Raw genomic sequence first — 57671 nt, 5'->3', positions numbered from 1 at the left:
GCAGCGTTGTTGAAAATACCAGCTTTAGAGGCATCACCAGCAGTTGCTTTAATGATTTCTTCTAAAGTTTTACCTTCAAGGTCAGTTCCTTTGATTAAGTTGTTTAAGTTAACAACATAGGTATTGTGGTGTTTATCGTGATGGTATTCTAAAGTTTCTTTACTGATATGTGGCGCTAAATCATCATAGCCATATGGAAGTGCAGGTAAAGTAATGGTTGTCATGTTCCTATTCCTTGCATTTGCTGGGTTATACAATATTAAGTGGCTCTATTGTAAATGATTCTGTTCACAATAGGGCATCGTTTTAAAGAACTATACACAATAAAGATCTAATTAATACGCATAACACAGATTGAAAAAAAGACTTAATTAAATCGGATTATTCAATTCAAAATATTCGGTTTCAATTGCAAACTGCTGTGAAATTGCTTGTGCCAATCGCTGAACTCCATAGCGTTCAGTTGCATGATGACCACAAGCAAAATAGTGAACACCTAATTCTTTTGCTTCATAGAAAGTTCGTTCACTGACTTCGCCTGAAATATAGGCATCACAATTTTGCAAAGCTGCTTTAGCAATAAAATCTTGAGCACCGCCTGTACAGAAACCTACTTTTTGAATGCTTTGTTTTCCAGCAGGTAAATGAATCACCTTAAAATCAAAACTGTTTTGTAGTTTTGCTTTAAATTCGTCCACAGAAAGTGCTTGCTCTAAATATCCAATATTACCAATCGGATGTCTCTCGGTTAAATCAAGTGGTTCTAAATTCTGTAAATTTAATTTCTCTGCAATGGCTACATTGTTGCCCAAAGTTGGGTGCGCATCTAACGGCAGATGATAAGCGACTAATGAAATATTATTTTGAATGAGTTTTTTAATGCGGTTACCACGCATTCCTGTAATTGGGTACGGTTCGCCTTTCCAAAAATAACCATGATGTACAAGTAATAGATCCGCATTTTGAGCAATTGCTGCATCAATCGCATCTTCGGAAGCAGTAACCGCACAAACGATACGTTTTACTTCAGTTGAACCTTCAATTTGCAGGCCATTTGGTGCGTAATCTTTAAATTCTGCTGCTTTTAAGGTTTGGTCGCACCACTGAATAATTTCATGCAAATTCGCCATGATATTTCCTGAATTGAGTAGTAAATAATTGCTAAAGCTATAGAAACATATTTTGTTGTGTAACTAAAGCTAGACAAATCTTTTTTGAGTTTTTTGTGTATATCGACATATTTAATTTAAAATGCTTAACTGAAAACTCTTTTTGTTCAATATATTAATTTAATTAAAAACTTCTTTTCGTAGAGGATATAAACGTGCGCCGCACCTTTACATGGTTACCTTGGGTGTTACTTATTATTGTAATTGCCAGTTTTATTGCATGGCAAAAATACCATCAACCAAAACCAACTGTTGCAGTTGATGGGGTACAAATGCCTGCTGAGAAAGTTGAGCCATTGGTTGATACTTCACGAACGGGCGGGGTGGTGTCTTATAGTGCTGCGGTAAAAGTTGCAGCACCGGCAGTTGTTAATATTTTTACGACCCAGAAAGTTAAACAAAATCATCCATTGTTAAGTGATCCAGTATTCCGCGAATTTTTTGGAAATCAGGTTCCTGAACAACAACAGCAAAATGAAAATAGTTTAGGCTCTGGGGTTATTGTACGTGCTGATGGTTATATTCTTACCAATAATCATGTGATTGCTCAGGCTGACCAAATTGTAGTGGCATTGCGTGATGGACGCCGTGCAGAAGCAACGATTGTTGGAACAGATCCTGATACAGATTTAGCAGTCATTAAAATCGATTTAGATAAATTACCTGTGTTGCCATTTAAGCTTAGCGGTAACGAAGTGGGTGATGTTGTCTTGGCGATTGGTAACCCATTTGGTGTAGGGCAAACGGTAACTCAAGGTATTATTTCTGCCACTGAGCGCTCTGATTTGGGCATTAATACCTATGAAGACTTTATTCAAACCGATGCTGCAATTAATCCAGGTAACTCAGGTGGTGCATTAATTGATGTTGCTGGTAACTTAATTGGGGTAAACACTGCTATTTTCTCTCAGTCGGGTGGCTCTTTAGGCATTGGCTTCGCAATTCCAGCTAAAATTTGCCAACAAGTATTAAACTCGATTTTGAAAGATGGCCGTGTAGTTCGTGGATGGTTAGGCATTAGTTTAGTACCGCCTACACAAGACGATGTATTGGCACCAAAACAGCAAATTGGTGTAGTTGTTGCTGATGTATTAAAAAGTGGTCCAGCGGCTTCAGCAGGTATAAAAGTTGGAGATAAGATTGTTCAGGTCAATAATGAACCAATCACTTCGGCATCTCATTTGATTAATTACGTTGCATTACAAGCGCCTAATAGCGAAATTAATGTAGTGGTTGAGCGAGCTGGGAAGCAAGAAAACTTTGTAGTAACAGTTGGCGAAAGAAAAAACCAAAATAGTCAATCTCAATTTATACCGTTACCTAAACAGTAAAATAAAAAAGCCTCTTAGTGAGGCTTTTTTATTGGCTTAAATTAAGAGTGGGTCGGTGTCTGATGTTGATGTTTGAACTCAGTTAAAGCATCAATACGATATTGAATTAACATTTCGCCAATTTCAGCACCCTTAATATTTTCTGGTAAATCCTGAACTTTAATAGAGCGAACCACTTGCATTGCATCTAACATATATTGAGCTTGAGGATAGGGGCGATCTTCTAGACCTAGTCTTCCTCTAGCATCACACTCACATGCCTGTACAAAAGCTTCAACTCTCTCAGGACGACGTAACACATCAAGGCGTTGTAATAGACGCCATACCGTTCCTGGTTTTAAAGACATAATCTGATGACATTTTAAATGCTCTTTACACACCGATAATGCTAACTGTCGAGTTTGTGTCGGAACTTTTAAACGTTCGCATAATTCGGTAACTGGTTTCACGCCACGCTCTTCATGCATGATATGGCGAGGAAGTTCGTTAACTGGCGTTAATGCTTTACCTAAATCATGTACTAAAACAGCAAATCGAACATCAAGCGAGTAGTTTAACTTACACGCTTGTTGCAAAGACATGAGAGTATGTATGCCGCAGTCTACTTCAGGATGATATTCAGGGCGTTGTGGTACACCAAACAGGGCGTCAATTTCAGGGAAAAGATGCTTTAACGCACCGCAATCGCGTAATGTCTGAAAATAAATATCTGCATGATCTTCTAGGAGTGCACGTGAAGTTTCTTTCCACACACGTTCTGGCGTTAATGCATCAAGTTCACCTGATTCAGCCATCGTTTGCATGAGTTGTAAGGTTTCAGGTGCAATATGAAAACCATATGCAGAATATCGAGCTGCAAAGCGTGCGACACGTAAAACACGTAAAGGATCTTCAGCAAAAGCTTCTGAAACATGTCGTAAGGTTTTATTTTCTAAATCAGTTTGACCACCATAGGGGTCATATAATGTGCCATCTTGATCCATTGCTATGGCGTTGATGGTTAAATCACGGCGAATTAAATCTTCTTCTAAACTTACTGTGGTATCAGTAAAAAACTGAAAACCGTGATAGCCCTTACCGGACTTTCGCTCAGTACGTGCAAGTGCATATTCTTCTTTCGTTTCAGGATGAAGAAACACAGGAAAATCTTTGCCTACAGGTTGAAAACCTTGGGCGAGCATATGTTCAGGTGTTGCTCCGACCACAACATAGTCTTTTTCTTGATAGGGATGCCCAAGTAGAGAATCTCGGACGGCACCGCCTACTAAATACACTTGCATGAAAAAACCTCTATTCTTCAAGCAATCATGCTACAGAATAGAGGTTTTCTCAAGTCATTAGACAGGCTTTTCGTAAAAAGCTCTTTCTAAATTACTTTTCTTGTTGTTGGATTTCCGCAACAGTTAAAGCAGTCATATTGATAAGACGACGAGTAGTTGCTGTCGGTGTCAAAATATGAACAGGTTTTGCTGCGCCAAGCAAAATTGGACCAATAGTAACGTTGTTACCAGAAGTCGCTTTCAACAAGTTAAATGAAATATTTGCTGCATCTAGGTTTGGCATAATGAGCAAGTTTGCAGAACCTTTAAAACGTGAACCAGGGAATGCAAATTGACGAATATTTTCGTCTAATGCTGCATCACCATGCATTTCACCTTCAACTTCAAGCTCAGGAGCTTGCTCAGATAAAATACGATAAACTTCACGCATTTTTTGAGCACTTGAATCAGTTTGATCACTACCAAAACTTGAATGAGAAAGAAGTGCTACGCGTGGAGTAATACCAAAGCGACGTACTTCTTCAGCTGCCAAAATAGTCATTTCAGCAAGTTGTTCAGAAGTCGGGTTAGTGTTTACATAGGTATCTGCAATAAACAAGTTACGATCTTCAAGCATTAATGCATTTAACGTGAAGAAGTTGTTCATGCCTTCTTTAAGACCGATAACATTGCGTACAAAGTCAAGGTGAATGTTATAGCTACTGTAAGTACCACATAACATACCGTCTGCTTTACCGAATTTAACCAGTAGAGATGCAATTAACGTTGAACGGCGGCGAGCTTCACGTTGAGCATATTCAACTGTGATGCCTTTGCGTTGCATTGTTTGATAGTAATCTTTCCAAAACTCTTCATACATCGGGTTTTGTTCTTGATCTACGATCTCAATATTTACGCCATGTTGTAAACGTAGGCCTAATTTTTTGATATTTGCTTCAATTACAGCAGTACGACCTACTAAAATTGGTTTAGCTAAATCTTCATCAACAGCAATTTGTACTGCACGTAATACGCGCTCGTCTTCACCTTCCGCATATGCAATACGCTTTGGATCAGCTTTTGCTTGAGCAAAAATTGGTTTCATCAAGAATGCAGAGTTATATACAAACTCAGACAATTTTTGACGATATACTGCGAAATCTTCGATAGGACGAGTTGCTACACCTGAGTCCATTGCAGCTTTAGCAACTGCTGGTGCAATTTCTAAAATTAAACGTTGATCAAGTGGGCGTGGAATTAAATAGTCACGACCAAATGAAGCAGATTTTTCACCATATGTTGCAGCATCAGCTTCAACATGAGCCATACGCGCAATTGCATGTACACATGCAATTTTCATCTCTTCATTAATGGTAGTTGCGCCAACGTCAAGTGCACCACGGAAAATGTATGGGAAACATAATGCGTTGTTTACTTGGTTTGGATAGTCAGAACGACCAGTTGCCATAATGACGTCAGAGCGTACTTCATGTGCATGTTCAGGTAAAATTTCTGGATCTGGGTTTGCCAAAGCAAAAATAATAGGGTTCTCAGCCATCTGTTTCACCATTTCTTTGGTGAGAATACCAGCAGCAGAAAGACCTAAGAACATATCAGCGCCAGCCATTACTTCATGAAGCTGAGATGCTGAAATATCTTGAACATAACGTTTTTTAGATTCGTCTAAGCCTTCACGTGAAGTGGTTAATAGACCACGAGAATCGGCAACAATGATATTTTCTTTTTTAGCACCAAGCGCACAAAGCAAGTCTAAACATGAAAGTGCTGCTGCACCTGCACCTGAAGCTACGATTTTGATTTCATCAATTTTCTTATTTACAAGTTGCAATGCATTGAGCAAAGCTGAACCTACAATAATACTTGTACCATGTTGATCGTCATGGAATACAGGAATTTTCATGCGTTCACGAAGTTTCTTTTCAATATAGAAACATTCAGGCGCTTTAATATCTTCGAGGTTGATACCACCGAAAGTTGGCTCAAGAGAGGCAACGATATCTACAATTTTATCTGGATCGTTTTCTGCAATTTCGATGTCAAATACATCTACACCAGCAAACTTCTTGAAGAGAACGCCTTTACCTTCCATTACAGGTTTAGAGGCCAATGGGCCAATATTCCCTAAACCAAGAACAGCGGTACCGTTAGTTACTACAGCAACCAAGTTTCCGCGAGCTGTATATTTAGCAGCAGTTGAAGGATCACGTTCAATCTCTAAACATGGCGCAGCAACTCCGGGTGAGTAGGCTAAAGCCAAATCTCGCTGGTTGACAAGTTGCTTACTTGGGGTAACGCTGATTTTCCCTGGGTTTGGATATTCATGGTAATTTAAAGCGGCCTGTTTTAAAGATTGATCGTCCATCTGAGTCTCTATTTGATACAAAAAAGCAAACTAGTCAAATCACTCATTCAGGGAGAAGGCAACTCAGTTCTTTTACTATGCTTTAATTTTTACCAATTAAGAGAATAGTAGACGAATTGCCAATAGCCCTGTAGTGAGCTAAATGCTAAAGAATATAACACTACTTCTTTATTTCTCACAGTCAAAAACGCTCATTTTTGGAAAAAGCAGCATATGTAAAAATAGAGAGTTGGAACAATTAATAAATATGCGAATCTGTTTGTAGATAAGGAATAATCTGCTCAGCTGGAATAGGGCGACTAAAGAAATAGCCTTGTAAAAAATCACATTGCTGTTTTTGCAAATAGGTAACTTGTTCTTCTGTTTCTACACCTTCGGCGACCAATTTAAGGCCCATACTTTTACCCATTGCAATCATGGCATTTACAATCGCTTCTTGTTTGTGATCACCAATTTTAGAAATGAAAGCACGGTCAATTTTTAGTACATCAATTGGATACTCTGTCAGGTAAGCCAAAGAGGAATAACCTGTACCGAAGTCATCTAGAGCAATTGAAATATCTCGTTGTTTTATCGCATGTAATAGCGTTTTGACGTTATCCGTATTGTCTAATAAAGCCGACTCAGTAATTTCAAGTTCAAGATCAGAACCTTGTATATTATATTTTTGCAAAACCTCATCTAAATCGCTGAGTAATAAGCCACGATGTATTTGCTGAGCGACAATATTTACAGAGACTTGAACATTTGTGTAGCCCGCGTTTTTCCATTCTTGTAATTGTTTTCCAACTTTATCTAAAACGACTTTACCAATATCTGAAATCAGGCTACTACGTTCAGCAAAAGGTATAAACATATTTGGCATGACTAATCCTTTTTCAGGATGTTGCCAACGAATTAATGCTTCAAAACCGATAATAGATTGATCTAGTAAATTAATTTTGGGTTGGTAATAAATGACAAATTCATCATTCTGAATGGCTTTACGTAACTCTTGTTCTAAATCAGCAGTTTTATATGGATGTTCTGCTTTATTGCAATAGTAAGAAATGGTGTTGCCCCCTAAGCGCTTTGCTTCTGAAAGTGCTTGTTCTGCATGGTTATTAAGATGGTCAATTTGTCGGCCATGCTCAGGAAAGCATGCCACACCGATAGAAGCTGTAATAAAATATTCGTGATTATCAATATAAAAAGGTGCGTTGAGCGCTTGCAGGATGTTTTGGCAATATTGCTCAATATTTGGATGAATTGGAGAAATTTCATAAATAATTGCAAAATCGTCACTATTTAAATAGGCAACTAAAATTGCATTAATATTGATTAGGCGTAATCGTTGTGCGAACTGTTTAAGGAGTTCATCACCACTATCATTATTTAAAAATTCATTAAACGCGCGAAAACGGTCAATGTTTACTCGTATCAGTGCTAAATTTTTAATGTTATATGAAGGGTTTACAAGATATTGATGTAATTGATTGTAATAGTAAAGACGATTAGGCAAGTGGGTGAGACTATCGTAATTTTTTAAATAGGATAGATGTTGTTCCTGACGTTTTTGCTCAGTGAGGTCACGTGCAAATCCAATATAATTTGTAATTTGATGGAACTCATCTTTGACCACATTGATGTGTAACCACAAATAGACGCTTTTGCCAGAACTAAATTTTTCATCGAATTGGCCCATATATTCTCCAGTCTCTTGGAGCTGTTGGGTAATTGAGGTGTGAAATTGTTGTTGTAATTCTTTTTGATTAATCGCAATGCTAAATAATTCTTTATTTAGAAGTTCTGATTTAGAAAATCCGGTTAATTTTTCGTAGTAGGGATTAATATCAATATAGTTCAGATGTTCATCTAAAATGAATATGCCTTCTGCTGCTTGTTCAAGCACAATTGCCGATAGTCTTAAGTGTTCTTGGTCTTTTTTCTCTTGATGTATATCTCGGGTCATCCCAACCATACGGAGCGCTTTTTGTGTTTTTGGGTCTCTGGTAATGACACGACCTACATCATGAATCCATCGCCATGAACCATCTCGACGTAAAATCCTGAAATTAATATTAAAATGATCTGTAATTCCTTCCAGATGTTGCTTTAAACGCTCGTTAAACAGTTTTTTATCACTTGGATGTACACGGTCTAAAATAGTATTGAGATGAATAACGGTCGTTTGTGTCTGCTTTTGTTGATCAAAAAACGTAATTTCTAATTTTTGATTTTCAATATCCCAGTCCCAAGGTCGAATGCCTGCCGTTTCATTTGCAAAAGCTAAATTGTAGTGGTGGCTTTCGAGTTGCTCATTCATTTTGGTGAGATCGTATGTGCGTTCACGTACCTTTTGTTCTAGTAAATGGTTATTAAATTGGAGCTGGGCTTCAATATCTTTAGACTTATTTACTTCTTGTTGGAGCTGTACACATAACTCTTCAGCCCACTGGGTATGTTGTTCTGAAATTTGAATGAGCTGTTTATTTCTAAATAATAGTTGAGAAATTTTTTGATAGTTACGTTGAGTTGCGTATGCACAGAGTATGGTAGCTATGAAAGCGATGTTATAGGCGAAATAAAAAGGCAGCTGAGTAATAGGTGTATGTGTAAATTGAGCGATTAATAGAGGTAATGTACTGGGAATAAATAAGAGATAAAAGTATCGAGGTTGTTGCGTTAAAAAAGTCAGTCCAATGATATGGGCAGAAGTGATAAACAAAGCAATTAAAATATGAGCATCTGGTAGGATAACTAGTTCTTGAGGAAGATAAAAATGAATAACTGTAACGGTTGCCCCTAGTAAAACTCCTGAAATAAAACAAATACTTTGTAAGATAAGATCAGCTTTTTTAATAAAGTTAGTAGTACGATAGTGCGTTAAAATATTTGGAACAAATAATAGGCAGGTAAGAGATGCAATAGTCAGGCCCATTGACCAGTTAAATATTGTTATTGAAGATGAAAAATAATAAGAAAAAATAGCGTATGAAATGAGACATAGCAGTATTAAGCTAGCTAAATACCAGCGTATATATTGAATTGAAAGTTTTAGCTGCTCAATTTTTGTTTGATGCTGTAAATATTCTTCCTGAAGCCCAGACATAAGATTTTTCTATCCTATTTTTTTACATATACACAGAAAGAATCTGATTTATCAGTGATAAAGAATTTGAAATTTTATTCATACAATAAAAGTAAATTAACTTTAAATAGCGATTTAATCAATGTTCAATGAACTTAGGTGGATAAAAACCGATAATTTAAAATAGATAAGGCGACGACTGGTGCAGTTTCTGTACGTAAAACACGGTCACCAATACACCAGTTCATAAAACCAGCTTGATTGGCTTGAGTAATTTCATTCTCGCTTAAACCGCCTTCTGGTCCAATTAACAAGGCGAGTTCAGGTTGTATGCCTGCTAATACATCTTTTTGTTCTTTTTCTGGTGCTAAAACAAATTTAGATTGAGGAAGTTCTGAAGAATTTAACCATTCATTAAGAGAAATAGGAGCTAATACTTCTGGGACTAAGTTCAAGCCACATTGTTCGCATGCTGCAATTGCAACAGCTTGCCAGTGATCTAATTTTTTTTGATCTCGGTCGTATTTTAAGCGCATTTCACAGCGGTCGCTTGTAAGCAACTGAATTTGACTTACACCAAGTTCAGTGGCTTTCTGAATGGCATAATCCATTCGGTCACCTTTACTCATGACCTGACCAAGAACTGCTTTAAATGGGGCACTACGGTTATTAGGGTTGAAATTCTCAATTGTAACAAACGCATTTTTTTTATTAATTTCGCTCAGTGTGGCCAGATATTCGCCACCTTGTCCATTAAATAGAGTCGCTTGTTCTTGTAATTGTGCACGTAAGACACGCACCCAATGATGAAATACTGATTCAGTTAGTTGAATAGTTGAACCAACTGTAAGTTCAGTTTCGATAAAAAAACGATTCATTGGGTACGCCTTACAAAATTAATTTAAACCAAGATCAATAACGAGTTGATGAGTTGGTTCGACTTGATTCATTGAATAGAAATGTAAGCTTGGTGCACCACCTGCAATCAGGCGTTCACATAGCTTCACAACAACTTCATGACCAAAAGCTTTAATACTCTCGCTGTCATCGCCATAGGCTTGTAATTGTTTACGGATCCAACGAGGAATTTCAGCACCTGTACCATCAGCAAAGCGAATTAAATTGCTGGCATTGGTAATCGGCATGATGCCAGGAGCCACTGGAATATTAACTCCAGCTTTTTCCAGACGCTCAATAAAATAAAAGTATGAGTCTGGATTAAAGAAGAATTGTGTAATTCCTGCATTAGCGCCAGCTTGTACTTTTTCAATAAAACGTTGGATATCTGAATCAAGGTCTTCAGCTTGAGGGTGCATTTCAGGATAAGCTGCAACTTCAATATGAAAATGATCACCTGAGTGCTCACGAATAAAACGTACTAAATCTTGAGCATAAGGAAGTTCGCCAAGCCCGACTTGACCAGAAGGTAAGTCACCGCGTAAAGCGACAATACGGTTAATGCCTTGGGTTTTATATAAATCTAGTAACTCAGCAATACGCGCTTTATCATCACCAATGCATGAAAGGTGAGGCGCAACTGGTGTACCTTTACCATTGAAATCGTCAATAGCAGCAAGAGTACGTTCGCGAGTAGAACCACCAGCACCATAGGTAATCGAGAAAAAATCTGGATTTAATAGTTGTAATTCTTGATGAACAATACGAAGTTTTTCAGCACCGGCATCAGTTTTCGGTGGGAAAAACTCAAAAGAAATAGGTATACGTTTAGTCATGTCAAATCCTTGTAAACAGCGAAACAATATTTTTAGAAAAAAGGGCAGTCGGTTCACCGTCTGCCCTTAAGTTCTTAGTATTTGTAAGCGTCAGACTTGAATGGTCCCTCAACAGCAACACCTAAATAGCCAGCTTGCTCTTGAGTTAATTGAGTAAGTACACCACCAAAACCTGCAACCATTGCTGCAGCAACTTCTTCGTCAAGTTTCTTAGGAAGAACTTCTACACGAATTTTTGCAGTTTTTTCGTTTGCAGGAAGGTCAGCAAATTTCTCTTGGAATAAGTGAATTTGACCTAACACTTGGTTAGCAAAAGAACCGTCCATCACGCGTGATGGGTGACCAGTTGCATTACCTAGGTTTACAAGGCGACCTTCTGAAAGAAGAATGAGGTAGTTGTTTTCGTCTTCAGAACGATAAACTTGGTGAACTTGTGGCTTAACTTCAACCCACTTGTAACCACGTAAATAAGCTGTGTCGATTTCTGTGTCGAAGTGACCGATGTTACATACAACTGCGCCAGCTTTTAAGCTATCTAACATTGCAGCATCACATACGTGGTAGTTACCAGTAGTCGTTACAACAAGGTCAGTGTTGCCAAGTAAGTCGTGGTTAATATCTTCTTTTTTGCCTGTTTGTACGCCGTTTTTGTATGGAGATACAACTTCATAGCCGTCCATACATGCTTGCATTGCACAAATTGGGTCAACTTCAGTTACACGAACGATCATGCCTTCTTGACGTAAAGATTGAGCAGAACCTTTACCAACGTCACCATAACCGATCACAAGCGCACGGCGGCCTGACAAAAGCATGTCAGTTGCGCGTTTGATTGCGTCATTTAATGAGTGACGGCAACCATATTTGTTGTCGTTTTTAGATTTAGTAACTGAGTCATTTACGTTAATTGCAGGTACTTTCAAAGAACCGTCTTTCCACATTTCGATAAGACGTTGAACACCTGTAGTCGTTTCTTCAGTAATACCGTGAATGCGTTCTAAAAGCGCAGGGTATTTTTCATGAACAAGAGCAGTTAAGTCACCGCCATCATCCAAGATCATGTTGGCATCCCAAGGCTGACCATTAACATTAACTTGTTGTTCAAGGCACCATACATATTCTTCTTCAGTTTCGCCTTTCCAAGCAAAAACAGGAATACCGCGAGCAGCAATTGCAGCAGCAGCATGGTCTTGAGTCGAGAAAATGTTACATGAAGTCCAACGAACTTCAGCACCTAATTCAACAAGCGTTTCAATAAGAACCGCTGTTTGAATGGTCATGTGAATACAACCAAGGATTTTTGCACCAGCAAGTGGTTTAGACGCTGCATAACGTTTACGTAAACCAATTAAAGCCGGCATTTCTGCTTCAGCAAGTTTGATTTCTTTACGACCGTAGTCAGCAAGAGAGATGTCAGCAACTTTATAATCTGTAAATGAAGCATTAACCGCGTTCATCAGGATCTCCTAGGGAAAAAATAGTATGGATCGTTCTGTTCGCGGATGCCGTTGTTGGTTAAAACGAGTGTTTAACCGATTGTCGAGCCTGGCAAATTGATCTTTAGTGCCGATCATTTGTCGCAGCATCCCTCGACTAGCGAAACATTGTACTTGGAAAAGCTTTTAGTGCCAATCCAGTTTTGTTTATTATCTGCCTAATTATCCTTATAGATTCAAATTATGGCAGTAAATATTCCCCAAGCTCTAGCAAACCTCGAAGCAAACTGTGGTGTTTTTGCGGTTTGGATGGTGCTTCAACATCATGGAGTACAAATTGATGTTGCTGAGTTGATTAAAGTTTGCCGACACGACGAAGGGGGCACCTATACTATTGCCTTAGCTGTTGCATTAAAGAAATTAGGATTTAACGTGTCATTTCATTCAGATGAAGATCCTAATATTAGCCCAAGCGAACGAATGAGCTATAAAGAAGCAAAGGTACTGAAAATACCGACAGGACCAGCGTTGAGCTATCAAGATATTCAAGCTGAAATTCAACATGGCAAAATGGTGATTGTCTATTACGATACATTAGAGGGTGTCGGAAATCAGTCTCTTATCTATTCTATTGACCCAAAAGAAATCTGCTTTTTTGATAATTTTGAACCGATGTCAGCAGCAGTTTTTGAAAAGCAACGTCAAGTAGAAGGGATTTGTCGTCAGGCTATCGTGATTGATGACCGTAATTTTCAGATGCATTCGACTAAATTGAATTAGCTTAAAAGAGCCAGTAGGGTGCTGGCTCATATTGAAGTTATTTTTGTTGATATTCTTGAATCACTTCTAAAGCAGCACGAAAAGCTTCTTGTGTAGCAGGCGCGCCGCAATATGGCAGACTATGCAATAAAGTTTCTTGAATCTCCTCAACTGTACAGCCATTGTTGAGCGCACCACGAACATGGCCTTTGAGTTCGGTTGGTGACTTAAGTGCAGTTAACATTGCCAAAGTAATTAATGAACGATATTTACGTGGTAGCACACCTTCACGCTGCCAAGTCGATCCCCATGCATGCTCGTTGATCCAGTCTTGTAAAGGCTGGGTAAAGGGCACGGTGTTTTCTTGGGCACGTTTTACAAAAGCTTCTCCCATCACTTCTGTGCGAACTTTTAATCCATTTTCGTAATCTTGCTTAGACATTAATTTCTCCTAAAAATAAAAGCATCGATTGACGCTTTTATAGCTGTTTATTAATTAATGCGAATCAAGTGTGATTGCAATAGTGAATTAGTGGAGGCATCAGTCACTAAATTTGATGAGGGTTCGATAAAGGCAGATCCTTATTTAAATCTTCATCAAATACATCTGTAAGCATGCTATCAAATCGAATTGCGTTGTATTGCAATAATTGCTGAGCTTCACTTTCAGTAATAAAACCTTCTTTTATCGCTTGTGCAATATTCTCTTCGAAAGTCAGTCCTGTAAATTTGCCTTTAGATTCAGCTTTTTTAAACTTATCCCAAAGAGGCTCAAGCGTTCGTAAAATTTGAAATGCATGTTCTAAACGTCCAGTCACATCATCGGCTTTAGTTGAATAAAATACGTGATGTTTAAGCTGCTCTCTGAAAGGATGCTCTTGCATCATAAGTTCAGCGACTTGCTGTTTTAACTCATCGTCAGGTTTTGAAATGACACGGCCAAGAGGGAAACAGATCCATTTTACAAATGCCGCTGGAAGTTTAGCTGGGAAGTTGTCAAATAATCCCCAAAATGCTTCCTGAATATTTAAGAAAGCTTTTTGTAGAGCTAATTTGGCGTGAAGTTGTTCAGCTTCAGTTTTTTGGCCAGCTTCATAAAATTTTAAAATCGCTGTAGAAATAAAGAGGTGCGCGTGAATATCTGCTAAGCGTCCTGATAACATTTCTTTGCGTTTTAAGTCGCCTGCAAGTAAACCAAGTGACATATCGGAAACAAGCGCGAAGTTGGCACTAAAACGGTTGATGGTCTTATAGTAACTGGCAGTAAATTGATCTACTGATTGAGGAGCATCATTTGAGCCACCTGTCCAACCATAAGCAAATGATTTTGCCCCACGGTTAAAGGTATAGGCTAAATGTTTAAATAATAAATCATCGAATTTTTTGACTGAATCATTCTTATCCTCAGATTGAAGGAGTTGTAATTCTTCAAAAAGATAAGGGTGACAACGCATTGAACCTTGACCAAAAATCATCAATGAACGAGTCAAAATATTTGCGCCTTCTACTGTAATCGCAATTGGAATCGCTTGATAGGTAAGGGCAAGGAAGTTACGTGGTCCAAGTTGAATTGCACGTCCTCCAGCAATATCCATTCCGTGATTGACGACTTTGCGCATCGTTTCAGTGGCATAATATTTTGCCATGGCAGTCATCACGGCAGGTGTTCCACCTTGATTTAGGCCACATGTGACTAAATAACGGAATGCCTCAAGCATATAGGCATCGCTAGCAATTTCACTAGTCGCTTCTTGTACGCCTTCAAATTTACCTACTGAAATATTGAACTGTTGACGAATTTTTGCAAAAGCACCAACGGTTAAATAGCTCATTTCACCTGCTGCTGTTGCTAAAGCTGGAAGGGAAATACCACGGCCAACACCTAAGCACTCCATTAGCATTCGCCAGCCCTTACCGGCATTTTCTTGCCCACCGATAATCCAGTCAATAGGAATGAAAACATCTTCTCCTTCTACAGTTCCGTTCATAAATGGAGAACCTGGAAAATGTCGTGCTCCAATTTTTACACCCGCATGACTTGCAGGAATTAAGGCACAAGTAATGCCGTATTCTGTTTTATTTTTATCTCCGAGTAGGCCTTCTGGGTCATAAAGTTTAAATGCTAGACCAACAACGGTGGCAATTGGTGCAAGCGTAATCCAGCGTTTAGAGAAATTCATGCGGAGACCAAGAATTTGAGCACCTTCATGTTCGCCGTAGCAAACAACACCCGAATCTGGAATGGCACCAGCATCTGAACCTGCTTCTGGGCTGGTTAAACCAAAGCATGGGATTTCTTCGCCTTTAGCAAGGCCCGGTAAATATTGTTGCTTTTGAGCATCAGTACCGTAGTGCATGAGTAGCTCACCCGGTCCTAATGAGTTAGGAACCATGCAACTCACAGCAGTGGTGAGCGAGCGTGAAGCAATTTTGCTCATAATACGGCTTTGGGCAAATGAGCTAAATTCTTTGCCGCCAAAGGATTTTGGAATAATGAGACCTAAAAAACCTTTGTCTTTAATAAACTGCCAAACCTCTGGTGGAAGATCTTTTAAGTGATGATGAATTTCCCACTCATCTAGCATGCTACAAAGTAATTCAACTTCATTATCAATAAAACTTTGCTCTTCTTCTGTCAACGTTGGGTAGGGATATTTCTCAAATTGAGACCAATCAGGTGCCCCCATAAATAATTCTTTTTCCCACCAACTGGTACCTGCCTCTAAGGCCTCTTGTTCAGTTGTACTGATGCTCGGCATTGAGTTTGCTAATGTTTTATATGCAGGTTTAGTAATCAGGTTAAAGCGTAATGGTGCAAATAAAATAATGATACTAAGGGCAATGAGGGGAATACCTAAAATGAGAGCCCATGGGGTTAATATGAGTGCAGTAAATATAGCCACCGCAATCGTAATTACACTACCAATGATTCGATTCAGGTTAAAAAAGAAAATTGCCCATATTGCAAAAAGCTGAATGACAATGCTTAAAACAAAGAGTAGGAAAATCATACTTGCTCCTTGCTAGATAAGCCCTCAAGTTAGAAGTTACAAAAAAGCGAGGAGAGATTTAAGGCTTAACTAGCTAATTTTAATGCTGTTTAAATTTAATTTTTTATATCGCAATTGATGTATATGCTAGAGCAGGGATATATCGTACTTTTAGGTATAAGATATTTTTCAGTGAAAGTGTAATGGCTTGTTTTATCGATTTGTCAAGAAATGTTATTGATTTTCTTATACAAATAAAAAGCCCTCTGGGTTAGAGGGCTTTTTATAGATATTTAATTTATTAAGCTTCGACGGTTTGAACAGCGATTTTCTTAGCTGGATCTACTTTACGACGAACTTCTGGTACTGGTTCACCGTGGTATTGACGATCAGCAAAATAACTAGAACGAACCATTGGTGCAGACCAGATATTTCTAAAGCCAAGTTTACGACCATGCTCTGCATAACGTTCAAACTCTTCTGGCGTTACAAAGCGGTCGATTGGCGCATGTTGTTTAGATGGCTGTAAATATTGACCAATCGTCACATAGTCAACATCGTGAGCACGTAAGTCATCAAGCAATGCAATAACTTCTTCTTCAGTTTCACCAATACCGACCATCAAACCACATTTTGTTGGGATATCTGGACAGTATTCTTTAAACATTTTTAATAAGGTTAAAGAGTGTTGATAGTCTGAACCTGGACGCATTGCTTTATATAAGCGAGGTACAGTCTCAATGTTGTGGTTAAATACGTCTGGCGGACATTCAGTCATAATGCGTAAAGCAATATCCATACGTCCACGGAAGTCAGGTACTAAAATCTCAAGCAATGTCGTCGGACTAAGTGCGCGAGCTTCTTTAATACAGTCCACAAAGTGTTGTGCACCGCCGTCAAGTAAGTCATCACGGTCAACAGAAGTAATTACTGCATACTTGAGTTTCAGGTTAGAAATGGTTTCTGCCATGTGACGAGGTTCATCAGCATCGAGTGCATTTGGACGACCATGTGCTACATCACAGAAAGGACAACGGCGTGTACAAATATCGCCCATAATCATGAATGTTGCCGTACCGCCACCAAAACATTCTGGTAGGTTAGGACAAGCAGCTTCTTCACAAACGGTATGGAGTTTTTGAGCACGTAAAGTCGTTTTAATACGCTGAACTTCTTCTGGTGCCGTCATCTTGACACGAATCCAGTCAGGTTTACGCGGCACTTCAACCGTAGGTACAACTTTTACAGGAATTCTTGCGACTTTTTCTGCGCCACGAAGTTTTACACCCTGTTCAGGTTTACGGTGTTCTGACATATCTAACTTTTCCACTCGTTTATAGAGACATTGACATTGTATTATAGCGAAGTTCTTCAGTTAATAGCGGAAAATAACTATTCATATAATAAATGTGGCTATTCAGAAATATAGGGTTGAGAAATACATAAATTCACCGCATATTAGCCATAATTTATTATAAAATATGGTCATTCAAGTGAGGAAGGAGCTTTCAATGCCACGTAAAAAAGAGGTCGTTAGTGGGAATTTCGTTAAATACGATGCGGTAGTTCTCGGTTCTGGACCTGCGGGTGAAGGCGCGGCAATGAAGCTTTCAAAAGCTGGTAAGCGTGTTGCAATTGTAGATGTGCGTGATCAACTGGGTGGTAACTGTGCACACGTAGGAACGATTCCAAGTAAAGCTTTACGTCAAACAGTTTCTAGTATTATTCGCTATCAGCGTGATCCAATGTTTCAAAAAGTAGGTGAATGGAAGCAGTTCACCATGAAACAAGTTTTGCGTAATGCACACAAAGTGATTCAACAACAGGTTGATACACATACACGTTTTTATGACCGTAACAAGATTGGTGTCTTCCATGGTCGTGCATATATTCAAGATAAAAATACAGTCTTAGTTTTTAGCCACGAAGGCATTAAAGAGACAATTATCTGTAAGCAAATCGTGATTGCGACAGGTAGTCGTCCTTATCATCCACAAGGTCTCGACTTTGATCATCCTCGCGTATTTGATTCGGACAAGATTCTTGATCTTGATTATTCAATTCAAAAAATCATTATTTACGGCGCGGGCGTTATTGGCTGTGAATATGCTTCAATCTTTATTGGTCTAGATCATAAAGTTGACTTGATTAATACTCAGCAAAAACTATTAAGTTATCTAGATGATGAAATTGCTGATGCTTTGTCTTATCACTTACGTGAACAAGGTGTGTTAATTCGTCACAACGAACAAATGGATCATCTTGAAACGTTTGATGACCATGTTGTTTTACACTTACAAAGTGGTAAAAAGATTAAAGCTGATGCCATTCTTTGGTGTAACGGCCGGTCAGGTAACACAGAAGGCTTAGGTCTTGAGAACGTTGGACTAGTTCCAAACAACCGCGGTCAGCTTTCAGTAAATGATCAATATCAAACTGAAGTTGAAAACATCTATGCTGCTGGTGACGTGATTGGTTGGCCATCACTTGCTTCTGCTGCTTATGACCAAGGGCGCTGTGCTGGCGCAAACATGAGCGGTGAAGATGCGAAGCCAGTACGTGATATTCCAACTGGTATCTACACCATTCCGGAAATCTCATCAATTGGTAAAAATGAACAGGAATTAACGGAAGAAAAAATTCCGTATGAAGTGGGTCAAGCTTCTTTCCGTCATTTGGCTCGTGCACAAATTACGGGTGATACAGTGGGTGAATTGAAGATTCTTTTCCACCGCGACACTTTAGAAATTTTAGGTATTCACTGTTTTGGTAATAACGCTGCCGAAATTATCCACATTGGGCAAGCAGTTATGCATAGCCCAAACAATACCTTGAAATATTTCGTTGAAACGACGTTTAACTATCCAACCATGGCTGAAGCTTACCGTGTAGCTGCACTTAACGGTATGAATCGCTTGTTTTGATTTTAAATAAGTTTTTCATAAAAAAGCCCGCAAACTTGCGGGCTTTTTTATTTTCATTAGACCATAGGTTTTTTATATTTTTATGACAATTTGCAGTATGCGTCTGGCTGTCTATATCTCTAGTGGGCACAAAATGCTTGATTGAAATATACAAATAAATCAGGAGTTTGTTTCCATAAAATGATTGAACAGGCCAGCAGAGTAATCACGAGCAAAGTCATAATTGTTTTCAAAAGTAAGGCATTATGCGTCATGAATAACAGCCTCCTCATTTACAAAGAAGTGGACGATCACACCTACTATACTTAATGCTATAGAACATAGCCAAATCGCATTGTAATTACCTGTTAAGTCATGATTAACACCGCCAAGCCAACCGCCAAAGAAAGAACCGACTTGATGAGTGAAGAACACAATACCACTCAGCATTGAAAGGTATTTAACACCAAACATATTTGCCACAATACCGTTGGTGAGCGGAACAGTAGAGAGCCATAAAAGGCCCATAATAATTCCAAAAGCATATACCGTATAAATGCTTAAAGGTAATAACAGAAAGGCAATGATCGCGATGCCACGGCTGCCGTAAAGTGCCATTAATAATTTAGGTTTTGAGAAGCGATCTCCTAACCAACCAGCACCATAAGTCCCCACAATATTAAATAGTCCAACTAGGGCTAGAAACACAGTTCCTGTAGCTGCATCAAAGCCGTGGTCGATTAAATAGCCGGGTAAATGTACACCTAAGAAAACAACTTGGAATCCACACACTAAGAAACCTAAAGCTAACCACCAAAAGGGTTTATGTTTTCTGGCAATATTCAGTACTTGTTTAAATGTAAGCTGAGGTTGTGCAATTGCTTTTGGTGTTTGATTGCTTGGTCCTTTTAACATCCATGCAAGAGGAATAATAAGAGCAATTAGTAGTGCACTGACCATTAGGGCGGCTGACCATCCAACATTTTTGAGTAAGAGAAGGGTAGATGGCAACATAATAAACTGACCGAAAGAACCTGCTGCACTGGCAATCCCCATTGCCATACTTCTTTTTTCTGGAGGTGCCGCTCGACCTACTGCACTAAGTAAAACTGTAAAAGAGGTGGCTGATAAAGCTAGGCCAATAATCAATCCTAGGCTTAAATTTAAGATTAAGATGCTTGAGCTAAAAGCCATTAAGAGTAAGCCGAGGGCGTAAAGCAATCCGCCAACAGCAACTACAATTTTACTGCCATATTTATCTGCGATTGCACCAGTAAAAGGCTGCACAGCTCCCCAGATTAAGTTTTGCATCGCAATTGCGAGACTAAAAACATGCTGTCCCCAACCAAATTCATGGCTCATTGGGACCAAATACAGTCCAAAACCATGCCTAACGCCTAAAGAAAGAGCCAAAATAAGGGCACTACCAATCAGCATATAGATAAGTGGCTGGGAAAAGTTGTGAGCAGTTTTAGTCATGATTAATGGAAAATTATAATAATGTGGTCATTTATTGTAGAAGATATATCGAGGAATATCGATATAGATGGCAAGAATATTTAAGAAGAATTAAAAAGTGACTAATGTTAATATTTTATGATAAGAAATTTGAAGAAGCAGACACCATTTTGATCTCTGCTTCTTATAAAAATTAAGCTGTGGAATTACGTTCAAGTAATGCTTGCTCAAAAAGAACTTGTTCTTTTTCTTTATGTTCAGTTGTGAAGCGAATCAAAATTACGCTACATCCTGCGACCATAACCAGACCGCCTAAAATAAACAGGCAAGTTTGGACATCAAGTAAACCTTTGAGTAGGAAACCTGCTGCCACAGCGCCAACATTACCACCCGCACCAATAATTCCTGCGACTCCACCTAATGCAGTACGATCGATAAAGGGTACGAGAGCGTAAGTTGCTCCACATGCCATATGCGTAAACAATGCAAAAATAGTCATGGAAATAATTGCGAGCGCAACAGCATTCATTTGCGAGAAGAGGATTAAGAATAAGCCTTCACCTAAAATCATGAGTACAAGTACTTTCGTGCGACCATCTAAGCCTTTTTTGAGTGCGACTTTATCGGAAATGATACCGCCTAGTGCTCGAGCGAATAATGCTAAAAGACCAAAGATTCCGGCAGTTAGTCCAGCCGTTTTTAAATCCATTTTGAACTGATCAACATAGTACATTGCTGCAACGTTATGGATAAAAATCTCTATACCAAAACTTGCGCCATATGCCAAAAATAAAATCCAGACACGATAGTTGCGAGCGGCTTGCATTAAAATGGCAGTACCACCTTTTTTACCACTTCCGACTTCAATACCTTGTGCGCGAACTTCTTTAAAGTTCCCTTGAGGACAGTCTTGAGTTAATTTCCAGTAAAGAATGCCAACAATAACCATCATTACGCCCGGTACGATTAATGCCACGCGCCATCCCATGGTTTGTTCAACACCAAACATCACAATTGCACCGAGCAATAAAGGCATTAAAGCTTGTGTTGCTCCACCACCAGCATTTCCCCAGCCAGCCGTTGCCGCATTTGCTGTTCCTACAACGTTAGGTGCAAACATGACACTTGTATGGTATTGAGTAATGACGAAGCTTGCCCCAATCGCCCCGATAAGTAAGCGAAAGAATAGAAAAGATTCATAGCTATTGGCAGCAGCTACACCAAATACTGGAATGCTGCCAACTAATAGGAGGGTGGTGTACGTAATACGTGGACCATATTTGTCGCAGAGTGGTCCGACAATAAGCCGCACTAAAATAGTAATAGCAACAGCAGCAATATTAATATTAGCAATTTGGTCTTTTGTTAAGCCAAATTCCCCTTTAATGACGGGCATTAAGGGTGCGCAAGCAAACCATGCAAAGAAACATACGAAGAAAGCGAGCCATGTCATGTGGAAGGCACGCATTGCTGGAGTTGAAAAACTAAATAATTTGATTTCAGTTGCTTTTTTTGCATCTAATTGGATATTTGAAGACATACGCCGTCCCTCTGAACTGAACGAAATTTAATTTGCATGGCAATTTATTGCCTATCTGCAGACTGATCAGAGCGGACATCGTTGGCCGTCTTTGTTTATTCATTGAATCATCATTGATTCATCATGCAATGAATAAAGCAAAGCTTGTGCCAAAAAATGAATTTTACTAAAAAGGAAAAATTACTTTCTAATTTTATTGAGTTAGTTTGTGAATATAAAATAATAAAAAAATTGGAAAAAATAAGAGGGTATTAATAAAAAATTGAAAAGGTTTTTTATATCTGTATTTTTTATAAAAAATGCTCATTTTTTTAGCATTTTGATTTAAAAAGAAGCAAAATGTAGATAGAAAGAAAGCTATAAAAACGTGCATAAGTTTTTATAGCTTTATGCGGGGTTAGAAGCGGTAACCAACACCAACATATGAAATGAGTGGGTCAATATCAATTTTGGTATTCGCTTTAATTAGCTCTTTACCTGTATTTTGGTCAGTTACATAGATTTTTGCTTCACTATTCATTTTGGAATAAGAAACTGAACCAACAGCAAACCAATTTGGGTTGAAGTCGTAAGTTGCACCTAAAGTTACAATAGGTGCAAAAGTATCGGTCGCTTCTAGTTTCACGATAGGATTTGCTGATGATGTTTTGCGATCTAATGCTGCCCCAGCTTTACCATCATGGATATTCTGGATCATGTGGCCCGCTTGAATTAAATCAGCTTCAATACCGGAATTCATTTTTAAATCATTAAAGTATGCATACATCACGCCAGCTCCGATATAAGGACGGAACTTATTTACACCTGTTTTACCAAATTGATAATGTAGTTCAACGGCTGGTAACCATGCGCGTGCGGTCGCAGCTTTGCCTCCCTGAGAAAGATCAGTAATATGAAGGTCTTGTTTTAAAGGAATATCTCCACCTGCCTCGGAAATTCCACCTCCTATGATTTCTCCAATCGAAGACCCATCTTTTAATGGAGTCGCTTTTCCAGAAAGAGGAGCGTAAATATTACCTTTTCCATTAATATCTACTTTAGGGGGAATACCACCTTTAATTTCTAAAGATAAATTGTCCGTAAAGTTGTAGTTAAACATAAGACCAACAGTATCAACATCACTAGCTTCTAAGCCAGAACCTTGTTGTTCCCATTGAGAAAGACCATTAACTTCTGCTGTACCTGCAAGTGAAGAGGGAAGAGTATCTGTAAACTTATCAAGAAGACCAATAGTGCTATACCAGAATTTTCCTGAAGTTTTGCTTTGGTCGATTGCATCTAAAACTGCTTTTGTAGATACATCTCCAACTTTAGATGTTGTACCTTCTGCAACGCTAGTATTGATATTGACAGGGTTTCCTGAGCCTTGAGGCATTGCATGTAACCAGCCAGCAGAGACTGAAAAACGTTTGAAACCATCACCATCTTTTGAACTAAAATATGGCGAAGCGGCGTTAGTGATTGTTGGCAGGGCAAAAAAGGCAGCTGTCATACAAAATAATGACTTTTTCATCATAAAAGGACTCCATGTCCGAACATTTGTTTACTGATTTTTATTGAGCCAACCATACCGCGTTTTATTAAAATGATTGTTTATTAAAAATTAATAATTGTAATTTTTTTGAAATATTTGTTTATATTTGGAAAGTTTTATTAATAAAAAGTACAAAATAAAAAATAAAAGGCTACATAAAGTAGCCTTTTATTTAAGTTTGTTAAACTATTAGTTGAAGCGAGATAAGTCCTCTTCAGGGCGTGCAGTTAAAACTTCAATGCCTGTTTGAGTCACTAAAATAGTATGTTCATATTGAGCTGAAAGTTTGTGGTCTTTCGTTACAACAGTCCATTTATCGCCTAATAGTTTAGTTTGCCATACGCCAGCATTTACCATAGGTTCAATAGTAAAAGTCATACCAGCTTCCAGACGCATACCTGTTCCAGCTTGACCATAATGTAATACTTGAGGTTCATCATGGAAAACGGTACCAATACCGTGGCCACAATATTCACGTACTACACTAAAACGTTCTGATTCGACATATTTCTGGATTGCATGACCAATGTCACCTAAATATGAACCATCTTTAACAGTTGCCATACCTCGATACATCGCTTCTTGAGCAACTTTACATAGACGATTGGCTAAAATAGACGTCTCACCACCGACGATATACATCATGTTTGTATCGCCGTGATAACCATCTTTAATTACAGTCACATCAATATTTAAAATATCGCCGTTTTTTAACGTTTTATTTTCAGAAGGAATGCCATGGCAGACAACATGGTTAACCGAAGTACAAATAGAGTGCTGAAAAGCAGGGCGTCCAGGAGCGCCACCATAGCCGACACAGGCAGGAATAGCATGTTGTACATTTTCAATGTGATTACGGCAAATGGTATCAAGTTCAAGTGTACTTACACCCGCCTTGATATACGGCTTGATCATCTCTAGAACTTCAGCCGCCAGTCGTCCTGCAATGCGCATTTTTTCAATTTCATCTGGAGTTTTGATTAATCGACGTGGAGCTGTATAAGTACTGTTCATGATCTCTAAAAACTTTTGGTAATTTACAAGTGTCTATGGTATAAATAGCCGCCCATTTTATCAAATGCTTTTCGTGAATATCTTTTACGAACAAATTTGATAGGTGGAGTAAAAAATCCGCACATATATCGTCACATTACTCTGGGTGCCTGTAAAAGGGTGGAGAATGCGGATATATGGAGGCCTAACCCAACTTTTAAGGTAAAGAAAATGGCAGATTACAACGTAAGCATGCGCGACCTTCTTCAAGCAGGTGCGCACTTTGGTCACCAAACTCGTTTCTGGAACCCAAAAATGCGTCAATACATTTTTGGCGCGCGCAACAAAATTCACATCATCAACCTTGAGCACACTGTTCCTGCGTTAAATGATGCTTTGAACTTCGCTAACCAATTAGCAAGCAAAAAGAACAAAGTTTTGTTCGTTGGTACAAAACGTGCTGCTTCTAACATCATCCGTGAACAAGCTCAACGCGCTGGTCAACCATATGTAGACCACCGTTGGTTAGGTGGTATGTTGACGAACTGGAAAACACTTCGCCAATCTATCAACCGTTTAAAAGATCTTCAAACTCAATCTCAAGACGGTACTTTTGCTAAGCTTACTAAACGTGAAGCTTTAGAACGTGCTCGTGAGATGGAAAAACTTGAGCGTTCTTTAGGCGGCGTTAAAAACATGGGTGGTTTACCTGACGCATTATTTGTAATCGACGTTGATCACGAAGCGATTGCAATCAAAGAAGCGAAGAACTTAGGTATTCCTGTTATCGGTATCGTTGATACAAACTCTAACCCAGACAACGTTGATTACGTTATTCCGGGTAACGACGATGCGATCCGTGCAGTAACTCTATATGCTTCAGCTATGGCTGACGCAATTCTTGCTGGTAAAGAATACGCTCAATCTCAAGCGAACGCTCAAGCAAAAGGCGATGACGCTGCGAAAGACGCTTCTGAGGCTTAATGCGTTTTGACGCAGGCTTGTCATTTTTGCGACATGTAATGGTGGCAAATTAAGCGTCGAGAGTGCAAACGGCCCAGAGTTTCTTTGGGCCGTTTTTGTTGAAAAGATTTATTTTCTACCGATTTTAGGAGATCAACATGACTGCAATTACTGCAAGCATGGTAAAAGAATTACGTGACCGTACTGGTCTTGCAATGATGGAATGCAAAAAAGCATTAACAGAAGCGAACGGTGACATCGAGCTTGCTATTGATAACCTTCGTAAATCTGGTCAAGCTAAAGCTGCTAAAAAAGCTGGTAACATTGCTGCTGACGGTGCAATCACAATCGTTCAAGAAGACAACAAAGCAATCCTAGTTGAAGTTAACTGTCAAACTGACTTCGTTGCTAAAGACGAAAACTTCTCTAACTTCTCTAAAGCTGTTGCTACTGCTGCTTTAGCTGCTGGTGAAACTGATGCTGCTAAAATCGCTGAATTAAAATTAGCAGACGGTCAAACAGTTGAAGAAGCTCGTATTGCGCTTGTTCAAAAAATCGGTGAAAACATCCAAGTTCGTCGTGCGAAAATCGTTGAAGGCGAAAACTTGGCTATCTACAAACACGGTTTAAAAATCGGTGTTGTAGTTTCTTATACTGGTGATGCTGACACTGGTAAAGGTATTGCAATGCACGTTGCTGCATTCAACCCAGTAGCTGTAAATGCTGAAGCTGTGCCTGCTGACCTTATCGCTAAAGAAAAAGAAATTGCTGAAGCGAAAGCGTTAGAATCTGGTAAGCCAGCTAACATCGTTGAGAAAATGGTAACTGGTTCAGTTGATAAATACTTGAACGAAGTTGCTCTTGATCGTCAAATGTACGTAATTGACAACGACAAAAAAGTTGCTGATGTATTAAAAGCAACTGGTACTACTGTTGCTAACTTCGTACGTTTCGAAGTTGGTGAAGGTATTGAGAAAAAAGCAGAAATGAGCTTCGCTGAAGAAGTTGCTGCTGCTCAAGCTGCTGCGAAGTAATTCGTATCACAATAAAAAAAGCCCCATTGGGGCTTTTTTTATCTCAGTTAAGTTAAGGGTAGAAAATGACAAATAAAAAGAATCTCAGTATTGGTGGTGTCATAATTTTATTGATTGCTGCATATTTTGGTCTGGATTTATCTGGGCATAAGCAAAATCAATCGCCATCATCAGTCATACCCGAAGCTCAGCATACTGAAACTACACTTTCAAATAATGGGGCGGATACAATAAAAGCTGCTTATGAGCAGAGACAAAGTAATGTTCAAGTGCAGGGAAGTGGCCGAGTAAAAGCAATTTTAAGAGATGATAATGATGGGTCGAGACACCAGAAATTTATTCTTGTACTAAAAAATGGCATTTCAATTTTAGTCGCACATAATATTGATTTAGCACCTAAAATTCCTAATCTGAAAAAAGGTGATGTCGTAGATTTTTACGGTGAATATGAATATAACCCAAAAGGTGGTGTATTGCACTGGACTCATCGTGATCCACAAAATCGTCATGAAAGCGGTTGGCTCAAACATGATGGGCAAATCTACCAATAAAGCCGAATAAACAAATAAAGAGATTATTTTTATAGAGCAATTTTATTCTATTCAGTTTCTTAAAACATGCTATGGTTTTTTTATTGAATAGATGAGACGTATTTATGCAGCGGGAGCAAGCCGATTATCTGCATGTGCGAGAGCTGGGCGGTCTAGAGTTACTAAAAGCACATTATCACCAAACACAATTTTCGAAGCATACTCATGAAGGGTACTGTATTGGTGTGATTGAAGAGGGAGCACAGTCTTTTTTTAGGACGGGCCAGCTGCATGTAGCTCCTAAAGGCGACATTATTTTAGTAAACGCTGACGAAATTCATACGGGTTCATCTGCGGTAGAGTCTGGCTGGCGATATCGAGCAATTTATCCAACGCCTGAAATGTTGGCAGAAGTCAGCCAAGATTTTTTTGAAAATTCACGCGGGGCTCCATGGTTTCCTCAAGCTGTGATTCGTGACTTCGGCTTGGCTCAACAACTTTGTTTACTCTTTGATTTATTAGAACAAAAAGATAATTTCCTGCTTAAAGAAACAATGTATTTATCAACTTTAGCCTGTCTAATGAAGCGACATGGTAAATCAAATCATACTTTTTGTGAGTTGCCAGAAGTATATTCAAAAATATTAAGAGTTAAAGAATTACTAATAGAAATGCCTGAAACGAATTTTTCTTTGCAAGATCTGGCTGACATGGTGGGTCTAAGTGCATGGCATTTCTTAAGACAATTTAAAAAATATGTGGGCTTGCCACCTCATGCTTGGCTTGTTCAAGCACGCTTACAAAAAGCAAGACAATTATTAAAACAGGGTGACCAAATTGCGATGGTGGCACAGCAATGTGGTTTTTCTGATCAAAGCCATTTTAATCGTCACTTTAAAAAAGCAATGGGAGTGACGCCTACTCAATATGTAGCTAGCCTAAATAACTAGATTATTAAAAATTTATTTACAGCAATTTTATTCAATATAAATCAACTCTCATTACGCATTTTATAGAGAGATCTTTTATCTTGGATTTTATATATGAATATTCAACTTCATCAGTTGGTGAGGTTTCCAAAAAATAAGCCATCCTATCTTTTTTTACGTGGTGCAATGGATATTTTGCCCTTGTCAATTTCTGTTATTCCGTGGGCAATTTTGGCAGGCTCTATGGCAATTCATGCAGGTTTATCTTTTTATAAAGCCTTTGCGATGTCGGGAATTGTTTTTGCTGGAGCAGCTCAATTAGTTAGTTTAAGCATGGTAATAGAAGGGGCATCTACTTTTACAATTTATGTGACGATTTTCTTTTTAACGGCTCAGCATTTTATTTATGCATTAACTTTAAGAAATGACATTTCTGCTTTGTCTCTTTCGAAACGGTTAAGTGTTGGTTTTTTATTAACAGATGAATTATTTGCGGTGTGTGTATCCGGCGAAAAAAGACAGCCAGAATATCTGTTGGGTGCAGGTCTGTCTTTTTATTTATTCTGGGTAGTTTTTAGCTTGGTTGGAATACTTTTGGCAACAGTGATTCCAGATTTACTAAATTATCATTTAGATTTTTCCATTGTGGCTATTTTTATTGCCATGATCGTGCCGCTATGCAATGGGGCACCTGTAATTGCTGGTGTACTAATGACTTGTTTAAGCGGATTTTGCTTTAAATTTTATCAAGTTGAAGGAGCGATTTTACTTTCAGGATTAATCGGGATGTTGGTTGCTGTGTTAACTGAAAAAATAGGTAAGGAGCAATAATATGTCTTGGTTTATGATTTTAGGTTTGGCAGCAATCGTCTTTTTTAATCGTTATTATTTTTTAGAACCTAACGTTAAAATTAAATTGCCGCTTATTATGAATAAGATGCTTAATTATTCTGCACCTTGTTTATTAACAGCAATTTGTATTCCAGTTGTTTTTTTTGATGGCGATAATTTAAAAGGATTTATTGATAATCCTTATATGTATGCAGCAGTCTTTTGTATTGTGATTGTCTTTTATCTGAAGAAAGTGCTTTTAAGTGTTATCGCTAGTTTGGTTTTTTTCTATTTTATAAATTTTCTAATAAATTACTAAAATGTAAAAGCTGAATCGAGATGATCCAGCTTTAATTGAACAATTAGGATATAGCGTGTTTTTGTCTACTTTTCCATTTAGGTAAGATTTTTCCTAGATAGGCATCCATGCACCAGACCGGGCCAATGAGTAAAAATTGTAAATCTTTAAAGAATGATGGCTTTTTGCCCTCAATTTTATGGCCATAGAACTGTCCGATCCAAGCAATCACAAAAATAGCAATATAAAATCCTACTCCTACAGGTAGGGTGTAAATGAGCCACGCCATAACAACAAGTAAAGCTGCCATTGCAACAGCAAGTACAAGATCTAAACGAGCATAAAATACTAAAGTGAGTACAAGTAATAGAGCAGTGAGCAAGGTACTGAAATGGGCAATGATTCCAATAATAGAAAATAAAATGGCAGGAACGCAGAGCCAGTGAATTTGTTTATTGGTTGGGTTTTGATGGCTTTCGCTATATTCGTCAAACCATTCTGTAACGGATTTCATTAATGGCACACTCCTTGTTTTAACTTTGATTTATTTTTTCTGGATATATTTTAGCCTGTTCTGGAGGAGTTCGACAAGAAACCCACACTATTCAACTATAGCAACTTGGCAGTAAAAACTGAGGAAGGGGTGGAAGAAAAAATAATGTGGCGATGATTGAAAAAAATAGTCCATTTGAACTCAAAAAAGAGTGCAATATTTCATAATATTTTTTCTGTGTTGCTCAATGATGAAAACATCAAAAAAAGTGTAATTTTGAGATGAGTGGGAAAATTGTGTGAAAAAGCTCTACTCATCTACTCTAAAAACGCCATAAATAGCCCTTATTTTAGAAAAATGGTACTAGGGTAGCGCAAATTTATTAAAGTCGCTCTAAGCGCAATTTAGAAGCGAAATAGACTTTGATAAAGTAAATGCAATTTTTTGTTCGAAAAATAATCAAAACTGGGGTTGAAGAAGGGTTAAAAAAGATAATTTTTTTACCCTAAGCTCGAAATTATTTTTATAGTTTAAAACATAAAAAAGCCGCAGAAAAAATTGCGGCTTTTTACATGAGCTCTAGAGTCTATAACTTATGAAGTTGGACCATCAACGCGCTCAATATTTACTTTTGCAGTTCCAGCATTGGTAATACCAAGACGTTTAGCTGCACCGTAAGATAGGTCAAGTACACGATTGCCATGGAAAGGACCACGGTCATTTACTTTTACAACCACACTTTTGCCATTGTCTTTATTCGTTACTCGAATGTAACAGTTCAACGGTAGGCTACGGTGAGCAGCAGTAAGTGCATTCATATCGAATGTGTCACCACTTGCTGTTTTGCGACCATGGAATTGACGACCATACCATGAAGCCATACCAGTTTGGCTAAACTTACGAACAGTGTTTGAAGCTACTGTGTTAAGTTTTTCAATCACTGAAGGCTCATCTTCAGGGATTTCAATTTTTGCTGCGATCGCTTGACGACGGATTTGATCGCCAGAACGTTCAGTGATTGAAAGACTGTTAATGTTAGAAAAACGAGAATTAAAATTTTGAGTATCTTTACTCAATACACGTGCTGCTAAATTAGAACCATCTACATCACTATTTAATGATGAAGATTGCACCATTTCAGCGTGCAATGGGGCTATGCTTAAACTAGCCGTCAGTGCAAGAACGTATTTCAGCGATAACTGCATTTGTATAAACTCCTGAGAACATGTACTTTTTTCTTTCAGCGATTGACTGAAATTTAAAGTGAACATGTCTTATTATTCACTTTTGCAATTGCTACATTGGGGTGGATAATATTCATCGCTTACGGAGAGTGTCTAGTCTTTAACGAGAAATAGTTACAAAAAGGGCAAAAACTTACAGTTCTGGGTTAAAAAATGATCAAAATTGTAACAGGATATTAAATTTGTGTGTATTGTGATCTATTTAACAAAAATATTTATTGACTTTTACATAACTAATAAAAAAGCTAGCCTATCGGCTAGCCACTTCAGTGCCTAATAACCATACAGCAGTAGCATACATACGGCTCTTATTATAGGTCGTAATCACTTGAAAATTCGGGTAAGTCAAATAGTAAATTGGACCATTATAGTCTTGTAATTGAATAACATTCACCATATCTAGATCATCAATTTTAACTAAAGGATTTAAGGGTGAAACCCCGAGTGTCTTTAATGCACCATATGGAAAAGGTTGAGTTAAATCTTTAGCAATAACACTGTCTGGATTTGACCCTGTGTAACGTGCCATGAAACCGATAGGTTGATCGCGTTGCCATCCTTGTTTTGCTAAGTAATTTGCGATTGAACCGATTGCATCTTCTGCAGAGTTTCTTAAATCGATGTGTCCATTACCATCATAATCGACCCCATATTTACTAATATTGCTCGGCATAAATTGTGGATAGCCAATTGCACCTGCATAGGAACCTACAATACTATTTGTTGGATAACCTTCTTTATAGGTCCATGCAATAAGAGCCGCGAGTTCATCACCAAAATATTCAGCACGGCGAGGGTAGCCAAAAGCAAGTGTGGCTAATGCATCACGTGTAATAAATGAACCTTTATTTGCGCCATAACCTGTCTCAACACCCAAGATGCCCAAAATGACAGCTTGAGATACACCATATTGTTGTTCAGCACGGTTTAAAGCATCTGCATATTGGTTTTTAAAACGGACACCACGTTGAATTGTTCCTTCAACCAAAAACATAGAGCGATAGTCATACCAAGGTTTGCTTTCACCTGGACGAGTCATAATATTTAGAATGTTTGGTAAATTTTTTGCACCATTCATGGCTGCATCAACTTGATCGCCACTTAAACCATAAGCACTCATCGTTTTTTGTTTAAAATTTACATAATCAGGATGCGTGGCAAAATCGTTGGCCTGAGCGAAGTGACTTGTACTGATTAAACCAGTACACAAAGCGAGCATTTTTAAAGTTTTATTTAAGTGTTGAGACAACATATCGTTTTAAAATTCCAGATTATCGATGTGTATGAATGGACATGACTAAACCAAAGGTGGCCATTAAAGTAATAATAGCTGTTCCGCCATAACTCATAAAAGGTAAAGGAACACCTACTACAGGTAAAATACCACTGACCATTCCCGCATTTACAAATACATACACAAAAAAAGACAAACCAAAGGCGCCAGCAACTAAACGTCCATAGTTATGGAAGCTTTGTAAACCGATTTGGAATGTTCTAAAAATAATAGCAAAATAAAGAATAACTAAAATAAGTACGCCGATAAGCCCAAACTCTTCAGAATACGCAGCAATAATAAAGTCGGTATGACCTTCAGGTAAAAAGTGCAAATGTGATTGGGTACCTTCAAGAAACCCTTTACCTGAAAAACCACCAGAACCAATTGCAGTTTTAGATTGAATAATATTCCAACCTGTACCGAGCGCATCTGCCTCTGGATCAAGTAAAGTTAAAACCCTTTGACGTTGATAGTCGTGTAAAAGAAATTCCCAAGCAATCGGAATGACCACCGCGGCACAGGCTCCCGCAGCACCGATCATACGCCACGATAGTCCACTTAAAAATAAAACAAATATACCGCTTGCTAATACTAAAAGTGATGTCCCTAAGTCAGGTTGTTCTGCAATCAGTAAAAAAGGAATACCAATTAACATTAATGATAAAACAACTTGTGAAAAACTAGGGGGAAGGGGTTTACGTGCTAAAAACCAGGCAATCATCATGGGCATGCCGATTTTCATGAATTCACTGGGTTGCACACTTCCGAAACCAGGAATATCAATCCAGCGCTGAGCACCCATTCGGACTTCACCAAATATCATGACTGCCAAAAGTGAAAATAAGCCAAATAAATAAAAATAGGGTGAAAAAGCTTGATAGACCTTAGGTGGAATTTGGGCTAGGCCAATCATCACTAGAAAACCAATCCCAAAACTCATGGCTTGTTTACTCACTAACCCCACATCTTGTGCAGAAGCACTATATAGTACGGTTAAACCTAATAGCGCATTTAAGAGCAGAAATAGGCATAGCCAAGGGTCAACATGGAGTTGTTGCCACTTTGAAGGTTGCATAGCAGTGCTAAGACCATCTCGAGGAGCTTGGCGTAAAAATTTATATTGCGGACTAGGAGACATGCGGCGTTAACTAAGGTCAATCAGTGCTTGGCGCATGCTAACATAAACTTGGTTAATGGCAATGTATATCAATATTTTGCAATAAAAAAACCTAGCTTTCGCTAGGTTTCCGATAGTCTATTTTTTATTAGTTAAAGAATAAACCATCATGATATTCAGCCATCGCTTTTAGTTCAGTACGATTTAAGCTTGGAATCAATTTGTCGATCGCAATGTGAACAGCTTTTGTTACAGCTGCTGCACCAATATCGGCTGCTTTACGCTTAATCATGCCAAGGTCTAATGTTTTATTAAAATCAGACATGAAGTGTTTAATCATGGCATCGCCGAATTGTTTATATAACTCAGCTAAAGCAGCTTTATTAATGTCATTGCCTGCTTCAAGCTCAGCAAAGTTATGCTTAAGGTTAGTCACTAAACCTGCATCTAAATTTACGCCTACTTTATATTGGCCTTGTGGGTCTTTAAATAAGCTTTTTTCAGAAAACTCTACTGACTGTTTAACCACATCATTTGGTGCTTTGCTTAACAATTGCTTTAAAAGAACAGCAACAGTTGATTTGACATAGCCTGCTAGTTTTTCGGCAGTATCGCGCTTTTCACTTGCAGGAAAATGCTGAACTAACTGAATTAAGACATTATCAATAATCTCTTCATTAAGTTGTAAAGCAATCTTATCGCGAAGTGGATATAAAGGTTCGCTAGAATTTTTATTCGCAATTCCAGTTTGTATATCGTTCAATAAGCCTTCAGAAGGGGTAAAACCAAAAAACGGCATGGTGTATCCTCAAATTATTCGTTTTATTGTCGTGCCAATCGAATCGGTTTTGGCATCCATGAAAGATCCGATACTCGGCAAGGGTTAATATCAAGTCCGCCGCGACGAGTATAAGTTGCATAAACCATCAGCTTCTCAGGCTCTAGATTTTGCCAAATATCGGCAAAGATCTGTTCAACACACTGTTCGTGAAAGCCGTTATGCTGACGGTACGAGATAATATAAGCTAAAACACTACGATAACAAGGTTTTTTGCCTTTAAAACGAATAAAAACTGTACCCCAATCTGGCTGTCCCGTGACTGGACAGTTACTTCTCAAAAGATGAGAATACAGCTCAATTTCAACTTCTTCACCAGACTCATCTCGTTTTAAAAGAGTTGCATCAGGATGTTGCTCTAAACGTTCTGGCGCAAGGTCATCAATACAAATACCTTGAGGTTTAGAAATATCTAAATCATCAACCTGAAATAATGTTAATTCAACTTTTGCACCTGCAGCAGCTGAGAGATCTTTTTCAACCATTTCAATGAATGACTCTTTCGAATCAAATTGAGTGAAATTAAGACTATTGAAGTAAAGTTTTAATGACTTTGACTCAATTAAATTCGGTGAAGAAGCGGGCAGTGTAATTCTGCCAATCGCAACTTGTGGAATACCATGAGCGTTTAACCATGAGATTTCAAAAACATGCCACCAATCTTTACCTTGAGTAATGCCTTCAATATGTGAATAGCTTTCACGAGACTGAGCACGGGCAATTGGAAATAAAACATCAGGTTGATAATTAGTTGGATATTGGGTTTCTTTACCCAATAAAGACTGTTCGACACTCATTCACGCATTCCTGAACCACGAGCAAGTAAATAGTAAGCAATTCCGTAAAGTACAACACAGCATGATGTCACAATGATTAAAGAGAATGAAACATTCACATCGCTATGACCTAAAATGCCGAAACGGAAAGCATTAACCATATAAACAATAGGGTTAATTAAAGAAAGTTTTTGCCAAAAAGGGCCAAGTGCACTAATGGCATAAAACACACCACCTAAATAAGTTAAGGGTGTAAGAACAAAGGTGGGAATAATAGAAATATCATCAAATGATTTTGCATAGACTGCATTAATAAAACCACCTAATGAGAAAAGAACCGACGTAATTAAGACTGTATATATAGTTACGAACCAGTTATGTATGAAAAGGTCAGTAAAGAACATGCTCATTGCAGTCACAATTGCACCTACTAATACACCACGGCAAATACCACCAATGACATAGCCCCATAAAATGATATGGAGTGGAACGGGACTCATGATGAGTTCTTCAATACTTTTTTGGAATTTTACACTAAAGAAACTTGAAGAAACGTTGGCATAACTATTGGTAATGACCGCCATCATAATTAAGCCGGGCACAATAAATTGCATGTAGCTCACGCCACCCATTTGTCCAATGCGTGAACCCACCAAATTACCGAAAATGACAAAGTACAAACTCATTGTAATCGCAGGTGGTAATAGGGTTTGTGGCCAAATGCGTAGAAAACGGCGTACTTCTTTACGAACTATGGTCCAGAGAGCAATTTGCAGTTGGCTAAAATTCATTTTGCCTCTCCTTCAAGATTTTTCTCGACCATTTTGACAAATAACTCTTCTAAACGGTTCGATTTATTACGCATACTACGAACACGAATACCTTGAGATTCTAATAGCTGGAATAGGTCATTTAATGTATGCGCTCTATCCATCGTTACTTCTAAAGTATTGCTATCGATTAAGTTAAACTTTACACCAATAATATTTAACTGAAGCGGCCCAATCGGTTCGGCTAAATCGAAGATAAATGATTCTTCATTGAGCTGATTAAGGAAGTTCTTCATGCTGGTATCTTCTTTAATTACACCGCGGTCAATAATCGCAATTTGACGACACAACATTTCTGCTTCTTCTAAATAGTGGGTCGTTAAAATAATAGAAGTACCGCTTTCGTTCATTTCAGTCAGAAAATCCCACATAGAACGGCGTAATTCAATATCTACACCGGCAGTGGGTTCATCTAGAATAAGAAGCTTAGGCTCATGCATCATGGCACGGGCAATCATCAGACGGCGCTTCATACCACCAGACAGCATACGTGCTTGTATATTACGTTTTTCCCACAGGCCGAGCTTTTCTAAATAATGTTCGGCACGTTTTTCTGCGATCTTTTTATGGATGCCATAATAGCCAGCTTGAGTGACTAAAATATCGAATGTCTTTTCAAACTGTCCAAAGTTAAATTCTTGAGGAACGACGCCAAGCTGCTGTTTTGCCAGAGATGGATGGGTATCGAGATTGTGCCCAAAAATCTCAACTGTTCCTGAGGTTTTTTTCGTGAGGGAGCTGATAATACCAATGGTTGTTGATTTGCCGGCACCATTTGGGCCTAACAACGCATAAAATTCACCTTCAGGCACAGTGAGGTTAATACCTTTTAACGCCTGAAAACCATTACGATATGTTTTGGACAAATCTCTTAAAACCAAAGCATCAGTCATGAAATTCTCACATTATGAAAGAGGGGTATATTTTGAGCGATAATGATTAATAAACCAAGTGAAATAGTCGGAATTTTATAAAATTGAGATAAATTTATGAAGTTATTATATAAAAGCTGGTGCGCCCGGCGGGGATCGAACCCACGACCCCAGGTTTCGGAAACCTGTACTCTATCCAACTGAGCTACGAGCGCATGCGTGGGGCACATCATAGGAAAAAAACACTGGCAGGTAAAGCACGAAATACGTGCCAAGTGAATTTAATGCTTAATTAAACAGCAAGTTGTTTAATATTTATATACTTTCTTGAAGAAGCTGAATTGAATAGTTAATTGTATGTAAAGCACTTGCGAGTTCCTGAGGAGGAATCCGTGATTCTTGTAAACTGGTAATCCATTGCATTTGGCATAGTTTAAGCTCTTGTATTGTGGTCGTTTTCTCTATTTTTTGAACTAGTGGTTTAGTCATTAGTCCACAATAACTGCTAAGCGTTTTTATCATTAATAGTTGTATTTCTTCGAAAGAAAGACTCTTAGAAGATATTAGTGGTTGAAAAGATGTAGTACTGGACTGATCTAAAGTTTTTTGCTCGGAAAGCTGGATTTCTCCAACAAGATTCGAGGAATGTGCTATGGAGCTACCAATAGATTCTTTTTGATTTTCTTCTACTTTATTTATTAGTGACGTTTTTAAAATAATTTCTTCATCAGTTAACATTTCTGTAGAGACAGTTGGTGCAATAAGCTCTAAGTCGATCAGCTGTTGAATCAATTCTGGAGAAGCAATGCGTTTTTTAAATTCGCCATTTAAGTTTTGAAAATCTTCATGGTCTATTAAGAGTAATAAACGTCTTTGTTTTGCATTTAACGTGATATTACGTTGTTGAAGCGCAACTCTTCCTAAATTGGTTCTATAAAAACCAGCCATGATGTTTCCCCAATATAAAAATAAATCAGACTGTTCAATTTTCTGAGTTGAACAGTGCTGTTTTTAATAAAATATAAATGGGGTTAACCATAAAACTCAAAAATGACAATATGATGAAGAATTGATGAATATCATCTATTTAAGTTTTTAAAGTACACTTTCTAATGCTTTGCGAAGGTAAATATCAAGCTCATCTTGGCGTAATAACCATTGAATATAGTCTTTAGGAAGTTCAGCAATTGCTGTGCCTTTATGCTTACCAAAGTTAACCGTTGTGGGGATACGTGCTTCTTCAGAAACTCGGTATAGCTCTTCAATATCTTGAATATTTAAATGATAGACAATATGCATCAAAATATTAGCAGTCAAAATAATATCGGCATCGGCACGGTGTGCACCTTTGAGTAATTCACGAGCTTTACTGCTGCCTTGAGAAATCATATAGATGAGGGCTGAAATGTTATGCGCTTCTGCATCAGGCCAAACTTTACGTGCTAAAGCTAAAGTACAAATCGGTTTAATATTCGATACATCTACACCGCAACGTGCAATCGCGGCAATATCGTAATCAATATTGTGACCAATAATATAAGTCGTGCTCTCTGGTAATTTAAACGTTTTATAGTGAGGCTGGTTTTCTAAATCTGACTCTAATATATGGTGAACTGCCATAGCCGCGTAAGAAATAGGAGTACCCACTTGATAGAACTGATCAAACAATTTGCTTTTATCTAAGGTGAGTTTGCCTTCATTAAGTTCAATCGGGGCATACGCAATTTCAATAGGCAAACCATTTAGTGTATGTGTTTCTGTATCTAAAATAATGGCTTGCATATTTGGCCCTTTAAACAATCACGAGTAGCTATGAATGTTAACAGTTGGTTGTTCACTTTAAAACATGAAGAGAAGGTTAGATGCCAATAAGAAATTCAATTTATGTTGAAAAGTAGAAGATTTCAGTGCTAATTTTGATCAAATGTGACTTGCTAAAAATTAAGTTTAGGCGTAATTGTTTTTAAGACATTAGAAAATGTTGATTAAAAAACTAAAGCACAACAAAAATGGAATTTAAGGGAAGATATACCAATGAAAATGAAACTGTTCATGACCAGTGTTCTTAGCACAAGCTTATTGTTGACGGCATGTGGTGGAGGAAGTAGCGATGACAGCCCAGTAACTACTAATCCATCTGGTACTCCAGCCAATAATATTCAAAACCCAGTAGTTAAAGTAGATGCTTACACAAGTACTAACTTAGGATCAGTTGCCGCAGAAAGTAGTATTCTGACCTATAAAATGTTAGGTCAAAGTGGCCAAGAAGTACAGGCAACCAGTTTGGTATTCACACCAAATACACCACCACCAACAGGTGGTTGGCCAATTGTAGTCTGGGCACATGGCACTACAGGTGTTGCTGATGCCTGTGCACCGAGTAAAGCAGCTTTAACAGACAGTACAAAAGATTTAATTAGTAAGTTACTTGCAGCTGGTTATGTTGTTGTTGCACCAGACTATGAAGGTTTAGGTACTTCAGGCATACATCCATTTTTAAATGTTAAAAGTGAGGCTTTCTCAATTACAGATGCTGTGGTTGCAACGCGTAACTATTTATCACAGCGTAACTTATTAACTTCAAAAAAATGGCTTACAGTCGGACATTCCCAAGGGGGACATGCTGCGTTGAGTGCTGCACAATATGCGAGTCGTGCACAGCTAGACTATAAAGGTACAGTAGCCGTAGCACCAGCTTCTAATTTAGGTTTTATTTTAGTTGCAGGTGAACAAGCTGTTGCTAATACAACTATAGATAAAAAGATTCCGATGTATGCACAGCTTGATACCTATACTGCGTTAGTTACAGCAGGTATTCGAAATACACAACCAAGCTTTAATTATTCGCAGGTATTTACTTCACAAACAGAAAGTACAGCACAGCAGGCAGAAACGATTTGTGCGGGGCCATTAGCCCAAGCTTTGGCAGTTAATATGCAAACCTACGCCGCAACTCATGCCGGCACACTGGACGGTTTTACGCGTACACAACCTAACTTTATGACGGTACCCTTGGTTAAAACATTCTTAGATAAAGATTCTCAACCTTTACAGGCAAAAGTATCTACACCAATCATTATTTATCAGGGGTTAGCAGATACAACAGTTCCGAAAGTAGCTACAGATATTTTGATATCTAATGCCACTGTCGTAGGTACTAAAATTAATAGTTATGTGACTGGTAACTGGGACCATAATACGGCGATGAGTAGTAATGTAGACAACATTGTTGGAAATGTTCAGACCTTGCTAACAGCACAATAGAGTTATTGATATTTAAAGTATTTTTAACCTTATTGTAAGCTAAAGTGAATGAGGAAAAAATTTTAAATATAAGCTTTAAACCAGCTTTTTTATTGATTTATAAACAATGGCTCATTTTTTATAAAACTTGAGCCATTTTTATTTAAAACTGAGCTAACTTCATTCTGTTTAATTATAAAGTTCATGCTACAATATGTCGCAATCTTAGCACGGCTTAAAAGCCCTAATTTTATAGGACCCCCGCTAATGTTTGCCAATATTTCCATTTCTGAATTTGATCCAGAATTAGCTCAAGCAATTGCTTCTGAAGGTGAGCGTCAAGAAGCACATATCGAGTTAATTGCTTCTGAAAACTATTGCTCTCCTGCTGTGATGGAAGCGCAAGGATCAAAACTTACGAATAAATATGCAGAAGGTTATCCAGGTAAACGCTATTATGGCGGTTGCGAATATGTGGATATCATTGAGCAAATGGCGATTGATCGTGCTAAAGAACTTTTTGGTGCAGATTACGCAAACGTTCAACCACACGCTGGCTCACAAGCTAACTCTGCTGTTTATCTAGCACTTCTTAACCCAGGCGATACTGTTTTAGGTATGAGCTTGGCTCACGGTGGTCACTTGACTCACGGTGCTAAAGTAAGCTTCTCTGGTAAAACTTATAATGCAGTTCAATACGGTCTAAACGCTGAAACTGGCGAGATCGATTATGAAGAAGTTGAACGCTTAGCATTAGAGCACAAGCCACGTATGATCGTTGCTGGTTTCTCTGCTTACAGCCGTGTTGTAGATTGGCAACGTTTCCGTGATATCGCGGACAAAGTTGGCGCTTACCTTTTTGTTGATATGGCTCACGTTGCAGGTCTTGTAGCTGCTGGCGTATATCCAAACCCAGTTCAAATTGCTGACGTAACTACAACTACGACTCACAAAACACTTCGTGGTCCACGTTCTGGTTTAATCCTTGCGAAAGCGAATGAAGAAATCGAGAAAAAACTTCAATCAGCCGTATTCCCTGGTAACCAAGGTGGTCCATTGATGCATGCGATTGCTGCTAAAGCAATCTGCTTCAAAGAAGCAATGTCTGATGAGTTTAAAGCTTACCAACAACAAGTTGTAAAAAATGCTCAAGCTATGGCTGAAGTGTTAATCGCTCGTGGTTATGACGTTGTTTCGGGTGGTACAGAAAACCACTTATTCTTGTTATCTTTAATCAAGCAAGATGTAACTGGTAAAGATGCAGATGCTTGGTTAGGTGCTGCTCACATTACTGTGAACAAAAACTCAGTTCCAAATGACCCACGTTCTCCATTTGTGACTTCTGGTATCCGTATCGGTACTCCAGCGGTAACAACTCGTGGTTTCGGTGAAGCTGAAGTTCGTGAACTTGCTGGTTGGATCGCTGACGTGATTGACAGCAAAGGTGACGAAAAAGTTATTGCTGACGTAAAAGCGAAAGTTGAAACTGTTTGTGCAAAATTCCCTGTATATGCACAATAAGTTGTAAATATAAAAAAAGCGCCCTATGGCGCTTTTTTTATATTAAGTTAATTATGGAAGAATTAACTTTTAGATTTTGCCGATGACTCGGCATCATGCCAGCCACCACCTAATGCACGGATTAAATTTACACTAGCCATCATTCTAGTGCCGTTAAGCTGTGCAGAAAGTTGCTCTTGTTGCAAAATAGTCCGGTCAGAGTCAATCACATCAAGATAGCTAATAGCACCTTCTCGATAACGTAAATGAGACAGCTGATTTGCATGACGAGAAGAAGAAAGTGCTTGGTTTTGAGCCTGAATTTGCTGATCGAGAATTCTTTGATCAGATAAACCATTTTCAACCTCGCGAAATGCATTCAATACAGTTTGGCGATAATTCGCAACGCTTTCCTCATAGGCAGCTCGCGCTTGAGCGACTCCAGCTTTACGTTGCCCGCCGTCAAATAATGGCAAAGATAAAATAGTGCCTGCGACTGGACCAAGTAAGAATGTACGGCTCGACCATTTACCTAAATCACCTAAAGTTGATGATTCATAACCGAGTGCACCTGTTAGATCCAGTTTTGGGAAGAAGGCAGCGCGTGCAATTCCAATACGCGCATTATCTGCTGCCATAGCACGCTCGGCAGCAGCAATGTCAGGTCGTCTTTCAAGTAAAGCAGAAGGTAAGCCTGCTGGCAGATGGAGGCTGTTTGCAGTTAAAGGTTCAATTGCCAAGCTAAACTCAGCAGGTGTTTTACCTAACAATACTGCAAGTGCATGCTCTGCATTGGCTCGGTTACGAGCAATGTTCAGTGCATTGGTTTGTGCTGTAGCAAGCTCGGTCTGTGCGCGAGAAACATCTAATTCACTGACTAAACCATTTCTAAAACGTGTTTGAACTAAGTCTCTTGTCTCGCCAAGCAGTTTAATAGTGCGATTATAAATTGCTTGTTCAGCATCAAGCTGACGAATGAGAAAGTAACCTTGGGCAACATCTGCTTGTAAGGCTAAAAGTGCCGACTGATATAAAGCTTCTTGTTGCTGTACATCAGCTGTTGCTGCATTGACACTACTGGCGATTTGACCAAATAAATCGAGCTCATATGAAACATTTGCTTGAGCACGCCATAAGGTTTGTGCAGATGTATGAGCGTTATCATCTAAACCTAATGAAGCAGGAGAGGGTTTTTGACGAGTTGGGCCAAAGCCAGCACCAATATTTGGCAAACGTTCAGCTTGTGCTGCGGAACGTAACGCACGTGAAGCCTGAATATTAGCCGCTGCCGCTTTAAGGCTCTGGTTTCCAGAAATGGCTTGTTGTTCGAGCTCATTTAATTGAGCATCATTAAAAACACGCCACCATTCACCTCGAACCTGCTGATCGGCAGGTTGAGCAATTTTCCAGTTATTGTTTTCAAGTTTAGGGTCAGACTCTTTAAATTTGACGGGAACTATGACCTTTGCAGGTTGATATTCCGGTGCCAAAGAGCAGCCTGCAAGCAGCAGGCTTCCCATGAGTGAGGACAATAATAAGCTTTGTTTTGCTGTAGCCATCAAATGTCCTCCTTAATGATCATGTGGGGTAGATAAAGGTGCTTCATGAACTGCTGCCGAATGCAATTTATGTTTGCTGTTCAATGTGCGAATCAGGACATAAAAGGCAGGGGTCAGAAACAAACCAAACAGCGTTACACCGATCATGCCGAAGAACACGGCAATACCCATGGCATGGCGCATTTCAGAACCTGCACCAGTTGAAGTAACCAGTGGTACGACACCCATAATGAATGCAATAGAAGTCATTAAAATTGGACGTAAACGTAGACGACTTGCTTCAATAGCAGCTTTGAATGCAGTCGCACCTTGCATTTCAAGTTCCCGCGCAAATTCGACAATTAAGATGGCATTTTTACAGGCCAGCCCGACCAGTACCATCAGACCAATTTGAGTAAAGATGTTGTTATCTCCACCTGTTAGCCAGACTCCTGTCAGAGCCGCCAAGATACCCATTGGCACAATCAGAATCACGGCTAATGGTAAGGTGAGGCTTTCGTATTGTGCTGCTAAGACTAAGAAAACGAGTAATACACTAATTGGGAATACCCAGAGTCCTGCATTACCAGCCAAGATTTTTTGGTAAGTTAAATCTGTCCATTCAAACTTGATACCACGTGGTAGCGTTTGAGCAGCAATACGTTCAACCGCAGCTTCTGCTTGGCTAGATGAATAACCCGGTGCAGGCCCACCGTTAATATCGGCTGATGTGTAGCCGTTGTAACGCACTACCATTTCAGGACCATAAGTTTGAGTTACATTCACCAACGAAGATAACGGCACCATTTGTCCGGCACTGTTACGGGTTTTTAGCTGCAAAATATCTTCAGGGTTAGCACGGAAAGGTGCATCGGCTTGTGCTCGAACCTGATAAACACGTCCAAAGCGGTTAAAGTCGTTAACGTACTGAGAACCTAAATAAATCTGCATGGTGTTGAAAACATCTGTTACTGCAACACCTTGCTGTTTAGCTTTTACACGGTCCAGATCTACGTTTAGTTGAGGTACGTTAATTTGATAACTTGAGAACATTGGACCAAGTTCAGGAGCTGATTGTGCTGCTTTCATAAAGTTCTGTGCAGCATCATTCAGCGCTGAATAACCTAAGGCACCTCGGTCTTCGAGTTGGAGTTTAAAGCCGCCCATAGTACCTAAACCCATCACTGGTGGCGGTGGGAAAACCGCAATATAGGCATCTTGAATAGCTGAATATTTCTGGTTGAGAGCACCAGCAATTGCATTGGCAGATAAGTCTTTCGCCTTACGTTCATCGAATGGCTTTAAGGTTACAAAGACAATACCAGCGCTTGAGCTGTTGGTGAAACCATTAATTGATAGGCCAGGGAAGGCAACAGCACTTTCTACACCCGGCTGTTTAAGTGCAGTGTCACTCATTTTACGAATGACTGCTTCGGTACGATCTAATGAAGCGCCGTTTGGTAATTGAGCAAAGCTAATTAAATATTGTTTGTCTTGAGCTGGAACAAAGCCACCTGGAACAATATAAGAAATACCAATGGTTAGACCTAAAAGTGCAGCATATACACCCATTGCCGATGCTTTATGGGAGATAACACGACTTACGCCTTTACCATAGTTATCTGATGCACGGGTAAACACACGGTTAAACAGCGCAAAGAAACGTCCGAATACACGGTTCATAAGACGTGTTAATGCATCAGGTTTAGCATCATGTCCTTTCAGTAACATAGCTGCTAAAGCAGGCGAGAGCGTCAGTGAGTTAAATGCCGAAATAACAGTTGAAATGGCAATGGTCATGGCAAATTGTTTATAAAATTGCCCTGTTAAGCCTGTCATAAAGGCAAGTGGAACGAACACGGCAACCAGTGTTAAAGCAATGGCAATAATCGGCCCACTCACTTCTCTCATTGCGCGATAAGTTGCATCTCTTGGGCTTAAGCCTGCTTCAATATTCCTCTCGACATTTTCGACGACGACAATCGCGTCATCGACCACAATCCCGATGGCAAGTACCATCCCGAATAGTGATAGCGCATTGATTGAGTAACCAAAAGCGAGCATGAGCGCGAATGTACCAATAATTGAAACTGGTACAGCAAGTAATGGAATGATTGAAGCACGCCATGTTTGTAAGAATAAAATAACAACCACAACAACCAGTGCAATCGCTTCAAGTAAGGTATGAACAACCGCTTTAATACTTGCACGTACGAACTGAGTTGGGTCGTAAACAATGTCGTATTTAATTGAAGATGGAAAATCTTTTGAAAGTTCTTTCATCGTGCTGCGCACTTGATCAGAAACTTGTAAAGCATTCGCCCCCGGTGCTTGGAAAATTGGAATCGCGACCGCTTGTTTATTATCGAGTAATGAACGTAAGCCATATTGTGAAGCTGCAAGTTCAACACGAGCAACATCACCTAAGCGAGTGACCGCGCCATCTGGTGCAGTTTTTAAAATGATATCTGCAAATTCTTGCTCAGTCGTTAAACGACCTTGAGCGTTCACTGAAAGTTGTACAGGAGAATTAGTTGGCGATGCACCAATGGTACCTGCTGCAACTTGAATGTTTTGTTCGCGGATTGCACTCACAATTTCAGTTGCTGTGAGATTACGTTGCGCAACTTTTTGTGGGTCGAGCCACACACGCATCGCATAGTCACCCGAACCAAATAAACCGACTTCACCTACACCTTGTAAGCGCGCCAAACGGTCTTTTACGTTAAGCACCGCGTAGTTACGTAAGTAGGTCATATCATAGCGATTATCTGGCGAAGTCAGATGCACAACCATGGTTAAAGTCGGTGAGCTTTTTAACGTAGTGACACCTAAACGCTGTACGTCTTCAGGTAAGCGAGGCATGGCCTGAGATACACGGTTTTGAACCAATTGCTGAGCTTTGTCAGGGTCGATACCGAGCTTAAAGTTCACTGTAATGGTTAAGTTACCGTCACTGTTTGCCTGAGATTGCATATACAGCATGTCTTCAACGCCATTGATGGATTCTTCAAGCGGAGAAGCAACAGTTTCAGCAATCACTTTTGGATTTGCCCCCGGATATTGAGCACGTACGACTACAGATGGGGGAACAACTTCCGGATATTCTGAAATCGGTAATTTAAATACCGAAAGCAGACCAGCGAGTAAAATCAATACTGATAACACACCAGCAAAGATCGGCCGATCAATAAAGAATTTAGAAATATTCATATGTGATTAACCTTTTGCCGGAGTTGATGTTTTTTCTTTTGGCTGAGGTTGAGGAGTGGTGCTGCTCGCAGTGATTTGTGCATTTGGCATTGGAACAAGATGCGGGGTAACAGGGTCACCCGGACGAATCCGCTGTAAACCATTTACCACAATACGGTCACCCGCTTGTAATCCGCTATTTACGATTTGCAAGCCATCTTGTTGTGTGCCAAGTTTTACTTCACGGTAAGCGGTCTGATTTTTAGCGTCGACTACCACAACAAAACGTTTATCTTGATCGACGCCAACCGCGGTTGGACTAATCAAAATTGCTGAACGAGGTTGACCACCACCCAGACGGATTCGGGCATATAAACCCGGTAATAAAACTCCGTTTGGATTGTCGAAAGTCGCGCGGACACGAATCGTACCTGAGGTTGTATCTAGATTATTGTCGATTGAGTTGATGACTCCTTCACGAGAAAACCCAGTTTCATTGGCAAGCCCCATATAGACAGGAACTTGTGCAGAATTACGCTGATTACTGATGTATTTGAGGTAAGTTTGTTCATCAACATCGAAAGATGCATAAAGGTGAGATACAGAGACTAAACTTGTTAAAACCTGTGCTCCATTACCAGCAGAGACCACGTTGCCCACAGTCACTTCGGCACGAGAAATTCGACCACTGACTGGTGCAGTAATGCGCGTGTACTCAAGATTCAAACGTGCAGATTGAACGGCTGCTCTAGCTGCTTGCAAGTTGGCATTGGCTGAGCGTGCATCATTTTCTGCTAAATCCAGCTCTTGGCGCGAGACAGCATTACTTTGAATTAATCGTTGAATACGAGAAAGATTTGAACCCGTATAAGTCACTTGTGCTTCAGCGGAAGCAAGTTGTGCTTGAGCACGATTGAGTTCTGCTTCGAAAGGACGTGGGTCAATGGTAAAAAGTAACTCGCCTTTTCTAACCAGACTGCCATCTTTGAAATGTACGGCGATGAGTTTACCTGAAACCTGAGGCCGAATATCGACTTGATCAATGGCTTCTAAGCGACCGGAATATTCTTGCCAATCGGTAATGGTTTTGCTAATGACATTAGAAATATCAACAGTAGCAGCTTGTTGGGCTGTTGTCGGTGCAGCTTTTGCATCGGCATTTTCATGTAAAAATATAAAACTGCCTCCTGTTGCTAAAATGGCAACAAAGATGGCAGACAGTGCGAACTGTTTGCGTGAAAATGACATGAGGTGCTCCTAATCATCTGGATACCTGTTTTCAGACTTTTAATTATGGTCCGTATGGGAGAAACAGGGTTTATGGGATGGACGGAGCATAAAAGTTTGTCAATCACGAATAAATATATTAAATTTGATAACACTATTCGTATTTTTATAACAATTGATGTGTTTGAATGAAAAATGCATGAATTGATAGGAGTGTGCGTGTGGATCTATTTCATGCGATGAGAGTATTTAACAAAGTTGTCGAAACAAATAGTTTCAGTTTAGCGGCTGACAGTTTAGGCCTACCGCGTGCTTCTGTGACTACAACCATTCAGGGTTTAGAAAAACATCTACAGGTTCGTTTATTAAACCGAACTACCCGTAAATTGAGTTTGACACCAGATGGGGCGGTTTATTATGAACGTTCTTCGCGAATTTTAGCCGATGTCGAAGACGTAGAATCAAATTTTCATGATTCGGAACGTGGACCGAGAGGCCGACTGCGTATTGATGTTAAAGCTTCGATTGGACGCATGATCTTAATTCCAATGCTCTGTGACTTCCATACACGTTACCCAGATATTGATTTGGTGATTGGAATGAGTGATCGTCCGGTCGATTTGGTACAAGATGCGGTGGACTGTGTCATTCGTATTGGTCAGTTGAAAGATTCAAGTTTGGTTGCACGTCGTATTGGAACAATTCAGTGTGTGACGGTTGCTGCACCGCGTTACTTGGCGGAACATGGTGAACCGAAAGTCATCGATGACTTAAAAAAACATCAGGTTGTGCATTACTTTAACAGTCGTACCGGACGCAATATCGACTGGGATTTTATGGTAGATGGTGAAATTCATAGCGTTGGTGTGAAAGGGCGTGTTTCTGTCAATGATGGTGATTCATATGTTGATTTGGCTGTACAGGGGTTTGGCTTAATTCAATGTCCATATTATATGGTAGCTAAACATCTGGAAGATGGCACACTCAAGGAAGTACTCACTGAATGGTTGCCAGCACCTATGCCAATATCAGTCGTATATCTACAAAACCGTCATCTATCACCTAAAGTGCGTGTGTTTGTTGACTGGGTAGCTGAATTATTTGCAGGTTGTCCATTGTTGAGTGGTTGCTCAATGTTATGGGATCAGAAATGTGAATTTGCCAGTGCCAAAGAACATAACCATGAATATACGATTCGGACATTGGTCGAAAATGAAAATATGGCAGAAGCTTATACACTCAAAAATTAGCTTCATATTTTGAGTGATTTTTCAACATTTAATCAGTTAATACAATCCACTGTTTAGTCATCTTCATAAATCCTTAATTTACTGGTATAGAAATTGCAATTATTTCGGCAGAAGAGTAATTTAGAAATACTCAAATTTTTATCACCTTATTTGGATTTTAAGGAGAAGCTTCAAGATGGCAAGCTTTATGAAAAAAATGTTCGTTTCAACAACCTTAGTTTTGGCTGCTGTTGCAACGAATGTACAAGCAAAGGATTGGAAGGTGATTCGTTTTGGGACTGAGTCCTCTTATGCGCCGTTTGAATATAAAACACCAGATGGCAAGTTAACTGGTTTTGACGTTGATTTGGGTAATGCCATTTGTGCAAAACTCAAAGCCAAATGTGTTTGGGTTGAAAACTCTTTTGATGGGATGATTCCAGCACTTAAAGCGAAAAAATTTGACGGTATTCTTTCATCAATGACGGTGACTGATGAACGTGCGAAACAAATTTTATTTAGTAGCAAAATCTACAATACGCCAACACGTATGGTTGCAAAAAAAGGCTCACCGTTATTACCAACAGCTGCATCATTGAAAGGTAAGCGTGTAGGGGTACAGCAGGGCACAATTCAAGAAACTTACGCTAAAGCTTATTGGGCACCAAAAGGTGTGAGCGTTGTTCCTTATCCAACTCAAGACTTGATTTACCAAGACATGATGTCTGGACGTTTAGATGCAACTTTACAAGATGCAATCATGGTTGATGGTGCTTTCTTAAAACAACCAAAAGGCAAGAACTTTACTTTTGTCGGTAGCAATGTGGTTGATGCAAAAACACTGGGTGTAGGCGCAGCGATTGGTTTACGCAAAGAAGATGCAGATTTGAAAGCCAATATTGATAAAGCTCTCGCAGCAATCATTGCGGATGGTACATACAAGAAACTCGAGAAAAAATATTTCTCCTTTAACATTTACTAATGATGTGAAAAATGTCGGCTGAGTGCCGACATTTTTAGATCTATTCTCATCTCATCAATATTAGATATTGTTTTTAAGGAGAAGATGAGTCATGTTTTTATCTGGCTATGGGCCACTCCTTCTCAGCGGAACATGGATGACCATACAGCTTGCGCTGTTGTCACTTTTGCTTTCTGTCATTATTGGCTTAATTGGTGCGAGTTCAAAACTCTCTAATATTAAAGCTTTACGCTATATTGCGACTGCCTATACCACGCTCATTCGTAGCGTGCCCGATTTGGTGATTATGCTGCTGTTATTTTATAGCTTGCAGTTAGGTTTAAACCAAATTACTGAAGCATTGCAAATGGACCAGATTGATATCAACCCATTCGTGGCTGGTGTGATTACTTTGGCGTTCATTTATGGTGCATATTTTACAGAGACCTTTCGTGGTGCATTTCAATCGGTTCCAACGGGTCAAATTGAAGCAGCAATGGCCTATGGTATGACCCCTTGGCAGGTTTTTCGACGTGTTTTATTCCCTCAAATGATGCGTTTTGCATTGCCAGGTATTGGTAATAATTGGCAAGTTTTGATTAAGGCAACCGCACTTGTTTCTATTATTGGCCTGACTGATATTGTAAAAATTACGCAAGATGCAGGTAGAAGTACCATGCAATTGTTCTTTTTCAGCATTGTGGCTGCTGCGATTTATTTGGCAATTACCACCGTATCGAACCTGATTTTAATGTGGCTTGAGCGTCGTTATTCTGCTGGTGTGAGGAAAGGACAATTATGATTGAAATCCTTCAACAGTATTGGCAGGCATACCTTTGGACCGATGGCCTACAAATGACCGGTGTCGCGATGACTGCTTGGTTATTGGTACTTTCTATTGGTATTGGGTTTTTGCTTGCTGTGCCTTTATCACTTGCACGAGTATCAGAAAATCTTTGGCTGCGTGGTCCAGTTTGGTTGTTTACCTACATTTTTCGTGGCACACCCCTGTACATTCAACTATTGATTATTTACTCAGGTATTTACAGCTTTGATTACGTGCATGAACATCAGACGCTCGATGCATTCTTTCGAGAGGGCATAAATTGCACCATTTTGGCATTCGCGCTCAATACTGGTGCATATACGACTGAAATCTTCGCTGGAGCGATTCGCTCTATTCCACATGGCGAGATTGAAGCTGCCCAAGCTTTTGGAATGTCAAAATGGAAACTCTACACACGTATTATCATTCCATCAATGTTACGCCGTGCTTTGCCATTTTACGGTAACGAAGTCATTTTGATGTTGCACGCGACAACCATTGCATTTACAGCCACTGTTCCAGATATTTTGAAAATTGCGCGTGATGTAAATGCGGCAACCTATGACACCTTCAATGCTTTTGGAATTGCTGCGGTGTTATATGCGATGTTGGCATTTATTTTGATTTGGATATTTCGAAAGTTGGAAAAACGTTGGTTGGCATTTTTAAAGCCATCGAATCATTAGGAGACATAAATGGAACACGTTGCAAAACTAGTGATTCGTGATTTACACAAAACATTTGGTGATCATGAAGTACTGAAAGGAATATCACTTGATGCAAATGCTGGCGATGTAATTAGTATTATTGGTTCATCCGGTTCAGGTAAAAGCACCTTGCTGCGTTGTATCAACTTTTTAGAACAACCGAGCAATGGCACCATTAAACTCAATGGTGAAAAATTACGCACAGTCTTTGATAAAAAAGGCAATTTAAAAGTGGTTGATCCAAAGCAACTACAAAAAATGCGTACTCAACTGATGATGGTGTTTCAGCACTTTAATTTATGGTCACACATGACAGTGCTTGAAAATGTCATTGAAGGGCCAATTCATGTGCTTGGTGTGAAGCGTGCTGAAGCCGAAGAGCGTGCGCGGAAATATCTACGCAAAGTTGGATTGCCTGAAAGCGTTGAGAATAAATATCCAGCATTTTTATCTGGTGGCCAGCAGCAACGTGTAGCGATTGCTCGTGCTTTGGCAATGGAACCGGAAGTGATGCTATTTGATGAGCCAACCAGTGCACTTGATCCGGAGCTGGTGGGTGAAGTACTCAAGGTTATGCAGAGTTTGGCTGAAGAAGGCCGTACCATGATTGTGGTGACACATGAAATGGGCTTTGCACGTCATGTGTCTAATCAAGTGATTTTCTTGCATCAAGGGAAAATTGAGGAGCAGGGCCATCCTGATGAAGTACTCAACAATCCGAAAAGTGAGCGTTTAAAACAATTTTTGACGGGCAGTTTGAAATAAGCTGCTCATACCGAGTAAGGTGAAATTTTTTAAAAAAGGATTTGCATCTTACTCGGTTACTTTTTTAATTATATTTTATAGATGAGTATTTTTAGAAAACACATTAATGATTACGATACCTGCAATCATTAAAGTAAGACCAATACAGGCCGCCAAGTCTAAATGCTGTTTGTAAAATATCCAGCCAATTGCAGAAATTAAAATAATACCCGCGCCCGACCAAATGGCGTATGCAATTCCGATTGGAATCGTTTTTAATGTCAGGGACAGTAAATAAAAAGCAATTGCATAGCCCACAACTGTAATGATGGATGGAATGGGAACAGTAAAACCTTGAGATGCTTTTAAAGCTGAAGTTGCAATGACTTCACAAGCAATCGCAATTGCTAAATAAAGATAAGACATGGGGAGCTGCGCCAGAATGAGTTTTAATCAATCTACATGAAATGTTGAAATGGTTTGGCAGTTTTAACGATTGTTTAATTTTTTTGGTACAAAATGTCCATTAAATCAAACTGAACTGATAAATTGATTTTATCACTAGCAAAGTGGTCTCAGCTATTTATTCATTTATTTAATCATTGAGCTGCATAGTCATTTAAGAGGAACAGCAACTTTAGTCTGATCCTCCATAGACTTTTTAAAAAGCTAAATTAGCTGAGTAAATTTAGGCCCTTAAATTTCTCTAGCAGTTGCTCTTTATTTTCAACATGCGCAGGGTCTGGTTTTATGCAATCGATTGGACAGACTGCCTTACACGTTGGCGCATCGTAAAAGCCTACACACTCGGTACAACGAAGTGGATCAATTTCATAAACTTTGCTCCCTTCAAAAATAGCAGTATTGGGGCATTCAGGTAAGCACATATCACAGTTAATGCAGTCACTTGTAATCAAAAGTGCCATGTTTAACTCGCTGAATAAGCTAAAGTTGATGCGGTAATATTTTCCTTAGCATGCGGCAAATTACGTACGAGTAGGGCATAACTAATGTCAACATCTTGTGAGAGTGGAATGTCAACAAAATGCCCTGAACCTTTAGCATCTGTAATTGGGTTACCTTTTAAATCACGCATCTCAGTTAAGGTAAAGGTGATGTTGCCTTGAGGTGTCATGAGTTCAAGAGAATCGCCAACTACAAAACGGTTTTTAACTTCAATGCGAATATAATCGCCATGACGTTCTAAAACCTCGCCGCAAAATTGTTGATAGTCAAAATGTGATGAACCATCAGCATAGTTTTGATATTCGCTATGCACATGCCGTCTTAAAAAACCTTCGGTATAACCACGGTTTGCTAAACCCTCGAGTTGAGACATTAAGCTTGAGTCAAATGGTTTACCTGCTAATGCATCATCAATTGCTTTTCGATAAATTTGAGCAGTACGCGCACAATAAAAATAGGATTTAGTACGGCCTTCAATTTTCAGTGAAGTGATGCCCATTTTTGTTAAACGATCTACATGTTGTACCGCACGTAAATCTTTAGAGTTCATAAAATAGGTGCCATGTTCATCTTCTTCGGCAGCAAACATTTCTTCATCATTACGTTGTACGAGTAAAGTTTGAACCGAGGTTGTTTCTGATTGTCCTGATGAGCAGCAAGACTTTTCTGAGGTGTTGAGCTGAGTAACAGGAATCACATCTCCGTTTGCATCTTCTTCAGTTTTATGCAACTTATAGTCCCAACGGCAAGCATTGGTACAAGCACCTTGGTTGGCATCACGTTTGTTCATATAACCAGAAAGTAGGCAACGGCCTGAGTAGGCCATGCATAGTGCGCCATGTACAAAAACTTCGAGTTCAATATCTGGGACGTGTTGCTGGATTTCTTCGATTTCTTCTAATGACAACTCACGAGATAAAATGACACGGCTTAAACCGTAATCTTTCCAAAACTTAACAGTGGCCCAATTAATAGCGTTGGCTTGGACAGATAGATGAATTTGCACATCAGGAAAATGCTCTCTCACCATCATAATCAAGCCTGGGTCAGACATAATAAGAGCATCTGGTTGCATCGCTATAATCGGTTTAAGATCACGAATAAAGTTTTTTAATTTGCTGTTATGTGGCTGAATATTCACCACAACATAAAACTTTTTACCCAAAGCATGCGCTTCATCAATACCAATTTTTAAATTGTCATGATCAAAAGCATTATTACGCACACGTAAACTGTAACGTGGTTGGCCTGCATATACGGCATCTGCACCATAGGCAAATGCATAGCGCATGTTTTTTAGTGAACCTGCGGGAGAGAGGAGTTCGGTTTTCATAGAATAAAAGGCATAAAAAATATATGGTTTTATTTTATTAACTCTATATTTTGGATTCAACCTACTGAATTAGTAGGGATTTGGCCTATATCTTTTTGCGCAGGTAGCATATTTTTTGCTAGTTCTCCTAACTGCATCAAAGCATTTAACATTTTAGGATTTAATTCGAAACACGCAGCTATACGTAAGCAGTGACTAAAACGTTTATCAGCCGAGCACAAAATTCCCGGCATACATAAGATTTTTTCATCCATTGCTTGGTGAAACAGTTCTAGTGCATCAATAGATTCGGGTAGTTCTAACCATAAAATAAATCCTGCTTGTGGGCGGCTGACTCGGGTACCGAGTGGAAAATAACGACATATATAAGATTTGATGGTATCGATTTGCTGTTGATAGCGTTTTTTGAGCTGCCGTAAATGTAGATCATATCCGCCATTCTCTAAGAAAAGTCCTAAAGTTTCCGTGAGCAAAGCCGGTTCAGCAACAGTGGTCGTAAATTTAAGTTGCTGCACAATATTACGAAAGCGCCCAGCTTCTAGCCAACCAATTCGATAGTCGGGTGCTACGGTTTTTGTATAGCTACCACACACCAAAACCCATCCATTTTGATCAAACGCCTTAATGTTAGGTAAAAGCGGTTCTGTCAGTTGCAATTCGGCGTACATCGCATCTTCAATGACAGGAACTTGAAACTGATTAGCTAACTCTGCCAAGCGACGACGGTTAGTTTCAGGCATGCTAAAACCGAGAGGATTGTGACCTGTTGGAATGGTTAATATAGCTTGTACACTTTTAGATTTTAACAGTTCTTCAAGAGCATCAAGGCACATACCTGTATGCGGCGAAGTCGGTACTTCTACAATTTTTCGGCCTAAATTATGAAGAAGCGGGTACAGGTTATGAAAAGTAGGAATCTCAAGAGCAATGCTGTCACCTGCTTGGGTGGTTGCCATAATCGCAAGACTCAAAGCTTCCATTGTGCCGTGAGTGAGCACAATATCATCTGCTGAAAGAAACATACCAAGTTGTAAACTTCGCCTCGCAATTTGTGTACGTAAACGCATAGAGCCGGGCGGTAAAGTATAGTTTTTAAAAATGTCTGGCTGCGTCCGTAAAACTTGAGCAGTTAAGCGTTTTAAGCGTTCAATTGGATAGAAGTTTTCACCTGTAGGACAAGCTAAGGCCAAATTGACATAGTCAGGATCCATCTGCTTTTTAACGATTTGTGCTAGAAAACAGCTAATTCCTGAAAGAGATACTTTTTCTTCACTGACATAACGCTCTTTGAGTTCTAATAAGTTTGAAGGCGCATGACAAACATAGTAGCCAGACTGTGGGCGAACTGAAATTAAACCTTGGTCTTCAAGCTGACGATAAGCTTCTTTTACGGTGTTAATGCTGACCTGATAATGATTTGCGCAGTCGCGAATTGATGGTAAGCGAGAGCCAATAGGCTGTCTGCCATTCTGAATTTGCAGGGTGAGGTCATCACTCACTTTTTTATATTTGTACATGTCAATTCATTAAAAAGCTAAAGCAATGGATACACTTTATAGGGATCTTATATTTAACTCAAATATAGTGATTGCTTTTGATTAGTTCATTTAACGCAAATCTAAACTGAAAAACTGTATCTATTATTTTTTATATTAACTGATACTGTGACCATTAAAAATAAATCAGTAAGATCAAAAAATGGTAAGGATTTAAAAGCCATAATTTTTAATTACAAAATCAGTAGGAGTGGTCTATGTCTGTTGTTGCATTTAAACAAGTTGATGTTTTTACTTCACAAGCATTTAAAGGTAATCCTGTTGCAGTCATTATGGACGCCAGTGCCTTAACATCTGAACAGATGCAGGAAATTGCGAATTGGACTAATCTTTCTGAAACGACATTTGTGCTCGCTGCGACCGATTCTCAAGCTGACTATCAGGTTCGAATTTTTACTCCACAAAGTGAGTTGCCCTTTGCTGGGCATCCTACAATTGGTACTGCCTATGCTTTGCTTGAAGCAGGCCTCGTGACACCTAAAGATGGTAAACTGGTACAGCAATGTGCTGCGGGTTTGGTGACTCTGACAGTAAGTGACTCAAAGCATATTTCATTTGAACTACCTAAGCCTAAAATTACTCCACTTGACCCAATGCACACTGAAAAACTGGCTGAAATTTTAAAATGTAAAATTAATACACAATGGAATGCTACATTGGTTGATGTAGGCGCACGTTGGATTGTATTACAAGCGGTGAATGCCGAAGCTGTTTTAGATAGCCAACCAGACTTTGCTGCTTTAAAAGAACATGATTTAGAAATGAAAGTTGGTGGAGCGACGGTTTATGGTTTTTATGAAAATAATGATGAGCAAAAACATATAGAAGTCCGCTCATTTGCTCCTTCTATTGGAATAAATGAAGATCCAGTTTGTGGGAGTGGTAATGGTAGCGTAGCTTCATTTATTCGTTACCATGAAATTTTGCCAGCACAAAATGATGTGGTGCTTTCTTCACAAGGTCGGGCTTTAGGCCGAGATGGACAGCTTCAACTTGAATTGCACCAAGATAAAATTTTAGTGGGTGGAACAGCTGTTACCTGTATTGATGGCAGTATCACCTTATAAAAAGAGATAAAAAAACCGAGGACTTTACCTCGGTTTTTTTATTTAGAAAAATCTTATTTTTCTACGAACGCACGTTCAATTACGTAGTCGCCCATTTCACCCATACGAGGTGATTCAACTAAACCATGTTGGTCAAGTAATGCAGCAACATCTTTTAAGAACGCAGGGCTACCGCAAAGCATTGCACGGTCAGTTTCACGGTTAAAACGTGGTAAACCAATTTTTTCAAATAAAGCGCCAGTTTCAATTGCAGTTGTTACACGGCCTTGAGTGTGGAAAGGTTCACGAGTAACAGTAGGGTAGTAAACAAGTTTGTCTTTAATACCTAATTCTTCAAAGAATTCATGGTTTGGTAATTCGTTCAAAATCAGGTCTTGATACGCTAGTTCAGAAATATAGCGTGTACCATGAACAACAATTACTTTTTCAAAACGTTCGTAAGTTTCAGGGTCACGAATAATTGATAAGAATGGTGCAAGGCCAGTACCAGAAGATAAAAGGTACAAGTTTTTACCCGGTAAAAGGTCATCATGAACCAATGTACCTGTCGGTTTTTTAGAAATTAAAATTTCATCGCCAACTTGTACTTTTTGCAAAATCGAAGTTAAAGGACCTTCTTGTACTTTAATTGAGAAAAATTCTAACTCTTCTTCGTAGTTTGCACTTGCAATCGAATACGCACGCATTAACGGTTTACCATTCACTTCTAGTCCGATCATTACGAACTGACCATTTTTAAAACGTAAGCTGGTGTCGCGTGTAGTTTTAAAACTGAAAAGGGTGTCATTCCAGTGATGAACATGAGTAATGCGTTCGACGTTAAAAGCAGCCATTAAAGGTCTCGATCACGATTAAAAGAAAACAGATTGCTATTCTAATCTAATTTCATTCCCGATAAACTGAATATATTTAATTGTGTTTATAAGAAAAAGTGATGATCAACTCTGTCACCTTCCCCATAATTGGCCACATGTGTTCCCCATATCGTGAAAA

Annotated in this window: 51 protein-coding genes, 1 tRNA gene and 1 pseudogene (2 of these 53 running past the window's edge); 18 read left to right on the top strand and 35 right to left on the bottom strand. The window is 39.1% G+C overall.

Features of this window, described 5'->3' with window-relative positions; genetic code table 11:
- Positions 1-224 carry the start of a superoxide dismutase gene (locus ACT53H_RS02540; protein WP_003650584.1) on the bottom strand. It extends 403 nt beyond the left edge of the window, so the window shows 224 of its 627 coding nt (coding positions 1-224); its start codon is at positions 222-224; the stop codon falls past the left edge of the window.
- Positions 225-371: 147 nt separating this feature from the next.
- Positions 372-1130: a Nif3-like dinuclear metal center hexameric protein gene (locus ACT53H_RS02535; RefSeq protein ID WP_174728093.1), complete on the bottom strand. Its 759-nt coding sequence runs from the start codon at positions 1128-1130 to the stop codon at positions 372-374.
- Positions 1131-1324: 194 nt separating this feature from the next.
- Here ACT53H_RS02535 and ACT53H_RS02530 point away from each other — a divergent pair, with 194 nt between their 5' ends.
- A complete protein-coding gene (locus tag ACT53H_RS02530) occupies positions 1325-2500 on the top strand; it encodes a S1C family serine protease (RefSeq protein ID WP_004790970.1) in 1176 nt (391 codons plus the stop codon).
- A 41-nt stretch (positions 2501-2541) separates the two neighbouring features.
- On the opposite strand, the gene ACT53H_RS02525 is transcribed toward ACT53H_RS02530, so the two are convergent.
- The 6 genes from ACT53H_RS02525 to ahcY form a co-directional block, all read right to left on the bottom strand.
- On the bottom strand, positions 2542-3780 hold the full coding sequence (locus ACT53H_RS02525) for a multifunctional CCA addition/repair protein (protein WP_476008525.1): 1239 nt from the start codon (positions 3778-3780) through the stop codon (positions 2542-2544).
- A 91-nt stretch (positions 3781-3871) separates the two neighbouring features.
- Positions 3872-6142, bottom strand: a complete 2271-nt coding sequence (locus ACT53H_RS02520; RefSeq protein ID WP_476008524.1) for an NADP-dependent malic enzyme — start codon at positions 6140-6142, stop codon at positions 3872-3874.
- 238 nt (positions 6143-6380) lie between these two features.
- Positions 6381-9233, bottom strand: a complete 2853-nt coding sequence (locus tag ACT53H_RS02515; RefSeq protein ID WP_476008523.1) for a putative bifunctional diguanylate cyclase/phosphodiesterase — start codon at positions 9231-9233, stop codon at positions 6381-6383.
- Between the two features lie 134 nt (positions 9234-9367).
- A complete protein-coding gene (locus tag ACT53H_RS02510; protein ID WP_476008522.1) occupies positions 9368-10090 on the bottom strand; it encodes a 16S rRNA (uracil(1498)-N(3))-methyltransferase in 723 nt (240 codons plus the stop codon).
- An 18-nt stretch (positions 10091-10108) separates the two neighbouring features.
- On the bottom strand, positions 10109-10945 hold the full coding sequence (gene metF / locus ACT53H_RS02505) for a methylenetetrahydrofolate reductase [NAD(P)H] (RefSeq protein ID WP_476008521.1): 837 nt from the start codon (positions 10943-10945) through the stop codon (positions 10109-10111).
- A gap of 74 nt (positions 10946-11019) precedes the next feature.
- Complete coding sequence (ahcY, locus tag ACT53H_RS02500) at positions 11020-12402, bottom strand: adenosylhomocysteinase (protein ID WP_144731861.1); 1383 nt, start codon at positions 12400-12402, stop codon at positions 11020-11022.
- Positions 12403-12624: 222 nt separating this feature from the next.
- Between ahcY and ACT53H_RS02495 the strand changes: the two genes are divergently transcribed.
- Complete coding sequence (locus ACT53H_RS02495; protein ID WP_174740967.1) at positions 12625-13161, top strand: cysteine peptidase family C39 domain-containing protein; 537 nt, start codon at positions 12625-12627, stop codon at positions 13159-13161.
- A 37-nt stretch (positions 13162-13198) separates the two neighbouring features.
- Here the strand turns inward: ACT53H_RS02495 and ACT53H_RS02490 are convergent, their stop codons facing one another.
- From ACT53H_RS02490 to lipA, 3 genes are all read right to left on the bottom strand, one after another.
- The gene (locus tag ACT53H_RS02490; protein WP_000043120.1) at positions 13199-13582 is read right to left on the bottom strand and encodes a carboxymuconolactone decarboxylase family protein; all 384 of its coding nucleotides are present in this window, start codon (positions 13580-13582) and stop codon (positions 13199-13201) included.
- A gap of 106 nt (positions 13583-13688) precedes the next feature.
- Positions 13689-16151: an acyl-CoA dehydrogenase gene (locus ACT53H_RS02485; protein ID WP_476008520.1), complete on the bottom strand. Its 2463-nt coding sequence runs from the start codon at positions 16149-16151 to the stop codon at positions 13689-13691.
- Positions 16152-16431: 280 nt separating this feature from the next.
- The gene (lipA, locus tag ACT53H_RS02480; protein ID WP_004790988.1) at positions 16432-17445 is read right to left on the bottom strand and encodes a lipoyl synthase; all 1014 of its coding nucleotides are present in this window, start codon (positions 17443-17445) and stop codon (positions 16432-16434) included.
- Between the two features lie 196 nt (positions 17446-17641).
- Between lipA and sthA the strand changes: the two genes are divergently transcribed.
- Positions 17642-19054, top strand: a complete 1413-nt coding sequence (sthA, locus tag ACT53H_RS02475) for a Si-specific NAD(P)(+) transhydrogenase (protein WP_174741194.1) — start codon at positions 17642-17644, stop codon at positions 19052-19054.
- 243 nt (positions 19055-19297) lie between these two features.
- Here sthA and ACT53H_RS02470 read toward each other — a convergent pair whose 3' ends face one another.
- From ACT53H_RS02470 to map, 4 genes are all read right to left on the bottom strand, one after another.
- Positions 19298-20512, bottom strand: coding sequence for an MFS transporter (locus ACT53H_RS02470; RefSeq protein ID WP_174729285.1), 1215 nt, complete (start codon positions 20510-20512; stop codon positions 19298-19300).
- 172 nt (positions 20513-20684) lie between these two features.
- Complete coding sequence (locus ACT53H_RS02465; protein WP_004790995.1) at positions 20685-22031, bottom strand: MFS transporter; 1347 nt, start codon at positions 22029-22031, stop codon at positions 20685-20687.
- Positions 22032-22428: 397 nt separating this feature from the next.
- On the bottom strand, positions 22429-23547 hold the full coding sequence (locus tag ACT53H_RS02460; protein WP_476008519.1) for an OmpW/AlkL family protein: 1119 nt from the start codon (positions 23545-23547) through the stop codon (positions 22429-22431).
- Between the two features lie 207 nt (positions 23548-23754).
- Entirely contained in the window at positions 23755-24579 is an 825-nt protein-coding gene (gene map, locus ACT53H_RS02455; RefSeq protein ID WP_004790999.1) for a type I methionyl aminopeptidase, read from the bottom strand.
- A 210-nt stretch (positions 24580-24789) separates the two neighbouring features.
- On the opposite strand from map, the gene rpsB reads away from it, so the two are divergent.
- The 6 genes from rpsB (at position 24790) to ACT53H_RS02425 (ending at position 29164) form a co-directional block, all read left to right on the top strand.
- Positions 24790-25542 carry a 30S ribosomal protein S2 gene (rpsB, locus tag ACT53H_RS02450; protein ID WP_002118204.1) on the top strand — a complete coding sequence of 251 codons (753 nt, stop codon included), beginning with the start codon at positions 24790-24792 and terminating at the stop codon, positions 25540-25542.
- A 137-nt stretch (positions 25543-25679) separates the two neighbouring features.
- Positions 25680-26555: a translation elongation factor Ts gene (gene tsf, locus ACT53H_RS02445; RefSeq protein ID WP_476008518.1), complete on the top strand. Its 876-nt coding sequence runs from the start codon at positions 25680-25682 to the stop codon at positions 26553-26555.
- Positions 26556-26620: 65 nt separating this feature from the next.
- Positions 26621-27106 (top strand): DUF3465 domain-containing protein, encoded by a 486-nt coding sequence (locus ACT53H_RS02440; protein ID WP_151963240.1) that lies wholly within the window; start codon positions 26621-26623, stop codon positions 27104-27106.
- Between the two features lie 104 nt (positions 27107-27210).
- Positions 27211-28035: an AraC family transcriptional regulator gene (locus tag ACT53H_RS02435; RefSeq protein ID WP_151963239.1), complete on the top strand. Its 825-nt coding sequence runs from the start codon at positions 27211-27213 to the stop codon at positions 28033-28035.
- Between the two features lie 93 nt (positions 28036-28128).
- Positions 28129-28845 carry an AzlC family ABC transporter permease gene (locus ACT53H_RS02430; protein ID WP_476008517.1) on the top strand — a complete coding sequence of 239 codons (717 nt, stop codon included), beginning with the start codon at positions 28129-28131 and terminating at the stop codon, positions 28843-28845.
- Position 28846: 1 nt separating this feature from the next.
- Positions 28847-29164 carry an AzlD domain-containing protein gene (locus ACT53H_RS02425; RefSeq protein WP_476008516.1) on the top strand — a complete coding sequence of 106 codons (318 nt, stop codon included), beginning with the start codon at positions 28847-28849 and terminating at the stop codon, positions 29162-29164.
- Between the two features lie 43 nt (positions 29165-29207).
- Here ACT53H_RS02425 and ACT53H_RS02420 read toward each other — a convergent pair whose 3' ends face one another.
- The 11 genes from ACT53H_RS02420 to ACT53H_RS02370 form a co-directional block, all read right to left on the bottom strand.
- Complete coding sequence (locus tag ACT53H_RS02420; protein ID WP_013197214.1) at positions 29208-29657, bottom strand: Mpo1 family 2-hydroxy fatty acid dioxygenase; 450 nt, start codon at positions 29655-29657, stop codon at positions 29208-29210.
- 572 nt (positions 29658-30229) lie between these two features.
- The gene (locus tag ACT53H_RS02415) at positions 30230-30841 is read right to left on the bottom strand and encodes a septal ring lytic transglycosylase RlpA family protein (protein ID WP_004791014.1); all 612 of its coding nucleotides are present in this window, start codon (positions 30839-30841) and stop codon (positions 30230-30232) included.
- A 289-nt stretch (positions 30842-31130) separates the two neighbouring features.
- The gene (gene mltB / locus ACT53H_RS02410; RefSeq protein ID WP_174731569.1) at positions 31131-32132 is read right to left on the bottom strand and encodes a lytic murein transglycosylase B; all 1002 of its coding nucleotides are present in this window, start codon (positions 32130-32132) and stop codon (positions 31131-31133) included.
- 19 nt (positions 32133-32151) lie between these two features.
- On the bottom strand, positions 32152-33294 hold the full coding sequence (gene rodA / locus ACT53H_RS02405; RefSeq protein ID WP_004791019.1) for a rod shape-determining protein RodA: 1143 nt from the start codon (positions 33292-33294) through the stop codon (positions 32152-32154).
- A gap of 127 nt (positions 33295-33421) precedes the next feature.
- Complete coding sequence (locus ACT53H_RS02400; protein WP_004791021.1) at positions 33422-34072, bottom strand: hypothetical protein; 651 nt, start codon at positions 34070-34072, stop codon at positions 33422-33424.
- 23 nt (positions 34073-34095) lie between these two features.
- Entirely contained in the window at positions 34096-34908 is an 813-nt protein-coding gene (gene queF, locus ACT53H_RS02395; protein WP_476008515.1) for an NADPH-dependent 7-cyano-7-deazaguanine reductase QueF, read from the bottom strand.
- On the bottom strand, positions 34905-35678 hold the full coding sequence (locus ACT53H_RS02390) for an ABC transporter permease (RefSeq protein ID WP_004791025.1): 774 nt from the start codon (positions 35676-35678) through the stop codon (positions 34905-34907). Before ACT53H_RS02390 ends, queF begins: the two co-directional genes overlap by 4 nt.
- On the bottom strand, positions 35675-36610 hold the full coding sequence (locus ACT53H_RS02385) for an ABC transporter ATP-binding protein (RefSeq protein WP_005307103.1): 936 nt from the start codon (positions 36608-36610) through the stop codon (positions 35675-35677). Before ACT53H_RS02385 ends, ACT53H_RS02390 begins: the two co-directional genes overlap by 4 nt.
- Positions 36611-36727: 117 nt before the next feature.
- Positions 36728-36804, bottom strand: a tRNA-Arg gene (locus ACT53H_RS02380).
- Between the two features lie 100 nt (positions 36805-36904).
- Positions 36905-37537 carry a hypothetical protein gene (locus ACT53H_RS02375; RefSeq protein ID WP_476008514.1) on the bottom strand — a complete coding sequence of 211 codons (633 nt, stop codon included), beginning with the start codon at positions 37535-37537 and terminating at the stop codon, positions 36905-36907.
- Between the two features lie 147 nt (positions 37538-37684).
- Positions 37685-38371, bottom strand: coding sequence for a 3'-5' exonuclease (locus ACT53H_RS02370; RefSeq protein WP_476008513.1), 687 nt, complete (start codon positions 38369-38371; stop codon positions 37685-37687).
- Positions 38372-38623: 252 nt separating this feature from the next.
- Here ACT53H_RS02370 and ACT53H_RS02365 point away from each other — a divergent pair, with 252 nt between their 5' ends.
- Complete coding sequence (locus tag ACT53H_RS02365) at positions 38624-39853, top strand: alpha/beta hydrolase (protein WP_476008512.1); 1230 nt, start codon at positions 38624-38626, stop codon at positions 39851-39853.
- A gap of 92 nt (positions 39854-39945) precedes the next feature.
- Here ACT53H_RS02365 and ACT53H_RS02360 read toward each other — a convergent pair.
- Positions 39946-40038 (bottom strand): annotated as a pseudogene (locus tag ACT53H_RS02360) (hypothetical protein); the annotation flags it as partial.
- 61 nt (positions 40039-40099) lie between these two features.
- On the opposite strand from ACT53H_RS02360, the gene glyA reads away from it, so the two are divergent.
- Complete coding sequence (glyA, locus tag ACT53H_RS02355) at positions 40100-41353, top strand: serine hydroxymethyltransferase (RefSeq protein WP_032052288.1); 1254 nt, start codon at positions 40100-40102, stop codon at positions 41351-41353.
- A gap of 62 nt (positions 41354-41415) precedes the next feature.
- Here the strand turns inward: glyA and ACT53H_RS02350 are convergent, their stop codons facing one another.
- From ACT53H_RS02350 to adeF, 3 genes are read right to left on the bottom strand one after another with little or no spacing between them, the layout of a single operon-like run.
- Positions 41416-42891, bottom strand: coding sequence for an efflux transporter outer membrane subunit (locus ACT53H_RS02350; protein ID WP_476008511.1), 1476 nt, complete (start codon positions 42889-42891; stop codon positions 41416-41418).
- A gap of 12 nt (positions 42892-42903) precedes the next feature.
- On the bottom strand, positions 42904-46083 hold the full coding sequence (gene adeG / locus ACT53H_RS02345) for a multidrug efflux RND transporter permease subunit AdeG (RefSeq protein WP_476008510.1): 3180 nt from the start codon (positions 46081-46083) through the stop codon (positions 42904-42906).
- Between the two features lie 6 nt (positions 46084-46089).
- Positions 46090-47310 carry a multidrug efflux RND transporter periplasmic adaptor subunit AdeF gene (adeF, locus tag ACT53H_RS02340; protein ID WP_476008509.1) on the bottom strand — a complete coding sequence of 407 codons (1221 nt, stop codon included), beginning with the start codon at positions 47308-47310 and terminating at the stop codon, positions 46090-46092.
- A gap of 200 nt (positions 47311-47510) precedes the next feature.
- Here adeF and ACT53H_RS02335 point away from each other — a divergent pair, with 200 nt between their 5' ends.
- The 5 genes from ACT53H_RS02335 to ACT53H_RS02315 all read left to right on the top strand — a co-directional run bounded on the left by ACT53H_RS02335 (position 47511) and on the right by ACT53H_RS02315 (position 51777).
- Positions 47511-48539, top strand: coding sequence for a LysR family transcriptional regulator (locus ACT53H_RS02335; RefSeq protein WP_174758876.1), 1029 nt, complete (start codon positions 47511-47513; stop codon positions 48537-48539).
- Positions 48540-48714: 175 nt separating this feature from the next.
- On the top strand, positions 48715-49500 hold the full coding sequence (locus ACT53H_RS02330) for an ABC transporter substrate-binding protein (RefSeq protein ID WP_353157294.1): 786 nt from the start codon (positions 48715-48717) through the stop codon (positions 49498-49500).
- 91 nt (positions 49501-49591) lie between these two features.
- Positions 49592-50281, top strand: a complete 690-nt coding sequence (locus tag ACT53H_RS02325; protein ID WP_013197222.1) for an ABC transporter permease — start codon at positions 49592-49594, stop codon at positions 50279-50281.
- Complete coding sequence (locus ACT53H_RS02320; RefSeq protein ID WP_476008508.1) at positions 50278-50991, top strand: ABC transporter permease; 714 nt, start codon at positions 50278-50280, stop codon at positions 50989-50991. Before ACT53H_RS02325 ends, ACT53H_RS02320 begins: the two co-directional genes overlap by 4 nt.
- 9 nt (positions 50992-51000) lie before the next feature.
- Positions 51001-51777 carry an ABC transporter ATP-binding protein gene (locus tag ACT53H_RS02315; protein WP_004791189.1) on the top strand — a complete coding sequence of 259 codons (777 nt, stop codon included), beginning with the start codon at positions 51001-51003 and terminating at the stop codon, positions 51775-51777.
- A gap of 75 nt (positions 51778-51852) precedes the next feature.
- Here ACT53H_RS02315 and abeS read toward each other — a convergent pair whose 3' ends face one another.
- The 4 genes from abeS to ACT53H_RS02295 form a co-directional block, all read right to left on the bottom strand.
- Positions 51853-52182, bottom strand: coding sequence for a multidrug efflux SMR transporter AbeS (abeS, locus tag ACT53H_RS02310; protein WP_004791191.1), 330 nt, complete (start codon positions 52180-52182; stop codon positions 51853-51855).
- Positions 52183-52430: 248 nt separating this feature from the next.
- Positions 52431-52682 carry a YfhL family 4Fe-4S dicluster ferredoxin gene (locus ACT53H_RS02305; RefSeq protein ID WP_004791193.1) on the bottom strand — a complete coding sequence of 84 codons (252 nt, stop codon included), beginning with the start codon at positions 52680-52682 and terminating at the stop codon, positions 52431-52433.
- 2 nt (positions 52683-52684) lie between these two features.
- The gene (trhP, locus tag ACT53H_RS02300; protein ID WP_476008507.1) at positions 52685-54055 is read right to left on the bottom strand and encodes a prephenate-dependent tRNA uridine(34) hydroxylase TrhP; all 1371 of its coding nucleotides are present in this window, start codon (positions 54053-54055) and stop codon (positions 52685-52687) included.
- A gap of 56 nt (positions 54056-54111) precedes the next feature.
- A complete protein-coding gene (locus ACT53H_RS02295; protein WP_476008688.1) occupies positions 54112-55578 on the bottom strand; it encodes an aminotransferase-like domain-containing protein in 1467 nt (488 codons plus the stop codon).
- A gap of 230 nt (positions 55579-55808) precedes the next feature.
- On the opposite strand from ACT53H_RS02295, the gene ACT53H_RS02290 reads away from it, so the two are divergent.
- Positions 55809-56678 carry a PhzF family phenazine biosynthesis protein gene (locus ACT53H_RS02290; protein WP_476008506.1) on the top strand — a complete coding sequence of 290 codons (870 nt, stop codon included), beginning with the start codon at positions 55809-55811 and terminating at the stop codon, positions 56676-56678.
- 53 nt (positions 56679-56731) lie between these two features.
- Here the strand turns inward: ACT53H_RS02290 and ACT53H_RS02285 are convergent, their stop codons facing one another.
- Positions 56732-57511, bottom strand: a complete 780-nt coding sequence (locus ACT53H_RS02285) for a ferredoxin--NADP reductase (protein ID WP_174732427.1) — start codon at positions 57509-57511, stop codon at positions 56732-56734.
- 101 nt (positions 57512-57612) lie between these two features.
- On the opposite strand from ACT53H_RS02285, the gene tsaA reads away from it, so the two are divergent.
- Positions 57613-57671 carry the beginning of a tRNA (N6-threonylcarbamoyladenosine(37)-N6)-methyltransferase TrmO gene (gene tsaA, locus ACT53H_RS02280; protein ID WP_476008505.1) on the top strand. Its footprint extends 676 nt past the window's final position, so 59 of the gene's 735 nt are visible here — the first part of the coding sequence; its start codon is at positions 57613-57615; the stop codon falls past the right edge of the window.

It is taken from the genome of Acinetobacter sp. DMC2, assembly GCF_056314305.1.
The sequence above is the reverse complement of the archived record's forward strand: the minus strand, read 5'-3'. Positions and strand labels throughout refer to the sequence as shown.

Bases quoted from the DNA above. Each gene is read 5' to 3' on its own strand.
- ACT53H_RS02535 (WP_174728093.1), bottom strand. From the start codon at position 1,130: ATGGCGAATTTGCATGAAATTATTCAGTGGTGCGACCAAACCTTAAAA.
- ACT53H_RS02525 (WP_476008525.1), bottom strand. From the start codon at position 3,780: ATGCAAGTGTATTTAGTAGGCGGTGCCGTCCGAGATTCTCTACTTGGG.
- ACT53H_RS02520 (WP_476008524.1), bottom strand. From the start codon at position 6,142: ATGGACGATCAATCTTTAAAACAGGCCGCTTTAAATTACCATGAATAT.
- ACT53H_RS02515 (WP_476008523.1), bottom strand. From the start codon at position 9,233: ATGTCTGGGCTTCAGGAAGAATATTTACAGCATCAAACAAAAATTGAG.
- ACT53H_RS02510 (WP_476008522.1), bottom strand. From the start codon at position 10,090: ATGAATCGTTTTTTTATCGAAACTGAACTTACAGTTGGTTCAACTATT.
- metF (WP_476008521.1), bottom strand. From the start codon at position 10,945: ATGACTAAACGTATACCTATTTCTTTTGAGTTTTTCCCACCGAAAACT.
- ahcY (WP_144731861.1), bottom strand. From the start codon at position 12,402: ATGAACGCGGTTAATGCTTCATTTACAGATTATAAAGTTGCTGACATC.
- ACT53H_RS02495 (WP_174740967.1), top strand. From the start codon at position 12,625: ATGGCAGTAAATATTCCCCAAGCTCTAGCAAACCTCGAAGCAAACTGT.
- ACT53H_RS02490 (WP_000043120.1), bottom strand. From the start codon at position 13,582: ATGTCTAAGCAAGATTACGAAAATGGATTAAAAGTTCGCACAGAAGTG.
- ACT53H_RS02485 (WP_476008520.1), bottom strand. From the start codon at position 16,151: ATGATTTTCCTACTCTTTGTTTTAAGCATTGTCATTCAGCTTTTTGCA.
- lipA (WP_004790988.1), bottom strand. From the start codon at position 17,445: ATGTCAGAACACCGTAAACCTGAACAGGGTGTAAAACTTCGTGGCGCA.
- sthA (WP_174741194.1), top strand. From the start codon at position 17,642: ATGCCACGTAAAAAAGAGGTCGTTAGTGGGAATTTCGTTAAATACGAT.
- ACT53H_RS02470 (WP_174729285.1), bottom strand. From the start codon at position 20,512: ATGACTAAAACTGCTCACAACTTTTCCCAGCCACTTATCTATATGCTG.
- ACT53H_RS02465 (WP_004790995.1), bottom strand. From the start codon at position 22,031: ATGTCTTCAAATATCCAATTAGATGCAAAAAAAGCAACTGAAATCAAA.
- ACT53H_RS02460 (WP_476008519.1), bottom strand. From the start codon at position 23,547: ATGATGAAAAAGTCATTATTTTGTATGACAGCTGCCTTTTTTGCCCTG.
- map (WP_004790999.1), bottom strand. From the start codon at position 24,579: ATGAACAGTACTTATACAGCTCCACGTCGATTAATCAAAACTCCAGAT.
- rpsB (WP_002118204.1), top strand. From the start codon at position 24,790: ATGGCAGATTACAACGTAAGCATGCGCGACCTTCTTCAAGCAGGTGCG.
- tsf (WP_476008518.1), top strand. From the start codon at position 25,680: ATGACTGCAATTACTGCAAGCATGGTAAAAGAATTACGTGACCGTACT.
- ACT53H_RS02440 (WP_151963240.1), top strand. From the start codon at position 26,621: ATGACAAATAAAAAGAATCTCAGTATTGGTGGTGTCATAATTTTATTG.
- ACT53H_RS02435 (WP_151963239.1), top strand. From the start codon at position 27,211: ATGCAGCGGGAGCAAGCCGATTATCTGCATGTGCGAGAGCTGGGCGGT.
- ACT53H_RS02430 (WP_476008517.1), top strand. From the start codon at position 28,129: ATGAATATTCAACTTCATCAGTTGGTGAGGTTTCCAAAAAATAAGCCA.
- ACT53H_RS02425 (WP_476008516.1), top strand. From the start codon at position 28,847: ATGTCTTGGTTTATGATTTTAGGTTTGGCAGCAATCGTCTTTTTTAAT.
- ACT53H_RS02420 (WP_013197214.1), bottom strand. From the start codon at position 29,657: ATGAAATCCGTTACAGAATGGTTTGACGAATATAGCGAAAGCCATCAA.
- ACT53H_RS02415 (WP_004791014.1), bottom strand. From the start codon at position 30,841: ATGCAGTTATCGCTGAAATACGTTCTTGCACTGACGGCTAGTTTAAGC.
- mltB (WP_174731569.1), bottom strand. From the start codon at position 32,132: ATGTTGTCTCAACACTTAAATAAAACTTTAAAAATGCTCGCTTTGTGT.
- rodA (WP_004791019.1), bottom strand. From the start codon at position 33,294: ATGTCTCCTAGTCCGCAATATAAATTTTTACGCCAAGCTCCTCGAGAT.
- ACT53H_RS02400 (WP_004791021.1), bottom strand. From the start codon at position 34,072: ATGCCGTTTTTTGGTTTTACCCCTTCTGAAGGCTTATTGAACGATATA.
- queF (WP_476008515.1), bottom strand. From the start codon at position 34,908: ATGAGTGTCGAACAGTCTTTATTGGGTAAAGAAACCCAATATCCAACT.
- ACT53H_RS02390 (WP_004791025.1), bottom strand. From the start codon at position 35,678: ATGAATTTTAGCCAACTGCAAATTGCTCTCTGGACCATAGTTCGTAAA.
- ACT53H_RS02385 (WP_005307103.1), bottom strand. From the start codon at position 36,610: ATGACTGATGCTTTGGTTTTAAGAGATTTGTCCAAAACATATCGTAAT.
- ACT53H_RS02375 (WP_476008514.1), bottom strand. From the start codon at position 37,537: ATGGCTGGTTTTTATAGAACCAATTTAGGAAGAGTTGCGCTTCAACAA.
- ACT53H_RS02370 (WP_476008513.1), bottom strand. From the start codon at position 38,371: ATGCAAGCCATTATTTTAGATACAGAAACACATACACTAAATGGTTTG.
- ACT53H_RS02365 (WP_476008512.1), top strand. From the start codon at position 38,624: ATGAAAATGAAACTGTTCATGACCAGTGTTCTTAGCACAAGCTTATTG.
- glyA (WP_032052288.1), top strand. From the start codon at position 40,100: ATGTTTGCCAATATTTCCATTTCTGAATTTGATCCAGAATTAGCTCAA.
- ACT53H_RS02350 (WP_476008511.1), bottom strand. From the start codon at position 42,891: ATGGCTACAGCAAAACAAAGCTTATTATTGTCCTCACTCATGGGAAGC.
- adeG (WP_476008510.1), bottom strand. From the start codon at position 46,083: ATGAATATTTCTAAATTCTTTATTGATCGGCCGATCTTTGCTGGTGTG.
- adeF (WP_476008509.1), bottom strand. From the start codon at position 47,310: ATGTCATTTTCACGCAAACAGTTCGCACTGTCTGCCATCTTTGTTGCC.
- ACT53H_RS02330 (WP_353157294.1), top strand. From the start codon at position 48,715: ATGGCAAGCTTTATGAAAAAAATGTTCGTTTCAACAACCTTAGTTTTG.
- ACT53H_RS02325 (WP_013197222.1), top strand. From the start codon at position 49,592: ATGTTTTTATCTGGCTATGGGCCACTCCTTCTCAGCGGAACATGGATG.
- ACT53H_RS02320 (WP_476008508.1), top strand. From the start codon at position 50,278: ATGATTGAAATCCTTCAACAGTATTGGCAGGCATACCTTTGGACCGAT.
- ACT53H_RS02315 (WP_004791189.1), top strand. From the start codon at position 51,001: ATGGAACACGTTGCAAAACTAGTGATTCGTGATTTACACAAAACATTT.
- abeS (WP_004791191.1), bottom strand. From the start codon at position 52,182: ATGTCTTATCTTTATTTAGCAATTGCGATTGCTTGTGAAGTCATTGCA.
- ACT53H_RS02305 (WP_004791193.1), bottom strand. From the start codon at position 52,682: ATGGCACTTTTGATTACAAGTGACTGCATTAACTGTGATATGTGCTTA.
- trhP (WP_476008507.1), bottom strand. From the start codon at position 54,055: ATGAAAACCGAACTCCTCTCTCCCGCAGGTTCACTAAAAAACATGCGC.
- ACT53H_RS02290 (WP_476008506.1), top strand. From the start codon at position 55,809: ATGTCTGTTGTTGCATTTAAACAAGTTGATGTTTTTACTTCACAAGCA.
- ACT53H_RS02285 (WP_174732427.1), bottom strand. From the start codon at position 57,511: ATGGCTGCTTTTAACGTCGAACGCATTACTCATGTTCATCACTGGAAT.